This window comes from Parabacteroides caecihominis (assembly GCF_023656785.1).
GTDB classification, from domain to species: Bacteria; Bacteroidota; Bacteroidia; order Bacteroidales; family Tannerellaceae; genus Parabacteroides; species Parabacteroides segnis.
Genome location: NZ_JAMOKS010000011.1, coordinates 173015 through 223288, shown reverse-complemented (window position 1 = coordinate 223288; position 50274 = coordinate 173015). Strand labels below are relative to the sequence as shown.

36 protein-coding genes and 2 riboswitches (1 of these 38 running past the window's edge) are annotated in these 50274 nt (G+C 43.5%); of the genes, 29 read left to right on the top strand and 7 right to left on the bottom strand.

Annotation, left to right across the window (positions count from 1 at the left end):
* Nucleotides 1-219 precede the first annotated feature (219 nt).
* Nucleotides 220-1602 carry an RNA-binding domain-containing protein gene (locus NBH14_RS11595; protein ID WP_186958385.1) on the bottom strand — a complete coding sequence of 461 codons (1383 nt, stop codon included), beginning with the start codon at nucleotides 1600-1602 and terminating at the stop codon, nucleotides 220-222.
* A gap of 215 nt (nucleotides 1603-1817) precedes the next feature.
* Between NBH14_RS11595 and NBH14_RS11590 the strand changes: the two genes are divergently transcribed.
* Nucleotides 1818-2840, top strand: a complete 1023-nt coding sequence (locus tag NBH14_RS11590; RefSeq protein WP_250817442.1) for a BF3164 family lipoprotein — start codon at nucleotides 1818-1820, stop codon at nucleotides 2838-2840.
* A gap of 1252 nt (nucleotides 2841-4092) precedes the next feature.
* Nucleotides 4093-6030, top strand: a complete 1938-nt coding sequence (locus NBH14_RS11585; protein ID WP_186958386.1) for a discoidin domain-containing protein — start codon at nucleotides 4093-4095, stop codon at nucleotides 6028-6030.
* Nucleotides 6031-6034: 4 nt separating this feature from the next.
* Here NBH14_RS11585 and NBH14_RS11580 read toward each other — a convergent pair whose 3' ends face one another.
* Entirely contained in the window at nucleotides 6035-7021 is a 987-nt protein-coding gene (locus NBH14_RS11580) for a winged helix-turn-helix domain-containing protein (RefSeq protein ID WP_186958387.1), read from the bottom strand.
* Between the two features lie 177 nt (nucleotides 7022-7198).
* On the opposite strand from NBH14_RS11580, the gene NBH14_RS11575 reads away from it, so the two are divergent.
* The 18 genes from NBH14_RS11575 (at nucleotide 7199) to NBH14_RS11490 (ending at nucleotide 34552) form a co-directional block, all read left to right on the top strand.
* Nucleotides 7199-7429, top strand: a complete 231-nt coding sequence (locus tag NBH14_RS11575; RefSeq protein ID WP_016213073.1) for an NVEALA domain-containing protein — start codon at nucleotides 7199-7201, stop codon at nucleotides 7427-7429.
* A gap of 5 nt (nucleotides 7430-7434) precedes the next feature.
* On the top strand, nucleotides 7435-8499 hold the full coding sequence (locus tag NBH14_RS11570) for a BF3164 family lipoprotein (protein ID WP_186958388.1): 1065 nt from the start codon (nucleotides 7435-7437) through the stop codon (nucleotides 8497-8499).
* Between the two features lie 8 nt (nucleotides 8500-8507).
* Nucleotides 8508-9389 (top strand): DUF1573 domain-containing protein, encoded by an 882-nt coding sequence (locus tag NBH14_RS11565; protein WP_186958389.1) that lies wholly within the window; start codon nucleotides 8508-8510, stop codon nucleotides 9387-9389.
* A gap of 126 nt (nucleotides 9390-9515) precedes the next feature.
* On the top strand, nucleotides 9516-9737 hold the full coding sequence (locus NBH14_RS11560) for an NVEALA domain-containing protein (protein WP_010801532.1): 222 nt from the start codon (nucleotides 9516-9518) through the stop codon (nucleotides 9735-9737).
* Nucleotides 9738-9841: 104 nt separating this feature from the next.
* Nucleotides 9842-11002: a DUF4221 family protein gene (locus NBH14_RS11555; protein WP_186958390.1), complete on the top strand. Its 1161-nt coding sequence runs from the start codon at nucleotides 9842-9844 to the stop codon at nucleotides 11000-11002.
* Between the two features lie 3 nt (nucleotides 11003-11005).
* Nucleotides 11006-11860: a DUF1573 domain-containing protein gene (locus NBH14_RS11550; RefSeq protein WP_010801530.1), complete on the top strand. Its 855-nt coding sequence runs from the start codon at nucleotides 11006-11008 to the stop codon at nucleotides 11858-11860.
* A 225-nt stretch (nucleotides 11861-12085) separates the two neighbouring features.
* Nucleotides 12086-12961, top strand: a complete 876-nt coding sequence (lepB, locus tag NBH14_RS11545; protein ID WP_010801529.1) for a signal peptidase I — start codon at nucleotides 12086-12088, stop codon at nucleotides 12959-12961.
* Nucleotides 12962-12972: 11 nt separating this feature from the next.
* Complete coding sequence (locus tag NBH14_RS11540; RefSeq protein WP_186958391.1) at nucleotides 12973-14484, top strand: transglutaminase domain-containing protein; 1512 nt, start codon at nucleotides 12973-12975, stop codon at nucleotides 14482-14484.
* Between the two features lie 2 nt (nucleotides 14485-14486).
* Entirely contained in the window at nucleotides 14487-16301 is a 1815-nt protein-coding gene (locus NBH14_RS11535; protein ID WP_186958392.1) for an O-antigen ligase family protein, read from the top strand.
* Between the two features lie 85 nt (nucleotides 16302-16386).
* Nucleotides 16387-17472: an efflux RND transporter periplasmic adaptor subunit gene (locus NBH14_RS11530; protein ID WP_044246119.1), complete on the top strand. Its 1086-nt coding sequence runs from the start codon at nucleotides 16387-16389 to the stop codon at nucleotides 17470-17472.
* Between the two features lie 9 nt (nucleotides 17473-17481).
* Entirely contained in the window at nucleotides 17482-20562 is a 3081-nt protein-coding gene (locus NBH14_RS11525) for an efflux RND transporter permease subunit (RefSeq protein ID WP_186958393.1), read from the top strand.
* Nucleotides 20563-20583: 21 nt separating this feature from the next.
* On the top strand, nucleotides 20584-22062 hold the full coding sequence (locus tag NBH14_RS11520; protein WP_128133886.1) for a TolC family protein: 1479 nt from the start codon (nucleotides 20584-20586) through the stop codon (nucleotides 22060-22062).
* A gap of 12 nt (nucleotides 22063-22074) precedes the next feature.
* A complete protein-coding gene (locus NBH14_RS11515; RefSeq protein WP_128133885.1) occupies nucleotides 22075-25308 on the top strand; it encodes an efflux RND transporter permease subunit in 3234 nt (1077 codons plus the stop codon).
* Between the two features lie 170 nt (nucleotides 25309-25478).
* Nucleotides 25479-25745 (top strand): hypothetical protein, encoded by a 267-nt coding sequence (locus NBH14_RS11510; RefSeq protein WP_233567061.1) that lies wholly within the window; start codon nucleotides 25479-25481, stop codon nucleotides 25743-25745.
* Nucleotides 25746-25803: 58 nt separating this feature from the next.
* Nucleotides 25804-27309, top strand: coding sequence for an O-antigen ligase family protein (locus NBH14_RS11505; protein WP_233567059.1), 1506 nt, complete (start codon nucleotides 25804-25806; stop codon nucleotides 27307-27309).
* Between the two features lie 288 nt (nucleotides 27310-27597).
* The gene (gene carB, locus NBH14_RS11500) at nucleotides 27598-30816 is read left to right on the top strand and encodes a carbamoyl-phosphate synthase (glutamine-hydrolyzing) large subunit (protein ID WP_128133884.1); all 3219 of its coding nucleotides are present in this window, start codon (nucleotides 27598-27600) and stop codon (nucleotides 30814-30816) included.
* An 86-nt stretch (nucleotides 30817-30902) separates the two neighbouring features.
* Complete coding sequence (locus tag NBH14_RS11495; RefSeq protein ID WP_128133883.1) at nucleotides 30903-32972, top strand: ligand-binding sensor domain-containing protein; 2070 nt, start codon at nucleotides 30903-30905, stop codon at nucleotides 32970-32972.
* A gap of 203 nt (nucleotides 32973-33175) precedes the next feature.
* Nucleotides 33176-34552, top strand: coding sequence for an NAD(P)/FAD-dependent oxidoreductase (locus tag NBH14_RS11490; RefSeq protein WP_128133882.1), 1377 nt, complete (start codon nucleotides 33176-33178; stop codon nucleotides 34550-34552).
* 328 nt (nucleotides 34553-34880) lie between these two features.
* Here NBH14_RS11490 and NBH14_RS11485 read toward each other — a convergent pair whose 3' ends face one another.
* The 3 genes from NBH14_RS11485 to NBH14_RS11475 are packed head-to-tail and all read right to left on the bottom strand — an operon-like array spanning nucleotide 34881 to nucleotide 39120.
* Nucleotides 34881-36002, bottom strand: coding sequence for an ABC transporter substrate-binding protein (locus tag NBH14_RS11485; protein ID WP_186958396.1), 1122 nt, complete (start codon nucleotides 36000-36002; stop codon nucleotides 34881-34883).
* A 3-nt stretch (nucleotides 36003-36005) separates the two neighbouring features.
* Complete coding sequence (locus NBH14_RS11480) at nucleotides 36006-37103, bottom strand: YncE family protein (protein WP_128133880.1); 1098 nt, start codon at nucleotides 37101-37103, stop codon at nucleotides 36006-36008.
* Between the two features lie 16 nt (nucleotides 37104-37119).
* The gene (locus NBH14_RS11475) at nucleotides 37120-39120 is read right to left on the bottom strand and encodes a TonB-dependent receptor (protein ID WP_186958397.1); all 2001 of its coding nucleotides are present in this window, start codon (nucleotides 39118-39120) and stop codon (nucleotides 37120-37122) included.
* A gap of 33 nt (nucleotides 39121-39153) precedes the next feature.
* A riboswitch (cobalamin riboswitch) is annotated at nucleotides 39154-39359 on the bottom strand.
* A 319-nt stretch (nucleotides 39360-39678) separates the two neighbouring features.
* Between NBH14_RS11475 and atpD the strand changes: the two genes are divergently transcribed.
* From atpD to NBH14_RS11430, 9 genes are read left to right on the top strand one after another with little or no spacing between them, the layout of a single operon-like run.
* Nucleotides 39679-41196, top strand: a complete 1518-nt coding sequence (gene atpD, locus NBH14_RS11470) for a F0F1 ATP synthase subunit beta (protein ID WP_007655645.1) — start codon at nucleotides 39679-39681, stop codon at nucleotides 41194-41196.
* Nucleotides 41197-41202: 6 nt separating this feature from the next.
* Nucleotides 41203-41439 (top strand): F0F1 ATP synthase subunit delta/epsilon, encoded by a 237-nt coding sequence (locus NBH14_RS11465; RefSeq protein WP_122328009.1) that lies wholly within the window; start codon nucleotides 41203-41205, stop codon nucleotides 41437-41439.
* Between the two features lie 12 nt (nucleotides 41440-41451).
* A complete protein-coding gene (locus tag NBH14_RS11460; RefSeq protein ID WP_128133879.1) occupies nucleotides 41452-41880 on the top strand; it encodes a hypothetical protein in 429 nt (142 codons plus the stop codon).
* Complete coding sequence (gene atpB, locus NBH14_RS11455; protein ID WP_128133878.1) at nucleotides 41861-42919, top strand: F0F1 ATP synthase subunit A; 1059 nt, start codon at nucleotides 41861-41863, stop codon at nucleotides 42917-42919. Before NBH14_RS11460 ends, atpB begins: the two co-directional genes overlap by 20 nt.
* 50 nt (nucleotides 42920-42969) lie before the next feature.
* Complete coding sequence (atpE, locus tag NBH14_RS11450; RefSeq protein WP_007655657.1) at nucleotides 42970-43224, top strand: ATP synthase F0 subunit C; 255 nt, start codon at nucleotides 42970-42972, stop codon at nucleotides 43222-43224.
* A 13-nt stretch (nucleotides 43225-43237) separates the two neighbouring features.
* Complete coding sequence (atpF, locus tag NBH14_RS11445; protein WP_007655658.1) at nucleotides 43238-43738, top strand: F0F1 ATP synthase subunit B; 501 nt, start codon at nucleotides 43238-43240, stop codon at nucleotides 43736-43738.
* Nucleotides 43739-43741: 3 nt separating this feature from the next.
* Nucleotides 43742-44284 carry a F0F1 ATP synthase subunit delta gene (locus NBH14_RS11440; RefSeq protein ID WP_128133877.1) on the top strand — a complete coding sequence of 181 codons (543 nt, stop codon included), beginning with the start codon at nucleotides 43742-43744 and terminating at the stop codon, nucleotides 44282-44284.
* Between the two features lie 13 nt (nucleotides 44285-44297).
* Nucleotides 44298-45887 (top strand): F0F1 ATP synthase subunit alpha, encoded by a 1590-nt coding sequence (gene atpA, locus NBH14_RS11435; RefSeq protein ID WP_128133876.1) that lies wholly within the window; start codon nucleotides 44298-44300, stop codon nucleotides 45885-45887.
* A 16-nt stretch (nucleotides 45888-45903) separates the two neighbouring features.
* Nucleotides 45904-46761: a F0F1 ATP synthase subunit gamma gene (locus NBH14_RS11430; protein WP_128133875.1), complete on the top strand. Its 858-nt coding sequence runs from the start codon at nucleotides 45904-45906 to the stop codon at nucleotides 46759-46761.
* Between the two features lie 112 nt (nucleotides 46762-46873).
* Here NBH14_RS11430 and NBH14_RS11425 read toward each other — a convergent pair whose 3' ends face one another.
* Nucleotides 46874-48550: a putative transporter gene (locus NBH14_RS11425; RefSeq protein ID WP_128133874.1), complete on the bottom strand. Its 1677-nt coding sequence runs from the start codon at nucleotides 48548-48550 to the stop codon at nucleotides 46874-46876.
* A 122-nt stretch (nucleotides 48551-48672) separates the two neighbouring features.
* Nucleotides 48673-48869, bottom strand: a riboswitch (cobalamin riboswitch).
* 154 nt (nucleotides 48870-49023) lie between these two features.
* On the bottom strand, nucleotides 49024-50274 hold the 3' portion of the coding sequence (locus NBH14_RS11420) for an acyl-CoA carboxylase subunit beta (protein WP_186958398.1). Its footprint extends 282 nt past the window's final position; 1251 of the gene's 1533 nt are visible here — the last part of the coding sequence; the start codon falls outside the window, past its right edge; the stop codon is at nucleotides 49024-49026.

The window sequence follows — 50274 nt, the reverse complement described above, 5'->3', positions numbered from 1 at the left end:
TTTAAATTATTGTAATTTTACGCTCGTCGGGACGGGTGGTCCCGCCCCTTGGCGCGGGCCGTTCCCCGACCGATGAGTTTTCTAGAGATAAATAATGCGTGACACAGTTTATTTTACACTACCCAAAACTATCGAAACTTTTCAGTAAATGATAAGCTGCTTCCGTTTTTTCATTCCTTACATAAGATGGAATGCAATCCATTATTAATATTAAACATCTTATTTTTTATAGTACCCCCCTGTTTTACGGGCTCCCACATACACCACTAATCCCTTTTCTTTCAAAGATTTGATATAACGTTCCGTCGTTGCAATACCTTTATTGATATATTTGGATATATCTTTCACTTTAATTCCAGGATTCTTTTCTAAGAAAGTAAGAATAAGAGTTTCTATTTCATTTATTCCCTCATTTATTCCCTCATTTATTCCCTCATTTATTCCCTCATTATATGGCCGTTCAATAACAGATATGAATTGTACACCATCAAAATCATTGATAAACTTTAAATTTGGTTCCTCTTTTAATGCACGTATAATCCCTGAACCTAAACCACGATAAGGCATTGTTTTTGCACAAAAATTAGCAATAAATGGATTACGAACAACGGCATTTCCAAACTTTATATTTTCAACTGTCAGTCCATCCGGAAGACATCCCGGACTGATAATCTCTATACGGTTATCAAAAATAAGTAATCTCACCGGAGCATTTTTTGTATAATCACGGTGTACAAGTGCATTTTGGAGTATCTCTTCCAAAGCTATCTCCGAAACTTCCAGTTTACCAATAGAATTAAACCCTTGTCCAGCCTGTATATTACGGAGATTAGCTTTTAAAAAAGACATACCTTTATCAAATATTTCTGGCAAAGTACCTGAAATATCTTTACTATCCCTATAGCTAATCCCTGCTATATCATTCCCCCAAAAAGCGACTGCTTTTATTACAAAAGTAGGGCGGTACTGCTGAGGATTTTTTCCGAAAAACAACAGACCTGCTAAAGTCATTTTTCCATCTCTAACTATATTTAGGTTTTGTAACAGTTCTGTATATGGAATACCAAATGTATCTATCTCACGCCCATATTCTTTACGCACAAATTCATCCAATACATTACTGTTGACATCTCTATCTGAAGTAAAAAGAATAGGTTGTTCATCGGCATACAACATTCCTGAACATTGGAATAAGCGAATTATTTCACTATTTTCCATCACTTTGCGTTTATCTGATCCTTGCTTTATCCAAATAGCCCCACCTAAATCTTTATAAGGTTTATTGTCTCCTTCATCAATATGAGCAACAAGAATAGAACGATCTTCTATTATGATAGTTTCGGTTTGTATGTAAATAACTGGACGTAACAAGTTTGTAGCAATATTAGCTAACATTGAATTTATTTGTTGTATCTCCTGATAAGATAATCCGATAATTTCCCCTGTCTTATCTCTGATACCAAACAGAATCATACCTCCACGTGCATTCGACATAGCAACCATTTCGGCTGCAATACTATCTTGATTAGAGAAACGTTCCTTGAACTGGACCGTACTGGTTTCTCCACATTTCACTATGAGTTGCAATTCTTTACTATTCATCTCCAAATATCATATGTGATAAGCATTACAAATGTATAACAAAAAATGAGAATGACATCCTCTACATCGCATTATGAAGGGTGAAACCGGCTTCGGTAATAAAATCAATGCTTCACTCTTTACAATAAAAGCATGAATCACCTTTGAAATAAAGCGCCTATAACTTCGACTAACATAATAAATTCAATATCTTTGTACAAATTCAAACAGTCTCCATGAAAAATATAATCTACTTCTTCATTGTCTTTATATTGCTATCTTGCAATCAGTCCCAAAAACAATTTTCCTATATCGACTTATCAGCGTCTACACCTTTAGACTCGGCTGAAGTTATTTATACTTTTGATGATAAATATCCGATCAGTATCAGGCTCACCGACTCTCTGATGTTTGTCATACTGGTTAAGTCAGACACGTGCCTGACAGTCATTAATACAAATACCAAAGAAGTCATTGCCTCTTTGGGACCTGTTGGAAACGGCCCGGATGATCTTGTCTCTCCCAGCTTCATTTTATCTACAGACAATCCTAACGTATTGATCGAAGATGTAAACTTACAGCGGATTATTAAAATAAAAACAGATATCGACAGTCTAAAATTGCAGGACTATACCCAATATCCCGAATCACTCTTCGGCAGTAGCGAACTGAACCTATCGGAGAACTTTATAGTAGGAAGGAAAGTAAATCCCAAAGAAAAGAAAATGTTTTTCGTCTACAACAGAAACAAAGGAACAACCGCTGAGGCTGATTACTTTCCGGAATTAAATGCTCCGTTATCAGACTATAACTACACATACGCCCCGGTTCTGGCCCTGAATGCAAAACAAAACAGAGTTATCGCCGGAATGTACTTCTTTGACCTGTTTCATGTGTATGATCTGGAAGGGAGTCGTATAAAGACCTTCTGTTTCTCAGAAAATTGTGTTCCCAGCATAAATGCAGAGGCCAAAATGCTGGATCTACGGGAAGGATATGCAGGCATCATCCGTGCATATTCAACAACAAAGTATTGTTACCTGCTAAGGGTTGAATACAAACCGGAATACCCCGATGGCAAACAGAAGATAATTCAAATCGACTGGAATGGTAAGTTTATCAATTCTTACGATTTTACAGATGATATATCCGGACAGTTTTATGTGGATGAACATTCAAACAAGATATATCTTATACGAAATCATATGAATTCTGAAGGTGAAGATTTATTCGATATTGTCTCATACCCTACTAATTAAAAGATCTTTATACCCTCAATACACTTACAGGAGAACGAACAACTATTGATGCAAGCAGCCAATTCACCTCCAACAAAGCCAACAAATGTCCTTCAACGACAGATTATTCAAAATGGCAGATACATGGCATTGAAAATCCGCATTTCTTCGATGTAATGTATATTCCGGAATATCAAATGTATGCACGTTTACATTTTGCCGGTACAGCCTTCGACACCCATAAAAATTTAGAAACAATAGCATATGAACGCGATTTGTATCTGATGCTATTTGGCAAGTCTTTCAAAAAAGTATATGAAAGTAAATTAGCCTCGAACAGATTCAACCCTTACACGGGATGGAATATAATCAATAACGGCATCATACTTTTTGTTGACAACATTCATGATAAAAACGATTCCGATAATTTAATTGTAGATATCATTCACCCTGATTAATTACAAGCAGCTTCAAAGTAATCACTTCGTTATCCCTGTTCTCCTTTTTATCAAAATGACATTATAAGTACTTCATAGCTTGAATATATGAACCTGAGGACGAACAAGGAATTTTTCAAGCCATTCTCCAAACGTTCGCTTATATCCTATTTCCAACAAAAGGAGAACAAATGATTAATTCCGAAAGGAATATAGGAATTATTACGACTTTTTATTCTCTAATATTGATTTATAAGCAATTCATGAAAGATCATTCCATCTCATTACCAGACGCCTTCTGTAGAAAAAACATGCCCAAAAACATACTATTCGGAGCTCAAAAACACGCAAACTATTTAAAATTCAAGCATATTTAACATTTTTCTCTATTAAACCGAACTCCTATCTCGGTTAAACTGAAAAAATATTCGTTTAAAACGAGATGAATTTTTGTTTAAACGAAATTCGATTTGACCGAAAAAACGAGTATAGAAAGCTCTATGTTAAATAATGTATAAGAAAATTTACTAAAACGGCCATTTCTAAAAACGCACTCGTAAGTTTATCTGCTTATTATTAATCTATTTAATGCAAATATAGCATAATAAACACCTTTTTGACAATTGACACACCACGATTTCAATGAAACGGATTTGTAAGATAAGATAGTGCAAACACCAGTATTTGCAGAATGCAAATATGTATATACTGATGCGTCAGAAAATAAAACAAACCAGTCAAAAGCTTTTTAAATCAATACTGTCAGTGAAATGTCATTAACTAAAAGCCGGGAGAATGGAACTTAATATGTTTATTTGCACGCAAATAATGTATACATGAGAAATTTCATTTTCATACTATTGGCGATCATTATATTTTCCTGCGGACCATCGGACAGGGAACAATTGAATGAAGCTCTAAAATTTGCCGGAGAAAACAGAAGCGAACTGGAAAAAGTATTGAAGCATTACGAAAATGATTCGCTTAAACTCAAAGCAGCAAAATTCTTAATTGAAAATATGCCGTTTTACTTTTCATATGAAAGTGAACAACTCAATCAATATAAAAACAATCTATATAAGATTGCTATAGAAAATAAATGCTCTGATGACGAAGCAATACGAATTGCCCAAAAACGTTTCGGGATACTCTCTTACAGTACATTCAGGAAAGTTTATGATGCCCATATTATTACTGCCGACTATCTGATAAAGAATATAGATCTGTCTTTTAAAGTCTGGAAGGAAAGACCATGGGGCAAATACATCTCATTTGACGATTTCTGCGAAACAATACTCCCGTACCGGATTGGAGATGAGCCATTAGAAGACTGGAGAGAAACTTATTATAACCGTTACCAACCACTTTTGGACTCATCACACACAGACAATGACCCTGTCAAAGCATGCAAAATCATTTTTGATCATATAGAACAGCAAACCTGGGTCTTTAATTATAAACATCAGTTTCCACATTTAGGGGCAACAGCCTTATTAGACAACAGATTCGGGACATGTGACGACCGATGTGATTTAAGTGTTTATATCATGCGTGCATTGGGTATCTCAGGAGGCATCGACTTTATTCTCCAGCATCCCGACAGAATGCACAAAGGGCATTCCTGGAATTATGTAACTAATACGGCCGGAAAACACACCGAATTTGCGTTATACGACCTGCGCCCCGGCTCAAAGCCCGATCCCGGGACAGAGATAAAAAGGGGAATCATTTACCGGAAATGCTTTTCCGTACAAAAAAGCAGCTTACCCATAGTTTACAGGAACAAACCGATACCCTCCACTCTAAGCAGTGTATTCATGAAAAACGTATCCGACCTATATTTCGAGGATAAAGCAAACATTATAATCTCCAACAGGAACAAAAAGGAGAAAATACTATATCTCAGTGTTTTCGATAACAAAAACTGGATACCAGTAGCCTGGACCGAGATAAACAACAATAAAGGTGTATTTACACATTTGGAATCCGGAATTGCATATATGGCAGGTTATTATCAGAATAATGTATTTGTCCCGGCATCAGATCCTTTTATTGTCGGGGACAATGGCAAAACGCACTTTCTGAAAGCAGATTATGAACATCGGCAAAATATGACTTTAACACGTAAGCACTCCATCCCTAAATGGTGGTTCTGGTATAAGAAAAGAACATTGAACGGAAAGTTCCAGGGAGCTAACCGCATTGATTTCAAAGACTCAGTCACACTATATACCATTACACATGAAGCGACAATGAACTCTTACATCATCAATATCTGGGAGTCAGGACAATTCAAATACCTCCGGTATCTGTCAGGAACAGATGGTTGCTGCAATATGGCTGAAGTCAGATTTTATACAGCTAAAAGCGATAAACCATTAGAAGGAGAAATTATAGGGACGGAAGGTTCTTTTCAAAACGATCCGAACCGGACCAAGAAAGCGGTATTCGATAACGATCCGCTAACATTTTATGATGCTAAAGAACCCAACGGGGCCTGGGCGGGCTTAAGCCTGGAAAGACCTCAGAAAGTAACGACTATTTATTATCAGTTCAGAAATGACGATAATAATATCCGTATTGGCGATACCTATGAACTAATGTATTGGTCTGAAGCCGGAGAATGGGAATCTGCCGGAAAAGTTATTGCAGATAAAGAGCAGGTAACATACAACGATATTCCTTCCCAAACCCTCTATTTACTCCATAACCACAGCAGAGGAAATGAAGAACGAATATTCACTTATGAGAACGGTACACAGATATGGTGGTAAGATCTTAGAGGATCTCCAAGCGATACCCTCCGTTTTCATGCACAATCTTAAGATCCGGAATTGGTTTCAAGTCGGCTCGCAGTCTTTTGATTGTTGTATTTAATGTATCATTTGTCGCCCCTGTTTTTCCCCAAACGATCTTCTTTATATCTTCTGAAGTTTGAAAATGTTCAGGACTATTCAATAATAAAATAAAAAGTTTCAGTTTATAATTTTCAAGCGACACCTTAATATCAACATTAAAATAAAGAATACCTTTGCCCTCATCAAACAGTATATTTTCCTTGATTTTTATCAACTTTCTGGGCTCTTCACAAACCGGCGTCGCAAATTTCTTACTATACCTGGTAGCAATTAAGAGACCCAAAAGAAGACAAAAGATAACTCCGACAATAATGAAATGTCCTTTGCTCCTATTAATCACACAATAAAAAGGTATCTCTACATAGGGCTGTAAGACAATTTCATCTTTTACACCTGTAGTAATTGGTGGCAAAGCACAAGCAGACTTATAAAAAGTCAAATCCGGATTACTGTAAACCGTTTGATCATCATTTGCAGTATAAGCCAATGCAGCATGTACATTGATCATGCCACCCTGTTGTAAAGCCAAGTTAAACAGACTGTCCAAAACTACCACATCAATAGGATTCTCCATTAAAAGGAAAGATTGATCAACTCTATACTGCTTTTCTTCAGTTATTAAATCAGAAGAATTGGTATTTTTAGCGACCTTCTCCACCTGAGCACCAGAGTATGAAATAGTAGAACTATCACTTGCTAGCGACCTGTATCCAGAAAAAGACTGTGAACCCGTTTCTAGCAATCTATTTTCCTTATCTTGATGTATAACTTCGTTGCATAGACTACGAATATCTGATAATACAGACTTTCGTCTTTCGCTAAATATATATCCGAAATAGATAAGCAGCATCAACATGCACAGAGACAAGCATCCAACAAATAGCTTCTTTTTTACTAGCAAAATCATTATTTACTCTTTTAGATTACTACTTACAAAAGTAAGCAATCTTACTCTATCTGAAGCATAAATTTGTACAAACAGATCAAAAACAGGTCTATTTCAGGCTGTCAGTGAAATGTCAGTGCAAATATTTGGTCTTTTACGGGACCTCCTATACATTTGCGAACAAAATATTAAAGAACAATGAAACGAACTCTTATTAAAGTAACAGTAATGGGAATACTTCTAGCAGGAGGTATTTATCTCATGGAAGAAAAAAACACTTCCTTATCAGATGTAGCTTTGGACAATATAGAAGCCTTGGCCGCTGGTGAAGGTGGAACTAGTATGTGGTTTTGTCGTGGTACTGGTTCTCTTGACTGTCCCAGTGGCAATAAAGTAAAATATATTGTCGATGACTACAGCTTAGACTAGCATTCATGAAACATCTCCTATACATATTAATAGGTATAGTCATTACAAAAGGCTTGATTTGTTGTACCGGTTCCCCCGGTACGCACTACCCCCGTTATACAACTTTTCCCGAGGAGAAAGCAATACGTGCCCAGATAATTCCTCTGGATACTATCCTGCTCCGCTACCCGTTCCGGGTGGCGGTCAGGGATAGTATAGCGGTAGTAATGGATTTACATAATATGGATCATTACTTACATGCCTTTACCTATCCGGGCTGGAAACACGTTGTTTCGTTTGGAAAACGTGGGGAAGCCCCGGAAGAGATGTTATCAGCAGAAAACATCCGATTTAACTCTCTGGACTCTTTGTGGACACTCGATGCCAACAAGATGGAGATTACACGTTGGAAAATCACTCCTTCTACCGGTTCTGCGGAGCGGGTAGAGGAGATTAAATTAAATAAGAAATTAGTCCGTTCGCTAGACTTTTATGCGATGGAATCGGGCTTTTTGATTCCGGACTATCTGGGAGAGCACCGTTTTTGGGAAGTAGACAACAATGGTCAACCGCTCCAAAGCAAAGGTAAAATACCCAGCGAAACAGCCGATAAAGAAATATCCCGTCCGGCATTAGCACAGGCATGGCGTAGTTTTATGGATTACAATCCAGACAATGGCATACTGGCTATGGCTACGCAACTAGGGGAAACATTAGAAATTTACAATTTAAAAGACAACACTCATAAAGTTTTGTATGGTCCGGAAGGAGAACCTGAATTCAAAATAGGCAAAAATGGCTCAAGTATCCCTATAGGCATTATGGGATTTAGTGACATAAAAGTAACAGATAAACATATTTATGCTGTATTTCAAGGAGTAAAATTTAAAGAAATGCTAGCAGCCTATCAACGAGGAAAAGAGCCGGAAGATGGAAGTCGGTTCATCTATGTTTTCGACTTACAGGGTAATCCTGTTCAAAAATACACTCTTGACAGAGCGATATATGGCATTGATATAAACGAAAAAACAAATACAATCGTCGCAACCGAGGTTGAAAGTGATGATCCGATTATAGAATTTAAAATTTAAAGGACAAGATGAAAACTTTAAATCTAATCATACTAGTATTATTACCAATCTTCTTTTCCTGTAAAAGCGAGCAGAAAGAGAAAGAAAAGCAAATTATGGAATTGGTAACTGAATGGCAGGGAAAAGAGATCAAATTTCCTGACAACCTTATTTTTACCCGTTATCTGACAGACACAACTGATTTTCAAATTCCGCAATCAGAATATAAAGTATTAGTATATGTCGATTCAATAGGTTGTACCAGTTGTAAGCTACAACTACATAAATGGATAGAATTGATTGAATACACTAATTCAGTAGCACAAAGAAAAGTTACTTTCCTTTTCTTTTTACACCCGAAGGATACAAAAGAAATACGTTATCTGTTAAAACGTGATGGTTTTGATCATCCTGTCTGCATTGATTTTGATGACCGATTAAACAAGTTAAACAAGTTTCCGGCAGATATAACTTTTCAAACATTCTTGCTGAATAAAAATAATAAAATAGTTGTTCTGGGAAATCCCATACACAACACAGTAGTGAAAGATCTTTACTTGAAACAGATTACAGGTAAAGACAATCCCAATAAAAGCATACCGAAAACGACTGCCAAAGTCACACCTTCAGAAATTAACTTTGGTACTTTCGACAAATCTGAAATAAAAGAAACAACCATAGAGGTTAAAAATACAGGGGATAGTCCCCTCGTGATAGTAGACGCAAGCACCACCTGTGGCTGCACAGCAGCTACGTATGACAAACGACCTACGAAACCCGGAGAAATCCTTCGCGTGGGAATCAAGATGACACCAAAGGATACAGGATTCTTCGATGAAGTCATAACAATTAAGTACAATAGTATTAACAACTTACCTGTCAAGGTTGAGATAAAGGGAAACGTTCGGTGATCAGAAAGGTAAGTACATGATGGAAATATAACTGACACAACAGAAAATATCATTAAACTATCCGAGCTTAAATAATAAGTAAAGATAGAAAATAAACTAAATTATAACTTAAAGTAGAGAAAGATCATGAAAAAAAAGATCTTAGGGGTAGCTATTATCGCTGCTATGGCTCTAACAGCCAGCTGGAACTTCAACCAGAGCAAAAATGAAGTAGAATTATCGGATTTGGCGTTGGCTAATGTAGAAGCATTAGCTAGAGGAGAAGGTGGTTTCAATTGTTATTGGGAAGACCGAAATTACATAAAATGTGATAACGGTTTTGGTCTAGGATGCCCATGCGGTATGTAAAATGAATATCGGGCTGAATAAAAAGCTGTTACAATCATAAAACACTGAAAACAAGTGCGACAAGCTTTCTATTCAGCCTTTTCTCTATTAAATTACAGATTTATATGAAAACACTATTATACATATTATCATTCATATTTTTTATCTCTTGCAATCAAAAAAACAAAAAAACTGATATATTTGTTTACGATTTGGAAGCAACAAATGAATATTTAAATATACATTTGGATGATAGCACATATATTCCTTTAAATAACATATCTTACTATCAATTCGACAGTTCAGAATATATCGCTTTTGTAAATAAACAAACACCACAATTAATTATATACAACATTTCAAAGGGAGAAATATATAAAAAAATAGTATATAATACAGAAGGTGATAACAGTATTGTTGGATACATTAACGACTTCTATATTAAAAATTTAAATGAGATTTACTTATTAAGTCCATATACTACCTTCTTGTATAAAAGTGATGGGAATGGGAATATTATCAATAAAATTGATTTTTCAAAAGCACAAAATGGAGAACCTTTAACTAGGGTTCTAAATACATTAGGAAGAATGGAATTAATTGATAATAAATTCTACATTACACAAAATTTAAATAGAACATATGGAAGTGAAATAATGGAAAAAAGTAGTATATCAGCCATCATTGATACAACTAATAACACAATAGAATTAACACCATTAAAGTATCCAAAAATCATTTCATTAGAAGATCTGGGAACGAATGCTGGATTTGGATATCAGTATAGACGTATTTTTGACGGAGAAAATTTCATTTATTCGTTTCTTTATAGTGATATTATTTATAAAACTTCTCTTGATCATAAAAAAGTTGAAAAGAGGCAAGTTAAAAGTAAATACATACCAGAAGTAAAAGTAAATAGATTAAACAATAATGATTTTAACAAAATACTAAAAGCAGGATGTGAAGAAGCCACATATGAAGATATTATATTTGATAAATACAGAAACGTATATTATCGTTTTGCATGTCCACAAACAGAAGTTGACTCAAAAGATAGTTATTTGGAAATTACACGTTATGGAAAAAAGCTATTCACGATTGTAATCTTAGATAAAGATCTAAATATTATAGGAGAAAAATTATTTCCTGAGTTCACTTATGTACCAACAGCTCACTTAATTAGAAAAGATGGGTTATATATTAGCTGTAGTCATTTCAAAAACCCTAATTATAGCGATGACGTCCTTTGTTTTCAAAAAATCAAACTTACCAGTAATTTATAAAGCATGAAACATCTATATTTATATATTATATTAATCTTTTCAATTTGTAGTTGCAACATTGAAAACAAAACTAATAAATCTATTTTACCAAAACTGATTGGAAAAAACATTATTTTCCCTTCTAATATTCAATTTGTCAATCACAAATCTCAAAAGAAAGAAACATTGAATTTAAAAAAGAAATTTAAATTAGTAACCTATATTGATTCCATTGGATGTATCGCTTGTAAATTAAAAATGCATCTTTGGAAAGATTTAATAAATGAATTCAGTAATGTTTCTCAAAATAACATCTCGTTTGTTTTTATTATAAATTCTAACAACTACAAAGAAATAAATTACATTTTAGAAGAAAGTGAATTTGATTACCCTGTTTGCTTTGACAAAAATGACTTATTCAACAAGGCGAATAATTTTCCAAAAGACATTGAATTACAGACTTTTTTACTTGATCAAGATAACAATATAGTTATTGTTGGCAATCCGATATTTAGCATTTCAGTAAAAGAGTTATATTTGAAACAAATAATAAGCCCTGAGTGTTTATCAAACAACTATAATAATAAAAAAACCACTATCAATGAAATTGATTTAGGAAAACTCAACATATCAAAGAAAAAAACAATCACACTAAATATACATAATAATGAGAACAACCCTATTGTTATATCTGAAATAAATACTACTTGCAAATGCACCAAATACACATACGATAAGAAACCCATAAATAAAGGTGATAGTACAAAAGTAAAAATACTAATAGAGCCTTATAGTAGAGGATTTTTCCATGAATTAGTTACAATAAAATGCAGTAACAACAAGACTATAAAATACACACTGAAAGGGAATGTTTATTAATCCTAATAAAGGCATATAATAATCTAAAAAAATAATCAATAACATGAATACTCTAATACCATTTTATATAACCTTCAGTCTATTCTTTCTTTTTCTTGCAGCAATTAAGTGAACACACAATAGAATTTTCATCGATAACCCAAGAGATTGAATCTGAAGAAATCTTTTCAGACTCCTTTTGGAGATCCCCTAGCAAATTAATCTGGTTAATAACTTTTTTATTATATGAAGAAACAGAAGCATATACGCAATCTAATCAATAAAGCGGTTGACATCGTCTTTTGGTCATGTATGGTCACTGTTTTATGGTTTACGCTACAAGTGTTCTTGTTCTCTTCTTTCAAAATACCCAGCGATTCCATGGAACCGGAATTGACAATCGGTGACAATATATTGGTTTTAAAACCAACAATAGGACCACGTGTATTCAACCTATTTGCTTCCATGCGAAACGAACAAACAGAGATTTATCGTATTCCAGGGATCAAAAAGATTCAACGAAATGATATTCTCGTATTTAACTTCCCACATCCAAACAGTTGGAATAAAATCGAAATGCATATTCTCAAATATTACATCAAGCGATGTGTAGGATTACCGAGTGATACTTTGTCCATCCAAAACGGCTTTTTTCATGTGAAAGGCATAGAAACGTCTCTCGGTAATATGGAATCACAAAATAAAATCGCAACAACTGAACAGTTTGAGGATGGTATATTTCATAGTTTTCCATTCGACAGTATCATTAGCTGGAATATCAAAGATTTTGGACCGTTATATATTCCCGGAAAAGGAGATTCCATCACGTTGAATCAAACAAACTGCCGGTTATATAGGAAACTGATCGAATGGGAACAACAAGGAAGCCTTCAATATAAGGACTCGACAATTTTTCTGAACGGGACTCCAATCAACGGTTACCGCTTTCAGAAAAACTACTATTTTATGGCAGGCGATAACGGCATGAACTCGCAGGATTCGCGCTATTGGGGATTACTGCCTGAAGAATATATCGTTGGAAAAGCCTGGATCATCTGGAAATCAGTTGACCCGTATACAGATAAGTTTCGCTGGAACCGCTTTTTAAAAGTCATTCATTAAAACCAAAAATCATGAAAAATTTATTTACAACAAGTATAAAGATCTTAGTAGCCATCTTATTAATGGCTTGTAGTTCACAGTACGATAAAAAACTGGAACAGGCTCTTGAGCGTGCGAAAGAAAACCGGCAGGAGCTTGAAAAAGTACTCGACCATTATAAAAAGGATTCGACAAAGCTAGCTGCCGCCCGTTTCCTGATCGAAAATATGCCTTATCATTTCACACGGGAACAATATTATACTTCCTCCGGAAAAGAAAAATATAGACCGGATATTACAGCTTTCGATGGGTTTCAAGCTGTGAAAAAGCATTGCGACTCTTTAGCCGGCAAAGGATATAGAATTGAAACACATAATAAATACGACATATCGGCAATTGACAGCCGCTTTCTTATAAACAATATAGAACTGGCTTTCAACGTCTGGAAAAAACCCTGGGCAAAAGATATTTCATTTACGGACTTCTGCAGATATATCCTTCCTTATCGGGCACAATATGAAGAAGTCTCGAATCTGAGGAAAGAATTGATGGACCGTTTCCTTCCCCTACTGGACTCTGCGAATGTAAAAACGCCATTGGATGCTTGTATCGTACTGCGTAATAAGATAGAAAAAATAGTTAGATATCAAGATACCGGGCTCGACTTATATCCGACTATCGACGAAACATATCGTTCGGGAATCGGCACTTGTGATGGCTTATGCAATTTCATAGCATATGTTATGCGATCTGTCGGTATTCCCGTTACCATAGATCAGACAACCTGGGTAAAAATGGATCGGGGACATTGCTGGTGTGCCGTGCTGGATAACGGACACTTTCATAGTTTTGGAGAAAATCTGGCACCGGGTACTCATGCCCGATCATTTTCTGAAACACGTAGTCTTAGACCTGCCAAAGTCTATCGCCAGCGGTTTGATCCGTTTTTCACTGCTGATTACGGAAAAAACGACGATGGCTATGCAGTTTATTTTAAAAGTCCGTTAATACAGGATGTTACAACTGAATATCTGGATAAGCCTACCACTATAAAAGTCGCTATCGACATAGATCTAAAAGAGAATAAACACAGTAATCAGGTTTATTTATGCAATTTCAACTATAATAAATGGACTGACATAGCTCTTGGTTACAGAAAAGATTCGATCTGTTATTTTAACGATGTCGTTGGAGATAATATATTCATGGTAGCAGATGTTCCGGACAAAAACTCCCTACGGTTTATAACAGCCCCATTTTATGTCAGCACAGAGGGAGAAATACATAAATTCATCCCCGAGGTGCAAAAGAAGAGGTCTTATACGATACACAAACGTCCGGCAGGTTATAAGGAACCGCATACATTATCTTACTGGGATACGCAAAGCAAAAGTTTTGTCTCTCTAAAATATATATCGGAGACCGACACGACATTAACTTATAACAATATCCCGGAAAATGCTTTATTATGGCTATATATACCGATACATATGTATAATCAGCGGGCATTTTTTCTGGAAAATGACAGCATGAGGATATATTAATTATGATTAAGATAAGTTACTCATTACTCGCCATCAGCGGAATTTTTCTGCTGTGCACCGTTTTTGCCACCAACACAGGGTTGGCTAACGGACTGGTTACAGGGAAAGTTCTTTGGTTTCATCTGGCGATGTTGCTGCTGGCGGCATGCAGTCTGGCGGCGGCTGTTCTGACGAAACCGGCAAAACCGTTTGTCTTTTCGGTCGCAGACGGATTGGTGCTGGTTTTGGCGGTTATCGTTGCACTTACTTATAACCGGCAACTGGATCCCGAACCGGAGAAAATGTTGTTTGGCGGGCAATTAGTCGTATTGTGGTTTCTGCTGCGGTTCATATTGACCGGATGGCCGCAGTTACAACTATTTTTCCTGGCGGTGGTTGTTGCGACCGGAGGGATTGAAGCCGTGTCGGGGATGCGACAGTTACATGGATTCGAGGGATCTAACCATTCCTTATTCAAGCTGACCGGGGATTTTTATAATCCGGGGCCTTATTCGGGGTATCTCGCAATCGTATTGCCGGTTTGCCTGTGGATGATCCTACGGCAAACAAAGATTTATCTGCATTACCTGGGATGGATCGGTTTGCTGGCGATCATTGTCGTGCTTCCTGCCGGGATGAGCCGGACGGCATGGATAGCGGCTGCCGTTTCATGCGGATGGGTGTATTGGGTGCAACGGATCGGATGGGAAAAGACTAAAAGATACATTAATGGAAACCGGACCTTAACTATCGTATCTTCTATTTTGATCCTGATCTCCATAGCCGGTTCATTGGCGGGTATTTATCTGCTAAAGAAAGATTCTGCCAATGGCCGGCTACTTTTATGGAAAGTGACGGGGCAAGCGATCAGGGAACAACCCTGGACAGGAACCGGGACGGGTGGGTTTCCGGCTGGTTATGCAGAAGCACAGGCGGAGTATTTCACTTCGGGAAAGGCTTCGGAGACAGAGATGATGGTTGCCGGATGTCCGGAATACGGATTTAATGAATTCTTACAAATAGGTTTGGAACAGGGGCTGGTGGGTTTAATGGTTTTTGTATTGTTGTTAAGCTATTCTTTGTTCCGGGGGGTGAAAAACAGACAGGTGGGAGCGGCCGGAGGGATATTGGCGCTGATGGTGTTCAGCCTGGCGGCGTATCCGTTGCAGTTGCCGGAGTTCTGGGTGGTGTTGGTGGTGTTGATGGGGGTGGCTAATAGTAATACTCCGGTTGACGCTGACACACCCCCTACCCCCTCTCGAGAGGGGAGGAAGATACTTTCTGTCGCTATGATAGGGGTGCTGGCTATATGTTGCGGGTGGATTTTCCGGCAGCAGAAAGGGTATTATGAAGGATATAAAAAATGGAATACGTTGAAGATATTGTATAATAGTAAGGCTTATGAGGCGGCAGGTGAAGGATATGAGGAACTGGTGCCGTTGATGGGACATAAACCGGAGTTGCTGTTCGAGGCAGCACAGTGCCTCAGCAAATCGGAACGGTTTAAAGAAGCGAACCGATTGTTGGAACGGGCAATGAAGTTGAGCGGTGATCCGATGATACATTATATGGCGGCAAAAAATGAGCAGTCGATGGGAAACTATCAAAAAGCGGAAAATTTATTGCTGCATGCGATCGATATGTTACCGGAACGGATCTATCCGTATTATCTGCTTACCAAACTTTACTCGGAACCTACTTTCTTTCAGGAAGATAAGTTTATCAAAGCGGCTGACGCCGTACTGAAAAAAGAACCGAAAGTAGAGAGCACGGCTATCCGGGAAATGAGAACAGATGTTAAAAATATGCTCAACAACATACGATTGAATCGTAATTAATTTATTTATATACCATTTACGATAACATCGTAATAATATTTTTGTATATTTGGAAATTAAAATTTGAATCATAGCTTATATGAATATGAAATACTACAATTTGCTGGCAATACTGCTCCTCTCCGGGATGATAGCCTGTTCCGGTGACAAAAAAGACAGCAGTGAAGGAGAAGAAACTGTTGAAACGGTTTTACCGGACGAAACCAACGAGGTGACCGTGATGACACTAAAGGCTACCGACTTCAACCATGAACTGGTGAGTAACGGCAAATTGTCGGCACGCCGCCATGTCGACCTGCGGTTTCAGTCGGCCGAACCGATCGCTACGATTCATGTAAAGAACGGCGACCGGGTAAGCAAAGGACAAAAGCTGGCTGAATTGTCGACCTTCCGGCTGAAAAACAAAACGGCCACTTCCAAAGATGCCCTGGAACGGGCGAAACTGGAACTGCAAGACGTGCTGATCGGCCAGGGATATGCGCTGGCAGACTCGGCCAAAGTTCCTCCCGCCACCATGCAGCTTGTCCGGGTAAAGAGCGGTTACGACCAGGCGCTTATCCAATACCAGTTGGCAGAATATGAAGAACGGAATGCCGTACTGACGGCTCCTTTCGACGGTATCGTTGCCAATCTGTTTGCCAAACAATATAATACGGCTTCTACCTCCGATATATTCTGCACGGTCATCGATCCGGGTAGCCTGGAAGCAGCGTTCACCGTTCTGGAGAGCGAACTGCCTCTGATCAAGAACGGCGACCGGGTGGAGGTCACTCCTTTTGCCCTGAACGACACGAAAGCCGAAGGACGCATCACCGAAATAAACCCGCTGGTCGACGAAAACGGCATGGTGCAGGTGAAAGCGGCGGTAACGGACAGAGGGAAGTTATTCGAGGGAATGAACGTCCGTGTCAGCATCCACCGTTCGCTGGGCAAACAGTTGGTCGTACCGAAAAGCGCCGTCGTTCTCCGGTCCGGAAAGCAAGTGGTGTTCAAACTCGACAGCACCCGAACCAAAGCGAGCTGGGTATATGTACATACCGGTCTGGAAAATGCAGACAGCTACACGATTACAAGTTCGGAAGGGGACGGCCTGAAAGAGGATGATTTCGTCATTACCAGCGGTAATATCAATCTGGCACACGAGGCACCGGTAACGATAATTGAAAATTAAAACTTTGTTATGGTCAAATTCCTACTACAACGTCCTATCGCGGTACTGATGGCCTTTACAGCCTGTTTTATCGTGGGGTTGGTGACTTACTTTACCATCCCGGTATCGTTGTTGCCCGATATTGCGATACCGGAGATCACCATACAGGTGTCCGGACAGAATACGTCGGCCCGCGAACTGGAGAATACGGTAGTCAAACCGATCCGGCAACAGCTGATGCAGGTGGCTGCCCTGCGCGATATACACAGTGAGACACGCGACGGTGCCGGCATCATCCGACTGAGTTTTGACTTCGGGACTAACACGGATCTGGCATTCATCGAGGTGAACGAAAAGATAGACGCTGCCATGAATTACCTGCCGCGCGAAATAGAACGTCCGCGGGTGATCAAGGCGAGCGCAACGGACATACCGGTCTTTTGCCTGAACCTGACGCTGAAAACAGGTGACAGCGAGGCTGCTTTCCTGGACCTTTGCCAGTTTGCCGAATCGGTTATCAAACGGCGTATCGAGCAGTTGCCGGAAGTGGCGATGGTGGATATCACGGGGATGATGAAACGGCAGTTGCAGATCGTGCCGGACATGAAAACACTGGAAATGGCCGGTATCACGCTGGATGACCTGGAATCGGCCCTGAATTCGAACAACATCGAGCCGGGAAGCATGACCGTACGGGACGGATATTATGAATACAACATCAAATTCTCAACTTTACTGCGCACACCGGAAGACGTACAAAATATCTATCTCCATAAAAATGAACGTATCTTCCAGCTGAAAGACCTGGCGAAGGTGGCGGTGGTACCGGAAAAGGAGACAGGCGCCTCACTTTCAAACGGGAAACGGGCGGTTACACTGGCTGTGATCAAGCAGGCGGACGAGAATATGGATAACATGAAGGAAGCGTTGCAGGAAGTTACTGCGTATTTCGCAACGGTTTATCCGGATATCGAGTTCAGTGTCAGCCGGAACCAGACGGAGTTGCTGGATTATACGATTTCAAACCTGAAACAGAACCTGTCGCTCGGCTTTATATTTATATGTATAGTGGCTATCCTGTTTTTGGGGGATATCAAGAGCCCGGCAGTGATCGGCCTGAGTATGGTGGTCAGTCTGATTATCAGCTTCCTTTTCTTCTATATGTTCAAGATGTCGCTGAACATCATTTCCCTTTCCGGACTGATCCTGGCACTGGGTATGATGATCGACAGTTCGATCATTGTGACGGAGAATATCATGCAGTACCGGTCGAAAGGGTATACGCTGGAAGAGGCTTGTAACAAGGGGACCAGCGAAGTGATCACCCCGATGCTGAGTTCCACTCTGACGACAATCGCCGTATTTGTGCCGCTGGTATTCATGAGCGGTATTGCAGGGGCTATATTCTACGACCAGGCTTTCGCAGTGACGGTCGGGTTGATGGTCTCCTATTTTACGGGTATCATGCTGCTTCCGGTACTCTACAAGCTGGTTTACAGTATTCCCGATATCAAACATACGGGATTCAATCTCCGGATCAACAATCTGATCAAAGAACATACGCTGGACCGCTTCTACGATGCTGGAGTCGATTTCGTGTTCCGTCATAAAAAGTCGAATATCATATTTATCTTCGTTACATTGCCGTTATGCGCCCTGCTGTTTTATGAAGTACCTAAAAGCAGGATGCCTGAGATCGACCAGAACGAACTGATCGCCCATATCGAGTGGAACGAAAACATCCATATCGACGAAAACCGGGAACGGGTGGACAAACTGTTTGCCCAGATCGCAGGCGATGTACAGGAATATACCTCCTATGTCGGTCAACAGCAATTCCTGTTGAACCGCGACCGGGAACTGTCTTCTTCGGAAGCTGAATTATATTTCAAGACAGAAAAATCATCTGCCATCTCTCCCCTACAGGCAAAGATCACGCAATGGCTGGATACTAATTATCCGCAGGCTGTATTCTCCTTCTCTCCGCCGATCACGGTGTTCGAAAAGTTATTCGTGACGGGAGAAGCTGACGTGGTCGCAGAATTTTATGCCCGCAACAAAGCGGAAGCTCCGGAGGCTCAGGCATTGCACAAACTGGAGTCGCAGATGAGGGCATCTACCGGTATTGCACCGGTGGGAGTCGCCTTCGATAACCAGCTGAATATATCGGTCGACAGGCAGAAGTTACTGCTTTATAATGTAAATTACAATGAGGTATACCGCCTGCTAAAAACGGCTTTCAAAGAAAATGAGGTGGCGACTCTCCGTTCCTACCAGCAATATCTGCCGATTGCCCTGGCCGGCGACGGTAAGACGGTGAACGAAGTCTTACAGCAGACACTGGTCCGGACGCAGGCCGACAAAGAGGGAAAAAGCCAGTACATCCCGTTGCAGTCACTGGTTAAGGTGACGCAAGGAGAAGACCTGAAAACGGTTACGGCCGGTAAGAACGGCGAATATATCCCGTTCAGCTTCTATGATGTCAAGAAGGCGGAACCGTTGATGGAAGAGGTGAAGAAGATGGGCGAACAGAACTGGGAGATCGATTTCTCAGGTAGTTTCTTCTCCAACAAACAGATGTTGAATGAGTTGGTGGTGATCCTGCTGATCTCTATCCTGCTGATGTATTTCATCCTGGCAGCCCAGTTCGAGAGCTTCCTGCAACCGCTGATCGTACTGATCGAGATTCCGATCGACGTGGCAGCATCACTGCTGGTACTCTGGATTTGCGGACATACGATGAACCTGATGAGTGCCATCGGTATCGTGGTGACCTGCGGTATCATTATAAACGACTCCATCCTGAAACTGGATGCGATCAATGAATTACGTAAGGAAGGTGTTCCGTTGATGGAAGCGATCCACGAAGCCGGCCGCCGCCGTCTGCGCCCGATCATCATGACTTCGCTGACCACCATCTTCGGTATGGTCCCGTTGCTGTTCTCATTCGACATGGGTAGCGAGTTACAAAAACCCCTTTCCATCGCCATGATCTCAGCCATGTTCATCGGTACAGCCGTCAGCCTGTTCATCATCCCGCTGGTCTACTGGTTCATCTACCGCAAACACGACCCGAATGCAGTGATCCCTGAAAAACAAACTGAAGTTTAACGAATTATATATAATGCCGTTATGAAGATATGTAAAATATTATTATCGTTCCTGTTATTTACCTCAGTCTATCTGAATGCCCAGCCGCTCACGCTGTCGCTGGAGCGGACGATTGCATTGGCGGGGGATAGTTCGCTGGAGGCATTCAGGACAAAGAATATGTTTTTGGCCGGATACTGGCAATACAGGACATTCAAGGCGGGACGATTGCCAAGCCTGACACTGAACCTGACTCCGGCACAGTATTATCGCGATATCACACGACGATATGATTCCGAGAATGATATCGATGTTTACAGAAAACAACAGTCTTATTACGCAGAGGGCGGCCTCGCCATCAAACAGAATTTCGACTTGTTGGGAGGTACTTTCTATCTGGATTCGGATTTAGGGTATATGCGTAATTTCGGGGATAATGCTTATAACCAGTTTACAACCGTGCCGATCCGAATCGGTTATAACCAAAGTCTGTTAGGATATAACCCCTTCCGGTGGGAACGGAAAATCGAGCCGCTCAAATATGAGAAAGCAAAAAAAGAATTACTGTACAATATTGAAAATATCAGTGAACAGGCTACCTCCTACTTCTTTGCCCTGGCCATGGCACAGGCGGAATATGATCTGGCTAAAGAAAATGTAGCGTCAACCGATACCTTATACCAGACCGGACAGGAGCGACATAAGATTGCATCTATCAACAAAGCAGAGCTGCTGACATTGAAACTGGATGCCGTCAACGCACGCAATACATTACAAAACGCGGAAATATCCCTGAAAAGAGCGATGTTCAGTCTCGCCTCTTTCCTCAACTTCGACAAAAACACGGAAATACGACTAAACCTGCCGGGGCGTCCGAAAGATATGCAGATTTCTGTTGACGAAGCTTTGACACTTGCCCGCGAAAACAACCCGAAGTTCCTTGACACCAAACAACAGGTACTAGAAGCCGAACAGCAAGTGGATAAGACAAAAAAAGAGGCCATGTTCAATGCCTCCATCAACGCCAGCATAGGATTCAACCAGGTTGCGACCAAACTGAGTGACGCATACCGTGACCCGCTGCAACAAGATATGGTATCCGTTTCCGTATCTATCCCTCTCGTCGACTGGGGTGTACGAAAAGGGAAACATAACATTGCCAAGAATAATCTGAATGTGACACAGATTTCCGCCCGCCAGGAGGAACTGACGGTAGAGGAAGATGTGATCATGACTGTCGGTGACTTCAATATCCAGCAAAACCTAATCTCAAGCGCAGAAGAGGCGCTCGACCTGGCTGTTATGGCTTACAGTGAGACAAAACAACGGTTTATGATCGGGAAGGCGGACATCAACAGCCTGACCTTATCGCTGAACCGCCAGCAGGAGGCACAGCGCAACTATATCTCCGCCCTGCAAAATTACTGGCTGAGTTATTTCAAAATACGGAAACTGACGCTGCATGATTTCGAAACCGGCATATCACTGGCACGGGAATTTGATTTTACGCACGGACTATAAGTAACAGATTCAATGAGCACATCTCCCAAGATATCATCCTTTACGATCATCGTCACCTTCCTTTGTGTGGCGCTGACAGGACTGGCTTTCATCCCTCTCCTGCCGATCAAGCTGTCTCCCTCGCGCACATTGCCCCGGCTGACCGTCAGCTATAATATGCCCGGCAACTCGGCACGTGTAATCGAGATGGAGGTCACTTCGCGGCTGGAATCGATGCTGGCACGTATCAAGGGGATCAAGGAGATTAACTCCACCTCCGGAAACGGCTGGGGATATGTGACACTGGAACTTGACAAACATACCAATATCGATGCCGCCCGTTTCGAGGCATCCACGATCGTACGCCAGACATGGCCCAGCCTGCCCGACGGATTAAGCTATCCGATACTGGAGATGAGCCGACCGGACGACAAGGAATCCGGCCCGTTCATGACCTATACGCTGAATGCGGCAGCTACTCCGATCTTTATCCAACGGTTTGCGGAGGACCAGATCAAGCCACGCCTCGCCGGTATCCCGGGTATTTACCGGATCGATGTACGCGGGGCCACGCCGATGGAATGGCGGCTGGAGTATGACAGCCGGCAACTCGTGTCGCTCGGTATTACCACCAATGACATACAGAATGCGATCGCCCAATACTATAACAAAGAATTCCTGGGAACCGGAAATGTCAATACGAACGAACAGGAGGAATGGATTCGTCTCGCCCTGATACCGGAAGATGTACGGGATGGTTTCGAGGCTTCCCACATAACCGTTACCAGTAAAGAAGGGAAGCTGATACGCCTGGACCAGTTGCTGAAAGTCACCCGCCAGGAAGAGGCTCCCCAAAGCTATTATCGTATCAACGGACTGAACTCGATCTATCTCTCCATCCGTGCGGAAGAGACAGCCAACCAGCTGGAACTCGCCAAACAGGTGAAAGAGGAGATGGAACATATCCGCCGGTTATTACCACAGGGATATGAGGTACATACCAGTTATGACGCGACCGAGTTTATCCAGAATGAACTGGATAAGATATATGTACGTACGGGACTTACGATCCTGATCCTTTTATTGTTCGTCCTGCTGATCACCCGGAATGTGCGCTATCTGTTCCTGATCGTGGTCAGCCTGAGCGTAAACCTGTGTATTGCCGTTATCTTTTTCTATCTGGCAAAACTGGAAATGCAGCTTTACTCGCTGGCGGGAGTTACCATATCGTTAAGCCTGGTGATCGACAATACAATCGTGATGACCGATCATATACGCAACCGCCATAACCGCAAAGCCTTCCTTTCCATCCTGACGGCAACGCTGACGACTATCGGGGCGCTGGTGATCATATTCTTCCTCGATGAAAAAATACGGTTGAACCTACAGGATTTTGCAGCTGTCGTAATCATCAACCTGGCTGTGTCGCTGGCGATCGCCCTGTTCTTCGTTCCTGCCCTGATAGAGAAACTAGGACTGGGACAAAAGAAAAGCGCTGCTCGGAAAGCGCAGCTCTCCCTGAAACCAAAAACCTCCTGGTTTCCGCGGATCAGAAGGTGGGGGAACAGATTTTTAAAACGGTTCCCGGTCTATTTCAACAGATATTACCATGCACAGATCAGCTTCCTTTGCCGATGGAAAAAGACGGCATGTTTCCTGTTAGTACTGGCTTTCGGATTGCCGGTCTTCCTGCTCCCCGAAAAAATAGAAATGGATGATAAGGACAAGGTATATACGGCTACAGACTCGCTGCTCATTGAAAAATATAACAAGATTGTCTCAAGCGAGACCTATAAGGAGAAAGTCAAGCCGATAGTGGACAAAGCGCTGGGAGGAACCTTGCGCCTGTTTGTGCAGAAAGTGTATGAAGGCAGTTATTTTACCCGCAACGACGAAACGGTCCTGTCGGTCACCGCCTCACTTCCCAACGGGACTACACTGGAACAGATGAATCAGTTGATGGGACGCATGGAAGCTTACCTCAGCACATTCAAGGACATACGCCAGTTCCAGACGAACATTTACAGTGCGCGGCAGGCGGGCATACGCATTTATTTCACCAAAGCGGCAGAGCGAAGCGGGTTCCCTTATACGCTGAAAAGCAAGATTATCAGCAAGGCGCTGGAACTGGGCGGCGGCAGCTGGGGTGTGTACGGGCTCCAGGACCAGGGCTTCAGCAACGACGTACGGGAAGGAGCAGGTTCGTTCCGTATTGAAATGTTCGGCTATAACTATGACGAATTATATGAATGGGCGGAACAGCTAAAAGCAAGACTGCTTACCTACCGCCGTATCAAGGAAGTACTGATCAACTCCGAATTCTCCTGGTGGAAAGACGATTATCAGGAATTCTATTTCAACCTGGACAAGGCACGGATGGCACAGGAAAATATCCTGCCGATCGAACTGTTCGCCTCCATCAACCCGGTATTCGGGAAAGATATCTACAGCGGTACGATCGTTGTCGACAATGAAACGGAAAAGCTGAAACTAAGTTCGCGCCAGTCAAAAGATTATGATGTCTGGAGCATGCAATACGTCCCCCAGAGCATTAAGGGCAAACCTTATAAACTGTCGGAACTGGCCACCGTCGAAAAAGGACAGATGCCGCAGAAAGTAGCCAAGGTAAACCAGCAATACCGCCTGTGCCTTCAATATGAATATATCGGCGCATCCAATCAGGGGAGCAAGATACAAGAACGTGAACTGAAAGGATTCAACGCGTCGTTACCGATGGGATACACTGCCAAATCGGATAGTAATTACTGGAGTTGGAACACCAAAGACAATAAGCAGTATCTGTTATTGCTGCTGATCATTGCCATTATTTTCTTTACGACCAGTATTCTGTTCAATTCGCTGAAACAACCGCTGGCTGTTATCTTTGTCATCCCTATCTCCTATATCGGGGTGTTCCTGACATTCTACTGGTTCAAGCTGAATTTCGACCAGGGAGGATTTGCGTCGTTTGTCCTGTTATGCGGTATCACGGTAAATGCAAGTATCTATATATTAAACGAATATAACCAACTTCGTGAAGCCAGGCCCAAAATGCCTGCCTGGCGCCTTTACCTGAAAGCATGGAATGCCAAGATCACACCGATCTTCCTGACCGTGATCTCTACCATACTCGGATTTATTCCGTTCATGTTAGGTCCCGATAAAGAAGCGTTCTGGTTTCCGCTGGCAGCCGGGACCATCGGCGGATTGACCATGTCGATCCTCGGTATCTTCATATACCTGCCTATTTTTACTTTGAAGAAATAATCATCTTGTTAATACTTAACCGCCAATAACTGTTTTTCTTTCCTAATTTTGTGATATTCTTGGACGATTTGTTAATTATCCAAACCCTTCTTACGTCTTAAATGTTTTATCCAGGAGCAGAAAAGTTGCAGAAGTTGAAAGTCCGATATCACCCTAAAAATAATTTAAAGATGAAAGTTTTATTTAAGTATCTACGACTATTATCCCTCTCTACGAGCGGAGCGTTACTTTTGTGCATTGTATTTGCTGCAAACCCCGAAATTGCTGAAGGAACCATCACAGGTAAAGTATTCTGGTTTCATTTCTCTATTTTATTACTTGCATTCAGTGTATTGTTTATGGAAGCCACAGTGAAAAAAAAGCAATTTTACCTTCTCATTACCCGACGGACTTTTATTACTTTTTGCCGGTCTGGCCCTGCTGACTTACAACTATGAGTTGGACCCGGAACCTGAAAGACTTCTTTTCGCCGGACAAATTACGACCTTATGGTTTATGCTGCGAGCCACGCTGCAAGCCCACCCGGAACTCAGGCTTTTCTTCCTGTCCATTATTATATGTACAGGTATCTTTGAAGCGGCCTGGGGAATGGGGCAACTGTACGGGGGACCATCGACAAACCATCCGCTGCTCAAAGGTGACGGACTTATTTTCAGCTCCGGTCCTTTCTCAGGATACCTGGCAATCGTACTTCCCGTATGCCTGAACCTGGCTTTACGGTTCCGCGATTGCGACAAACTCGCCTGGTGGGAAACAAGGACGATGCTATTCTACCTGTCGGCATTCACGATCATACTCATCCTGATAGGGCTTCCCGGCGGGAAAAGCCATTCGGCGTGGCTGGCAGCCGGAATCTCATGCTGCTGGGTCTTCTATCTCCGGAAATCAGGGTGGCAGTTATTGAAGAAAAGGGTTATAAAGCATAATAAGACAGTGATTGTCAGCTGTATTGTCTTATTTATCGTTATTTCCGGACTTCCGACATTGGGCAGTGTTTTCAGTACCGAGAAATCCGCCAACCGGATGCTGATGTGGAACGTAACGACCCAGGCCATACTGAACAAGCCTGTCACCGGCACCGGTCTGGGAGGTTTCCCCGTATCATTCGCCCAGACACAAGCCGACTATCTCGCGTCGACGAAAGCCTCCGATACGGAACGGATGGCTGCGACCTGTCCCCCTTTCGCCTTCAACGATTATTTGCAGATAGGACTCGAATTCGGTATCGCCGGACTGCTTCTTTTCGCGTTATGGATCGCTTTCTGCCTCTATTACGGGCTGAAAAACAAACAGGTCGGGGCAACGGGAGGTATCCTTTCGTTACTTTTCTTCTCCATGTATTCCTATCCGTTGCAACTACCGTCATTCTGGGTTCTGCTTATCTTCTTCTCGGCAATGTGTGTCACCCGGACGGAAAAACAACAGAAACCGTCCGTGAAAAGTTTCCCTTACATCGGAACATTCGCTGCATTGGTCGCCTGTATCCTGTTTTTCGGACAGCGGAGTTATTACGAGCCGTACAAAGAATGGAAGACTTTGCGGATCCTGGTAGAAAAGGAGGAACAGAAGGTTGCCGCACAAGGATATATGAGCCTGTACCCGCGCCTCTCCCACCGGACCGAGTTCCTGCTGGAAGGCGCCCGGTGCTTGCAACAATCCGGACAGTATTCGAATGCCATCATCTGGAGTTACCGGGCCATCCGGCTGACTGCCAATCCGGAGTTCTATTATATCCTTGCGGAAAGCCATCAGCAACTCGGACTTTACAGGCAGGCAGAGAAATATCTGTTGCAATGCCTCTACATTCTCCCGGAACAGATAGACACCTATTACCTGCTGACAAAATTATATGCGGAAACAAACTACTACCACCCGGACAAGCTCAGGCTAGCCGCCCATTCCGTGTTGACCAAACAGCCGGACACCTGCTTCAGGCCCGTCAGGCAGATGAAAGAGGAAGTCTATCAACTTCTTTTACAACAAATGGCAAACAGTAAATAGAACAATCCCTCTATTTTTATTGCACAATTAAATTATATCCCCTATCTTTGCCGAAATTTTGGAAGGAAGAGTTTCATGACGAATAAGATACATAAATGTAATCCGATGTTTATTTCCGGTTCAACGCCGGATATCGAAGCTCATTTCTTTAATTTACGGGATAATAATTTCTTTATATAAGATGCGTTGGTTATTTTTACTAACGCATTTTTTTTGTGTCCCGCAAGTGGCGATTTGATGAGATATAACATTCTATAAAATATTAATAAACAAAACAACCCAATTACTATGTCGAAGATTGGAATCAAAAAGGTGATTGTTCTGGGCTCGGGTGCCCTGAAGATCGGACAGGCCGGAGAGTTTGACTATTCCGGTTCACAAGCATTGAAGGCACTGAAAGAAGAAGGTATCAGTACCGTTTTGCTGAATCCGAACATTGCAACTATACAAACATCGGAAGGGGTAGCAGACAAGGTGTACTTCCTGCCTATCACTCCGTATTTTGTTGAAGAAGTAATCAAAAAAGAACAACCGGACGGAATCCTGCTGGCTTTTGGTGGCCAGACTGCCCTGAACTGCGGTACTCAGTTATACACCAGCGGCACACTTGCCAAATATGGCGTAAAGGTACTGGGAACTTCTGTTGAAGCTATCATGTACACAGAAGACCGCGACCTGTTTGTAAAGAAACTGAATGAAATCGACGTAAAAACTCCGATCAGCCAGGCCGTTGAAACGATGGAAGATGCAGTGAAAGCTGCTTACAAGATCGGTTTCCCGGTAATGATCCGTTCTGCCTATGCACTGGGCGGTATGGGTAGTGGTATCTGCAAGGATGAAGCAGAACTGCGTACACTGGCAGAAAGCGCTTTCGCTTATTCTTCACAGATCCTGGTGGAAGAATCGTTGAAAGGCTGGAAAGAAATTGAATTCGAAGTAATCCGCGATAAAAACGACCATTGCTTCACGGTTGTAAGCATGGAAAACGTCGACCCGCTGGGTGTACATACCGGTGAAAGTATTGTGGTTGCTCCAACCTGCTCACTGACCGACAAGGAACTGGATCTGCTGAAAGAACTGTCTACCAAGACAATCCGCCACCTGGGTATCGTAGGCGAATGTAACATCCAGTACGCATTCAACTCGGATACTTTCGACTATCGTGTGATCGAAGTGAACGCTCGTCTGAGCCGTTCTTCCGCACTGGCATCCAAAGCAAGCGGCTATCCTCTGGCTTTCGTTGCCGCTAAACTGGCATTGGGTTATGGTTTGGATGAAATCGGTGAAATGGGTACTCCGAACTCGGCATACAAAGCTCCGGAAGTAGATTATATGATCGTTAAAATCCCGCGTTGGGACTTGACTAAGTTCGTTGGCGTAAGCCGCCTGATCGGTTCAAGCATGAAGTCTGTCGGCGAAATCATGTCGATCGGTAAGAGCTTCGAAGAGATCATGCAGAAAGGTCTGCGTATGATCGGACAGGGCATGCACGGTTTCGTAGGAAACAACGACCTGGAATTCGACAACCTGGACGACGCCTTGGCTAACCCGACCGACCTGCGTATCTTCGCCGTAGCAAAAGCGCTGGAAGAAGGGTATACCGTAGAGCGCATCCACGAACTGTCAAAGATCACTCCGTGGTTCCTGAACGGTTTGAAAAATATCGTAGACTATGCGAAAGTATTGTCTCAATACAATAAGATCGAAGATCTGCCCGAAGAAGTGATGAAGGAAGCTAAACGCTTAGGTTTCTCTGACTTCCAGATCGCCCGTTACGTTGAGAATCCGGAAGGAAACATGGAAAAAGAAAACATCCGTGTACGTAACCTGCGTAAGAAAATGGGCGTTCTGCCAAGCGTAAAACGTATCAACACGATCGCTTCCGAACATCCGGAACTGACGAACTACCTGTACATGACATACGATGGCAGCGAACATGATATTCCTTACTACAAGAACGACAAGAGCGTAGTTATCCTGGGTTCAGGTGCTTACCGTATCGGTTCTTCCGTAGAGTTCGACTGGTGTTCGGTCAATGCAGCCCAGACAGCCCGTAAGTTGGGTTACAAGTCGATCATGATCAACTATAACCCGGAAACGGTTTCTACCGACTACGATATGTGCGACCGTCTGTACTTCGACGAACTTTCTTTCGAACGTGTACTCGATGTGATGGACCTGGAAATGCCGAAGGGTGTAATCGTATCCGTGGGAGGTCAGATTCCGAACAACCTGGCAATGAAGCTGTATCGCCAGAATGTTCCGGTGCTGGGTACTTCTCCGCTGTCGATCGACCGCGCTGAAAACCGTCACAAATTCTCCGCGATGCTGGATACACTGGGCATCGACCAGCCACGTTGGGCAGAGTTGACCAGTATGGAAGAGATCGATGGATTTATCGAAAAGGTAGGATTCCCGATCCTGATCCGTCCGTCATATGTACTTTCAGGGGCTGCGATGAACGTTTGCCACAACAAGGAACAGATGATCGAATTCCTGGATCTGGCCGCCAAGGTATCCAAAGAATATCCGGTTGTCGTATCCGAATTCCTGCAAGGAGCGAAAGAAGTTGAATTCGACGCTGTAGCCATGAACGGCGAAGTGGTTGAATATGCAATATCCGAACATATCGAGTTTGCCGGTGTTCACTCAGGTGACGCTACACTGGTATTCCCGGCTCAGAAAATCTATTTCGAAACAGCACGCCGCATCAAGAAGGTGAGTAAGATGATCGCCAAAGAGCTAAACATCAGCGGTCCGTTCAATATCCAGTTCCTGGCTAAGAACAACGACGTGAAGGTAATCGAATGTAATCTGCGTGCATCACGTAGCTTCCCGTTCGTATCCAAAGTGCTGAAACGCAACTTCATCGAAACGGCTACACGCATCATGTTGGATGCTCCTTATACAAAACCGGACAAGAGCGCTTTCGATATCGACTGGATCGGTGTAAAAGCATCTCAGTTCTCATTCGCCCGTCTGCATAAAGCCGACCCTGTACTGGGTGTGGATATGAGCTCGACCGGTGAAGTAGGTTGTATCGGCGACGACTTCAACGAAGCATTGCTGTCTGCCATGATCGCTGTTGGTAACAACATTCCTAAAAAGAATATCCTGGTTTCTTCGGGAGCAGCCAAGAGCAAAGTAGATTTGCTGGAACCCTGCCGCCTGCTGAGCACAAAGGGATACAAGATCTATGGTACTGCCGGAACCGCCAAGTTCCTGAACGAGAATGGAATCGAAGCGACTGCCGTATGCTGGCCGGATGAACAGGGCGACCTGAATATCATGGATATGTTCAGCAACCACGTATTCGAACTGGTTGTAAACATCCCGAAAGACCATAGCAAACGCGAGCTGACCAACGGTTACAAGATCCGCCGTGCTGCGATCGACCATAACATACCATTGATCACCAACGCTCGTCTGGCTAGTGCATTTATCGAAGCATTCTGCACGATGGATGTAAAAGATATCCAGATCAAAGACTGGCAAGATTACAAATAAGCAAATATTTTTATTATATTTGTAACCATAATACGTAGAGACAGGGTATTACCTTGTCTCTACCTGTTTAATTTTAAATCATGCCCATGTACAGACTGCCGTTATTGTTCCTGACATTCATGCTGACATTCCTGGTCGCGCATGCATCGGTAGTCGTCCCTAATTTATTCGTAAAAAACTTCTCGGTAGATGATTATAAAGCCAGTTGTCAGAACTGGGGACTGTCGGTAGCCTCCGACGGCGTGCTCTATGTAGCCAATAATTCCGGACTGCTCACATTTGACGGAAACACCTGGAAGCATTATGAGACACCCGATAAATCGGTTATAAACGGCGTTACATTCCTCAACGACACGATCTATACCATCAGCGAAGGTTCTTTCGGAGGATGGACCCTCGACCATTTAGGAGTTATGCGTTACCATAAACTCTCCACGATACCGGCAGAAGTCAAGTTTAAAGAACCGCCCGCTTCTATCCCGTTCATCCTGCCCGACGAGATACTGCATGCACAACCCTCTGTCTTTACAACTATAAACGACCTGTATTTCATCGGCACCACCAACAACGGATTATATATAACAAGCCCGGAAGGGACTATCCTGCGCCACCTGTCAACCCACGACCAGTCATTACCCGACAATATCGTGCGCGCCATCTGCATCCAGGATGCGCAACAGATATGGCTGGCTTTCGACAATGGCATCTCACAGATCACTTTCGACCCCTCGATCATTTTGCTGGGGAAACGAAGCCAGATAGGAAAACTGAAAAATGCTACGCTCTTCAACGACACATTATATATCCAGACAAATATCGGATATTTCAAAAGGACATTAGACGCCGGAGATCATTTTGAACCGGTCGATATAAAGAAAGAGACATTCCACCTCCTGCCACAGAACAGTGTGTACGACTCGCTCCGTGTCAGCAATGTATTCTACGACACCGAATCATTGGGTGAGTTTGCCCATGCAGAACAGATCTATCCTATCGGCGATAACACCTATTGGCTTTGTGTCAAAAACGAAGCCGGCCTGTTCCATAACGATAACGGGAAAGGGACACTGAAATGCCGCATTCTGCTCAATAACTACAATATGAATATGGTGAGCAGAGACCGGAGGATATATCCTTTGAATGACACGCTTCACCTGATCTCGGCCATGCAGGGAGCCTTGCTGGTCAATATACGCGACCTGATAGAGGGAAGCCTCGGCCCTGCCACGCCCCTGCAAATATCCGAAATAAAGTATATCGACAAACATGGCGTACACAACCTGCCGGTCAATTCGGAAAAGATCACCCTCCCCCATAATTTCCAGGAACTTTCCGTTTATGTAGGAAGTACGATCTTTACCCCGAACCATCAGATCAGTTATATGATAGAAGGTGTTTCTTCAAACTGGTCGCCCTGGCAAAAAGGCGGGGAGATCTCTTTCCTGCAACTTCCGGAAGGCAAATATGTACTCAAGATCCGCAAATATGTAGTAAAAGGGCCGTACCTTGAAATCGCCATTCCGATCACCGTCCGCCCGGCCTGGTACAACACGATATGGGCATGGCTGATCTATATCATCGCTATCGCCGTAATAGGCAAATACACACTCAGCTACCATCTGAAAAACCTGCAACGGGAAGAAAAAAGCAAGCTGGATGCAAAAAGGCAGGCGGAAGAACAGAAAATCCAGCAGATGAAAAGCCGGATGCTGGAAGCCGAGCTGCAAAACAAGAATAACGAACTGACCTTACAGACCTCCGCCCTGGTTAAAAGGAACCAGGCGGTACAGAAACTGCTTGACGAACTGGAGCAGCAGAAAGAGACATTAGGCGACCGGTATCCGAACAAACTGTATACCCGGATGAAAAACCTGATGGAAGAATCGTTGAACGACCAAGCGGACTGGCTGTTGTTTGAGACGCATTTCAACAGTGCCCATCAGAATTTCATTGACCGGTTACGCCAACAATACTCCGACATTACCACCGGCGACTTACGTATCTGTTGCCTGCTCCGCATGAATCTTTCCACCAAAGAAATCGCATCACTGTTAAACGTATCAGTCCGTGCGATAGAATTACGACGGTACCGGTTAAGGAAGCGTCTGTCACTCGACAGCGACACGAATCTCATTGATTTCCTCATGAATTTCTAAAAAGTATTTTCTAGAATCAGTATTTCGCCAAACCATTATTATACAATCAATTACATACCGATGTAGTAGGTATGAGAAAGTCTTGATGTAGTATTTCCTCTCACACAAAACATTTGCGCAAGTAGTGTAGTAGTACTTTTTAATCGTTATGTTTCCAAATGTGCTTCCTTTGCCAGTGCAATTGAATCTTAATTTCTATAGACATGATGAAGCACGATCTGGAAGAACAACTGGAAGAGTTGGAAAGGCAGGGTATCAGTCGCCGCCATTTCCTCAAAATATTAACGGCAGCAGGAGTTATAACTGCTGTAGGTACACAAAAAGCTCACGCATTCTCTAGTAATGCAAAAGGAAAAATCCTGATAATCGGTGGAGGTGCTGCCGGAATTAGTATGGCTGCACGTTTGATGCACTGGTTGGATAGTCCGGACATTACATTGATAGACCCCAGCGACCGACAGTTCTACCAACCCGGCTTTACATTGATTGCCTCCGGTGTTTATAAACCGGACGAAGTATGGAAGAAGCAGGAAGACTGCATTCCCGATGGCGTAAAATGGATTAAAGATTCTGTTGCCGCCGTTGACCCGGTCATGAACCTGGTAACAACGAACAACAATGGAAAAGTCGCTTACGACTTTTTGGTCCTGACACCAGGCATACAGATTAACTGGGAAAAGGTGGAAGGGATTACACACGATACATTAGGAGCAGGAAATGCTCACTGTATATATGATTACGAAGGTGCACAAAAAACCTGGAAAGCGCTTCAGGAATTCGCAAAGACAGGCGGTCGTGGTATCTACACAGATACATACACAAAGCATAAATGTGGCGGAGCACCGAAAAAGATTTGTTTGCTGACAGAAGATTACAGCCGCAAACAAGGCACACGGGACAATTTGAAACTGGATTACTTCACGGCAGCGAAAGAGCTGTACGATATTCCGTTTTACACGCCCCGCCTGCTGGAGATTTACAAGGAACGTAATATTCCCATCAATCTCAACGTTCGCGTGAAAGGTGTCGATACGGCAGCCAAACAGGTACATTTTGAAAAGGTTGAAACAGTCGGAGAAGAGAAAGTATATACTCCATTCGTGGAAGATTACGATTTCCTTCATTTCACTCCGCCTATGTCGGCTCCCGATTTCGTTCGCGAAGCTGGTCTGGGATGGACGGAAGGCAAGCTGGCTGCCGATGCCTGGGTGATGGTTGATAAAGCGACACTGGTTCACAAAACTTATCCGAACATCGTCTCCCTGGGAGATGTTGCCGGGATACCAACCAGTAAAACATCTGCGGCAGTACGCATGCAGGTACCGATCGCTGCCAAAAACCTGATCTCGTTGATGGAAGGCAAAGAACCTGTTGAAAAATACAACGGATATGCTGCCTGCCCGATCGTAACAGACTATGGACACGTACTATTGTGCGAGTTCGACTATGATAAAAAGCCGCTTCACTCGTTCCCGTTCAGCATGCTGGACACATCGAAGGAACAATGGGCGGCCTGGTTACTGAAAGTTTACATGTTGAAACCGATGTATTTCTACGGAATGCTGAACGGTTACGCATAACGGACCAAAATAACAACTCCCTATAATTCAAATGCCAAACTACAGAAAATCCCCGGGTCAGACTCCTGATGCCGGGGATTTTGTTTTACTATTCACTCCCCTCCCTCCGACTAAAAGGAAGACTACCACTTATTAAGTCGAAACTCCTTACTCACTAGAACGAAAGTCCTTACTCACTACTACCAGGGTGTACAGGGTAGTCTATCACCCTGTACACCCTGGCTAGCTATCCTGTACACCATAATCAACTACGGTGTACACCCTGAAAACACTAAGTCGTAACCTTTGAATTAGTTAGTCCATAGGTTAGTCTTAATAATTAGTAGGATTACTCCATCTTCCGATAATACCGAGGCGTATAACCTGGCAATAACTCCGGATGGAATACCCATACAAGGTCTTTCAGGAGGTAATCGGGATGTATCGGAAATTCCTCATAATAGGGTACTATTCCCGTATTACAGGTATAAATCCGGCGGTTCTTAAAGGCATCAAAGTTTTCATAGGGCGTATACTCGGTACGAAGGTCTTTGTAGGTCATGTCGTTTGCCTGATTATATTTGATCAGCCACATATCGGCATGGATCGCCTTGTCGAGTACGGTTTCAAAAGCCAAAGGGGTACTGCCCGCTCCGGGAAGGTCTTTGAAGATATAATCTGCTCCGGCATCTTTATACAGATGGGCAATATAGCTATCGCCTGCCGGCATATACCAGGAAGAACCGAATTTCTTTTCAGAAATGACGGTCGGACGGTTAGTGACTGTCTTTGCCAGCTCTTTCAGTTCCAGATAACGGTCTTCCGTTTCCCGGAAGATTGAATCTGCCATTGCTTCCTTACCGAATAACAAGCCATAGAAACGTATCCATTCAGTCCGCCCCAACGGCAACGACTCCATGTAATCGGCGGCCTCAATGATAGGAATACCCAGTTTCTCGGCAGGTCCGTATCCTGCATTCTGAAAAGGAGAAGCTATAATGATCTCTGCCCCTATATCTATAATCTTTTCGATATTCGGCGCCGTCGCCTCTCCCAGGTCGGCAATCTTTCCGGCACGCAAACCTTCCTGAATGGAAGGCGTATCCATATACCGGGGTTCACATACGCCGATCACCTTATCCGCTTCATTCAGCTGGTCGATAATAGCCGCATGAACGGAGGTATAAACCACGATATTCTTCACCGGTGTCCGCACAACCGTCCCCTTAGGCAAATCACCGGGCATTGACGTACTGCGGTCCACCAACAGATAACGTTGCAGGATACGGGTACTATCCCAAGGGTCGCGGACTTCTACCGATGTATAATCAGTGAAGTGCTGTATGGTGAAACCACGGGCATAGCGGATGGAGTCGGAAGATACAACTTCTTTAATAACAGTATTCTGTTTTCCGTTACATCCTGATAACAGAAAACAGAATACAATAAAAATATGAAAATATAACTTCATCTATTATTGATTCGTAACAAATGCAAATGTAGAAGGCGACATACCGACTTCTACTGTCTTTTTCAATGTACCTTCTTTGTCAAAAATAAAGATATCATCATTCTGGAAATAACTTGATATTCCATAATAAACATCTCCGCTCACCGGATCAACGCCAATGGCAGAAGGATCTGAAGTAAATACAGAAAAGTCTTTAATGAAAGTCGGATTAATTACTTTGTCGGTCTTCAAATCAAAAGTAAAAGCAGCTTTACCATCCGGGTTGTAGTAGTTAGCCACATAGCAATAAGCCGTATCGTTCTTCACATACATTTTTGTTACATTCACTCCGTCAACAGCCTCAGCTTTATCATCTTTCGTATCAACACGATACAGCATATCAGCACCGACCTTGTAATCGCCATAACAAACAGCATAAATATCTCCTTCCGAATCAGAGAATACATGATTCGGATTCAAGCCGACGGTAACATCACCAATCTTTTTGAAGGATGCAATATCCACCACAGACAATTTATCCGAAGTTGACGGCCAGTTCATCCCATCAGTATCAGCTGTGTAAATTTTTCCATTTGCGATAGCAATACCATCAGGGTTTGGACCAACAGCTGTATATCCTTCAATCGCCAATGAAGCAGTGTCAATCTTTGCTACAAAACCATCAAAAGTAGTCATGTATACCTTACCTTCATGTGAAGCCATCATACGAGGAGCACGGGGGGCACCTTCGCTATCAACAGGTTTTAAGGTTGTTATTACCTTAGATGTTGCTGCATCAAGAACCTCCAGTGTACTTGAGCGATAAACAGAAATATACAATTTAGAGCCGTATAAGAGCATACTCTGTCCCATATTACCCAAAGCACGCCCATTTACATCTGCAAAGATATCAGCAGTCATTTCTCCACTTTCCATGTCGAGCATAGACAGGGTTGCATTATTCTGACCATCCATGCCACCATTCAGGATATACACCTTAGATGTTTCAGTCGGAACGGCTGGAATTTCCGGTTCCGGTATTGAATCATCATCATCACAACTTGTAAACGTAACGCCCAATACTATTGTCAGCATTGAAGCAAACCAATAAAACTTTTTCATTTTAAATTATATATAATTAATATGTAATGGAAACTGCACATCTGAACGATCGACCCGGCATTGGATAATATCTCACAATATCATATTGTTTATCTGCAATATTCAGAATATCAGCCTGTAAACGCAAAATACAACGTTTCAAACGAAAATTACGATTCAGTGAAACATTCTGTTCTACATAAGACTCAATCTCATTTTCTTTGATATTCTGACGATTCATATACCTAACACCCGAAGCCGTTAACGAATAACTGATATTTACCCATGGGTTTAGGAAACTCGCCGAATACGAGCCGGAATGCCTTGGGGTATAGGGTATCTGATCTTTGTAGCTCTTGTCTTTTTCATTCGTTATATCAATCGCTTTCTGGAAAGAATACGAGCCGTCTAACAACAACTCATAAGTATCTTTTAAAGTAATCCCTGCATGCACATTCACATCCAAACCTTTAATGTCCACTTCTCCCAGATTCATCATCTTCCAAATAAACATTGTAGGAATAGCAACAATCTTATCTTTTACTCGATTATAATAGGCATCAGTCGTTATACTAAAAGAATTGAAAAGCCAGAAACGGTCACGCCAGGTAACACCTAAATTATATTGACGAGCTTTTTCCGGCTTCAGATTGGTATTACCTATCCGAGAATAATAAAGATCATTAAATGTTGGTAACCGAAAAGCATCTTTATAGGAAAAGCGTACCCGCAAATTCGCATCAGGCAATACCCTCCACGAAAGACTTGCTGTCGGTGACAGATGTTTTCTATTTGCCGGTTTCTCCCCTAACTCAACGCGTTCATCAATATAAGTAGCCAACAAAGACAATATACTAGTTAAACGGCGATCTTCGTATTTTGCAGATAAGGCAGTTAACGAAGAAAGCCGCGAAGGAAACTGGCAGTCCTTGAAATTATTATTCAGGTCATTCCAATAAATATCCTGAGCCAAAGAGAAAGAGATATTTTGTATGGGAACATATAAAAGAGATCCTGTTAAATACGTTTCTCGCTGATAATAAGAACTTACCTGTATTCTTCCTTCATACTTATTATTCACATCTTCATACCGGTTATAATACCAGTTATACCGAAGGCTACTTTGCAGAGAAAAACGATCATTTAATTTGTTTTCATAATGTCCTTGTGCAAAGAAGTTACGGTCCCATAAGCGCTCGCCAGTATAATCGTTATAAAGATTGACAGATCCCGGTAAACCACGTTCCGAATCGAAATAATATGCTTTAAGAGATAAATCTCCGTATCTTCCCAAACCTCCGTACAGGTTTAACTCTACGCGCCCTATATTAACATCTGTGTTTTTCCTTTTCTCGCGGGTCACTATGTTTCCATTCACTAATGTAAACTCATATTGCCCGTCTGCACGTTGCCAATCCCCATCAATAACTGCACTCCAACGTTTCCCTAACTTCTGTTCATATCTCAAATAAGGATTAAACAACCCGAATGAGCCGGTTTTAATCTTGGCAGCAATGTGAAATATATCTTTCCCTTCAAATTCCGGCTTACGTGTCTTCATAACCAAAGAACTGGAAGATGCAAACATTCTGGCAGTACGAAAAATATCATCATTCTGGATAATCGACAACTCTATTTGGTCCAAATTTTCTAAAGAGAAGCGACTTATGTCTACTTGTCCACTTTGACAATCACTTACGGCTACGCCATCGTAACTGACCCCGGTATGTTGTGCTCCCAGGCTACGGACTGAAACCGTCTTCAGCCCTCCTATCCCACCGTAATCTTTCACGGTAGCGCCGGAGAAACGTTTGACAGCCTCCGATAAATCCTGTATCCCAAGCCGTTCGATACCCGAACGGTCCATCACTTGTAAAGGTGTAGCCTCGCGGGTTGTGGAAGGACGCGCCTTTTCCACGACCTCAACACCTTTCAGCTGGTGATAAACAGTCGTATCGATCTGCTGTGCGTGCAGGACAGGCACGCACAGAAATATGCCTGCCAGGCATATAAATACTATAATAAATAATGTACGCATATATCAAGTTCCATCAACACCTTACCCGAGGCATTATATAATAGAATAATGGCAGGTTTTCTGACTTGTTCTCCCATGATCGGCCGCCTTCCCAAGGATCCTAAAATCCTCAGTGGCAACAAGATTTGCCGGGGTTACAGAACTTACAGCTACGGGTACAGTTCCGGATTTGCACCGGATTCCCTATTACTAACGGCCGGCGGAAGCCAGACCGTTACACCATAATCCGGTGGCAAAAGTACAAATAATATCAATTACTATACCTGATAATTTAAAATACTACTTCTGGTAATATAATTTAACAGATCATACCACCATCCCCCAAACCATTCCGCACACAAAATGCCAACCCTTATTCTTCAAAAAACAGCGTAATTTTTCCTCAAATTGTTCCATATCGCAAAACAATTGGTTCATTTCGGAATGACTACAAAATTAGTTTAAAGTTTAACTAAATGCAAAAAAGCCAAAAAAGTAATATGTTCGGGTTTCCGACAGGTTGTTTTCGTAATATTGCACGGTTGAAAAAATATATTGACGAGGTTTAAAAAGAATTGTATGGGAGAAACAAAAGGTTATGTTTCGCAGGTTATCGGTCCAGTCGTGGATATTCACTTCGATAATGAAAAAGAAGAGAAAATAGTGCTACCCCGCATTCATGACGCCATGGAGATAACCCGTCCTAATGGGAAAATACTGATCGTGGAAGTTCAGCAGCACATTGGGGAAAACACAGTCCGTACAGTCGCTATGGATACGACAGACGGACTGCAACGAGGAATGGAAGCCGTATCATGCGGTTCGCCCATTACCATGCCGGTTGGCGATCAGGTAAAGGGGCGTTTGATGAACGTGACAGGCGATCCGATCGACGGGATGAAAATGCTGGATAAAAAAGGAGCTCTCCCTATCCATCGTGAACCGCCGAAGTTTGAAGATCTGACAACCAGCAAAGAGGTGCTCTACACCGGTATCAAGGTGATCGACCTGCTGGAACCCTATTCCAAAGGAGGTAAAATCGGGTTGTTCGGTGGCGCCGGAGTCGGAAAGACGGTTCTTATCATGGAACTGATCAATAACATTGCCAAAAAGAATAACGGTTTTTCTGTTTTCGCCGGCGTGGGTGAACGTACCCGTGAAGGTAACGACCTGCTGCGCGAAATGATACAGTCGAATGTAATCCGTTACGGTAAAGAATTTAAGGAAAGTATGGAAGCCGGTCACTGGGACCTGTCGAAGATAGATCACGAAGAACTGGCTAAATCGCAGGCGACACTGGTGTTCGGACAGATGAACGAACCGCCGGGAGCACGTTCGTCAGTCGCCCTCTCGGGACTGACCATCGCCGAATCGTTCCGCGACCTGGCTCCAGAAGGCGAGACTCGCGATATACTGTTCTTTATAGATAATATCTTCCGCTTCACGCAGGCCGGTTCCGAAGTATCCGCCCTGTTGGGACGTATGCCGTCGGCAGTAGGTTATCAGCCGACACTGGCTACCGAAATGGGAGCCATGCAGGAACGTATCACCTCTACGAAAAAAGGTTCCATTACCTCCGTACAGGCTGTTTACGTACCGGCAGACGACTTGACCGACCCGGCACCGGCAACGACCTTTACGCACCTGGATGCTACCACCGTGCTGAGCCGTAAGATTACCGAACTGGGTATCTATCCGGCAGTCGACCCGCTGGAATCGACATCCCGTATCCTCGACCCGCTGGTCGTAGGCAAGGAACATTACGAAACGGCACAGCGTGTGAAACAGATACTCCAGCGTAACAAGGAGTTGCAGGATATTATCTCCATCCTGGGTATGGAGGAACTTTCGGACGAGGACCGCCAGACAGTTAACCGCGCCCGCCGTGTACAACGTTTCCTGTCGCAGCCTTTCGCCGTGGCGGAACAATTCACCGGCGTACCGGGCGTAATGGTCTCTATCGAAGACACCATCCGCGGATTCAATATGATCATGGACGGTGAAACCGACGATATCCCTGAACAGGCCTTCCTGAATGTAGGAACGATTGAAGATGTGATTGAAAAAGGAAAGAAACTGGCAGAACAAGCAAATTAAAAACGTATGGAACTGGAAATCATATCCCCTAGTGGCGTTTTATTCAAAGGAGAGACAAATTATGTATCCTTTCCGGGTACGGCAGGTTCGTTCGACGTCCTGCCCCATCACGCTCCGATGATCGCTGCCCTGGAAGAAGGCGTTATCCGGTACCAGACAAATGAAAAGAAAGAACAAGAAATAAAAATACAGAGCGGATTCGTCGAGATAAAAGGCGATATCCTGTCCGTATGCATCGAATAAAAAAATACGATCATGAGCGGTAGATTAAGAATGAAGCTAATGGGCTTGACTACCTTTATTAATGTAGTTATCGGCGTCTCCCTGGGAGGCTTGTTATACACCATCTGGCCTTCGCATTATTATGAGTGGTATCCATCGATACCGATGTTTTACTGGTTAAGCAGTATGTTAATGATCTATTTTCTGGATCATGTCAAACGGAAACACGGAGACGTCACGGTTGTTACTTATATGGTAGTCCGCCTTTGCAAATTCACGCTCGCACTGGTTTTCCTGTGGCTTTATGCCGCTTTGGTCGGACAGAACCTGAAAGCCTTCGGCTTCACGATGATGTTGTTCTATTTCATTTATCTTGTACTGGAAACATATACATTGTATCTGTTTGAGAAAAAGAGAATGATTAGTGAGAAAAAAGAAAAAGATGAACAGAATAAAAAATAACGGCCTGTTTTGGTTTACTTTCTTGTTACTGGTTTGCATCAGCTTTCCGGTAAGCGCCTCCACAGATGCGAAACAAGGTGAGGTAGATGTGCAGGATATCGTATTCTCACACATCAAGGATGCCTATACCTGGCACATCACGGAGTGGAACGGGAAAGAGATTTCCATACCACTGCCCGTCTTGCTGAAAAGCGAAGAACGCGGATGGGACTTGTTCCTCTCCTCACACCTGCATCATGGTAATGTGCATCATAACTATTACATCGCCAATGAGGGGAAACATGCCGGAAAGGTGGTAGAGAAAAACAGCAGAGGCGAAGAAGTAAAACCCTGGGACTTGTCGCTTACGAAAAACGTATGTGGCCTGCTTCTCAGTTGCGGTTTACTGCTTTTCATCGTGCTGCGTACCGCCCGCTGGTATAAAAAGCATCCGTATGAAGCCCCCGGAGGATTTACCGGATTGATGGAGATGGCGGTCATGTTCATACATGACGGCGTAGTGAAGGAAGGAATCGGCAAAGAATATAAGCCTTTCTCTTCTTATCTGCTGACGGTCTTTTTCTTCATCCTGATAAACAACCTGATCGGTATTATTCCGATTTTCCCGGGAGGAGCCAATATCACCGGTAATATCACAATTACCGCCGTGCTCGCTTTATGTACGTTCCTGGCAGTGAACCTGTTTGCTACCAAGGAATACTGGAAGGAGATATTCTGGCCCAACGCCCCTATCTTCCTGAAGTTACCGTTGCCGATCATGCCCTTCGTGGAATTTTTCGGCATACTCACCAAGCCGTTCGCCCTGATGATCCGTCTGTTTGCCAATATCATGGCCGGACATACAATCATTCTGGCGTTGACTTGCCTGATATTCATCACCGCCTCGATGGGAACAGCCATAAACGGTACGATGACAATCGTATCCGTATTGTTCACCGTGTTTATGAACTGCCTCGAACTGTTGGTGGCATGCCTTCAGGCCTATATATTCACCCTGTTGTCGGCCAACTATATCGGATTGGCCAAAGTACGGGAATGAACAAACATATTTATTAATAATAAGATTACTAATTTTAAAGATTGAGAGTTATGTTATCAGCAATTTTATTACAAGCAGCAGCCGGTGCAGGCATCGCTAAACTTGGAGCAACAGTAGGAGCAGGATTAGCTGCTATCGGTGCAGGTATAGGTATCGGATTGATCGGTAAAGGTGCCGTCGAAGGTATCAGCCGCCAACCGTCGGCAGCCGGTGACATCCGTACGTCCATGCTTATCATGGGTGCATTGGTAGAAGGTGTTGCCCTGTTTGCGATCGTAGTATGTTTCTTAGGATTGTTCCAATAAATAAAAGTAAACTATGTCATTGCTCACACCAGACGCAGGGCTTTTATTCTGGATGATCCTTTCTTTCGGAATCGTCTTTGTTATTCTTTCCAAATATGGTTTCCCGGTAATCATCAAAGCCGTGGAACAACGGAAAGAATACATCGATCATTCCCTCGAATCGGCCCGCCAGGCAAACGAACAACTTGCCGGCATCCAGGCCGAAAGCGAAAAGATTCTTGCCCAGGCAAGAGAGCAGCAGAATGAGATTCTGAAACAAGCCCTGGCCGAAAAAGAACAGATTATCAGCGCAGCCCGGCAAAAGGCATCCGCTGAGGCACATCTGCAACTGGAGGAAGCGACACGCCGGATAGGTGAAGAAAAGGACAAAGCCATCCGCGAAGTCCGCACCGAAATCGCCGACCTGTCAGTCGCCATTGCAGAGAAAGTGATGAAAGAGAAAATCAGCCGCACCGATGAACAGGAAAAGATCATCAACGGGCTGCTCGACAATGTTTCGTTTAGTAAATCATAAGATATGGACGTAGGTACAATCTCTTCCCGGTATGTCAAAGCACTCTTTTCGTTGGCAAAAGACAAGCGGCAGGAGGACCGGGTATATGATGACATGAAGATGCTGACCATCAGTTTCGAGCAAGAGCCGGGACTGAAAGCGGTGCTCGACAACCCTATCTTTCCCCTGGAGGAGAAAGTAAAGTTGCTGACTACCGCCGCCGGCCTGGAAGTATGCGAGTTGTTCACCCGTTTTATCCGCCTGGTACTTCAGCACAAGAGAGAGAGCTTGTTACCGCTAATGGCATATATTTATATCCATATGTACCGGAAAGACAAGAAGATCACCCGTGTGTTGTTCAAGACACCGGCTCCGGTAGATGAAGCGACACAGGAACATTTAAAGAAACGGCTGAAGGAAGAGACCGGCAACACCATCGAATTCATGGGAGTGATCAAGCCGGAACTGATCGGTGGCTTCGTGCTCCGTATCGGTAATACCCGGATAGATGCCAGCTACGCCCAGCAACTGCGGGAAATCAGAAATCAGCTAATCGAAAAAAATTAAAAAAGAAAAACGTATGACAGACCAGATAAAAGTAAGTGAAGTTTCCGCCATTTTACGCGAACAACTGGAAGGTATCAACACCACGATCCATCTGGAAGAGGTGGGCACTGTGCTTCAGGTCAGTGACGGTGTAGCACGTATCTACGGGCTGGACAATGCCGAAGCCAACGAATTGTTGCAATTCGACAACGGAATGGAAGCCATTGTGATGAACCTGGAAGAAGATAACGTAGGTGCCGTATTGCTCGGGCCGACCGACCAGGTAAAAGAGGGCGACACGGTGAAACGTACACGTCGCATCGCTTCCATCAACGTAAGCGAGAACATGATCGGTCGTGTAATCGACCCGCTGGGCAACCCGATCGACGGCAAAGGCGAGATTGTCGGAAAGAAATGCCAGATGCCGCTGGAACGAAAAGCTCCGGGTGTCATTTTCCGCCAACCGGTAAACGAACCGTTACAGACAGGTATCAAAGCGGTGGATGCCATGATCCCTATCGGACGCGGGCAACGTGAATTGATTATCGGTGACCGTCAGACTGGTAAAACCTCGATCGCCATCGACACGATCATCAATCAACGCAGTAATTATGAAGCCGGCAATCCGGTTTACTGTATCTATGTGGCGATCGGACAGAAAGGTTCTACAGTCGCTTCTCTGGTAAACACCTTACAGGAAAAAGGGGCGATGGATTACACGATCGTAGTCAGTGCCACTGCTTCCGACCCGGCTGCCATGCAATATTTCGCTCCTTTTGCCGGAGCTGCCATCGGTGAATATTTCCGCGACAGCGGACGTCATGCGTTAGTTGTCTATGATGACTTGTCGAAACAGGCAGTCGCTTATCGCGAGGTATCCCTGATCCTTCGCCGTCCTTCGGGCCGCGAGGCGTATCCGGGTGATATTTTCTACCTGCATTCACGCCTGTTGGAACGTGCAGCGAAAATCATCAACCAACAGGAAGTAGCCAGCCAGATGAACGACCTGCCCGACAGCATGAAAGATAAGGTAAAAGGTGGCGGTTCGCTCACTGCCCTGCCGATTATCGAGACGCAGGCGGGTGACGTGTCGGCTTATATCCCGACCAACGTAATTTCCATCACCGACGGACAGATATTTCTGGAAACAGACCTGTTCAACCAGGGAAACCGTCCAGCTATCAACGTGGGTATTTCCGTATCCCGGGTGGGTGGTAACGCACAGTTGAAAGCGATGAAGAAGGTGGCCGGTACGCTGAAAATCGACCAGGCACAGTTCCGCGAACTGGAATCGTTCACGAAATTCGGCGGCGATATGGATGCGGTAACCGCCTTCACCATCGACAAAGGACAGAAAAATACACAACTATTGATACAACCCCAGTATAACCCGATGCCTGTAGAACAGCAGATCGCTATCCTGTATTGCGGCACCAAAGGTTTACTGAAAGAGGTTCCGCTGGATAAGGTACACGATTTTGAAAATGCGTTCTTACAGACTCTGATCACCAATCATCAGAAAGACGTACTCGATATATTAAAATCGGGTGTGATAAATGATGAAGTCAGCCGTATCCTGGAAGAAACAGCCCACCAGGTCAGCGGGGCATATAAAGCAGGTTGATAACAGAAATTAGACTATGGCATCACTGAAAGAGATAAAAATCCGTCTTGCGTCGATCAGAAACACGCAGAAGATCACCTCCGCCATGAGGATGGTGTCTTCTGCCAAACTGCATCATACGCAGACGATTGTCGAACATATGCTCGAATACGAGAGTAAGCTGAGCGCCATATTAAGGGGCACACTGTCGGCTGAAAGCGATATGAGTTCGCCCTACGCAGCTGTTCGTGAGGTGAAACAGGTGGCTATCGTCGCTTTTTCCTCCAACAGCGGGTTGTGTGGCGCTTTCAATGCGAACATATGGAAAGAGTTAACAGCCCGTCTCCACCAGTATGAGGCGGACGGTATAACCGTGCGCATTTATCCGATTGGTAAAAAGGTGGCGGACGAACTGCATAAAGCTGGTTATCAAACCGATGACAGCTTCCTTACGATCGGCGACAAACCGGCCTACGAGGATGCCTCGCGACTGGCAACTGCCTTGATGGAGTTGTATATCTCCGCCCAGGTCGACCGGGTGGAACTACTCTACCATCATTTCAAGAATATGGCGGAACAGGTACTGACCGAAAAGGTTTTCCTCCCGGTTTCCTTACCGGAAGCAGACTCGGAAAGTGCTTCGAGCAACTATATTCTGGAGCCGTCTGCCGAACAGTTGCTTGCCTTACTGCTCCCCAAAGTGCTCCATCTGAACATCTACACGACCTTGCTCGACACTGTCACTTCCGAGCATGCCGCCCGCATGCTTGCCATGCAGACAGCCAACGACAACGCCAACGACCTGATCCAGGAACTGACGTTGCAATACAACAAAAACCGCCAGCAGGCCATCACCAATGAATTGCTGGATATTATGGGAGGAAGCGGGCAATAATCTTTTACATCATCAGTAATCAATAAAAAATCGAAGCCCCGGCGAATCACTTCGGCGGGGCTCCTGGCTTTAAAATTATTATTGAACAATTTCTAACAACCAAATCTAATACTTAATAGAAGAATAATATCATTAATTGGGCAGTTAGTACACGTAAAAACATTGTCAACGGATAAACTGTAGCATAACCTACTGCCGGAGCATCATTTCCCGCCGTTGCATTCGCATAAGCCAAAGCGGGAGGATCCGTCGTACTGCCGGCCAGCAATCCCATCAACGTATAGTAATTCAGTTTAAAAAAATGCCTGCCAATCAATCCGATGACTAATAAAGGCAGCATTGTTATAATAAAACCGTAACCAATCCAGACAAATCCGCCTTTATTCACGATAGTATCCACAAAACCATCCCCGGCACTCAGCCCGACACAGGCCAGGAACATGGTTATACCAATCTCCCGGAGCATCAGATTGGCACTCTGGGTAGTATAAGTAACCAGTTTATAACGGTATCCGAAACGGCTGATCAGGATAGCGACAACCAACGGACCACCTGCCAAACCCAGCTTGATAGGTTGAGGAATCCCTGGGAAACTAATTGGAATACTTCCCAGAATAATACCTAAAGCGATACCGATAAATATTGGAATCAGGTTCGGTTCATTCAGACGTTTCATCGAATTACCCAATATCATACTCACCTTATCGACAGCCAGTTCACTACCAACTACGGTTACACGGTCGCCAACCTGCAATTGCAAACCTTGTGTTGCTACCAGTTCCACTCCGGCACGATTCACACGTGTGACATTGATACCATGCAAACGGCGTAACTGCAAATCCCCCAGTTTAGTGCCCGTCAGTTCCGGCTTTGTCACCAAAATGCGGCGGCTGACAAAAGCACTTTCGGCGGGAATCCATTGTTTACGGTCCATCTCTATCTCTTGACCGATAAAGGTTTTTATAGTTTCCGCATCATGTTCTGTCGTGATCACGAATATTTTATCATCTTCTTCCAAAATCGTACTGCCGGTAACAATGTCCACTTTATTGGTCTTGTTACGCCAAATACGGGATATGACAAATTCCCTATGCTCCAACAGGGCGGCAAGCTCCATTATCTTCCTGCCAAAAAGAGCCGGATTCTTCACTATCAGCGATATAGGTGTAGCCTCACTATTATGCACATTATTCTCTTCTTCCAGCTTTTTCGTCTCCTGGTCAAAACTTATATGAAAAATATACCGGACAAACAACATGGAAAGGATGATACCGACGACTCCCAGCGGATAAGCAACGGCATATCCCAATGCAATCGTATCATCGGAAGCCCCCGTCATATCACTAAATGCCTGTTGAGCAGCCCCCAGTCCCGGTGTATTTGTCACTGCACCCGATAAAATACCGACCATCGTCGGAATAGGGATTCCTGTCACAAAATGTATCACCAAGGCCATCATAACCCCGAGAAAGACAATTCCGCAAGCCAGACCATTCAAAGTCATCCCCCCTTTCTTAAAAGAAGAGAAAAAACCGGGTCCGACCTGCATGCCGACTGAATAAACAAATAGGATCAATCCAAACTCTTTAAAGAAATGAATGACAGACGGATTGATTGTAAACCCAAAATGTCCCAGTAGAATGCCGACAAACAATACCAGGGTTATCCCCAGAGAAATCCCAAATACTTTGATTTTCCCAAGTTGGATCCCTATGGCAATAACCAGAGACAGTAAAAGGATGGAATGTCCGATACCTTCTCCCCATAATAATTCATGAATCCATTCCATAGTCAATCACTTTTGAGGCACAGCAAAACTCCACGCCACAACGCGAACAAAGCTTCTCCATGATTTTCATACAATTTAGAATTAATATTCTTTTCGAACCATTTCCCTAACCCACGAGGAAAAACAGCCTTTAACGAACGGCAGGTCTTCTGACTGACTCCCATCCTGAAGCCTTCCCGACACATGTCAGTGGCATAAGTTGTTTTCAGGATGTTATTAGAGCTTCACAGCAGCGGGACTGTCCGGGATTTACACCCGATTCCCTTTTAATCCGTATCATCCGAACAGACAACACGAAACCAATTCGGAGGCAAAGCTACAAAATAAAAGACAAAATCAATATGATAAATACAAGTTTTTTAAACTTTTACGTTCCTGTTTATTTATAAAACTATGACATAAGCAGAAATCCCTGCCAGCCTCACGGTCGACAGGGATTTACCATTCATAATTCTAACAACAAAATCAAATCGTTACAATGGCATATTGCCATGTTTTTTCGGCGGATTGCTCTGGCTTTTGTTCTTTGCCATCTCCAACGCCTGTATCAGCTTGAAACGAGTCTGCCGCGGCATGATAATCTCGTCGATAAATCCTTGCTCAGCGGCCCGGTAGGGATTAGAGAAGTTTTCCGCATACTCTTTCATAGCCCGCTCTTTCTCTTCTCCGGTTGCTTTTCTATATAAGATATTAACAGCCCCTTCTGCTCCCATAACGGCAATCTCCGCCATTGGGTAAGCCAGATTAACATCGGCACCGGTCGGTTTGCTCGACATAACGATATAAGCACCGCCATAGGCTTTCCGGGTAATCAACGTGATTTTAGGTACGGTCGCTTCCGCATAAGCATAGACGATCTTCGCGCCGTGGCGGATAATACCGTCGTGCTCCTGGGTACATCCCGGAAGAAAACCGGGTACATCTTCAAAAGTAACCAGCGGAATATTGAAACAATCGCAAAAACGGATGAAACGAGCCGCCTTATCCGAAGCATCGATATCCAGCACACCTGCCAGGAATGCCGGCTGGTTGGCAACGATACCGACCGTACGTCCGCCTAAACGGGCAAAACCGACTACGATGTTTTTTGCAAAATGCGGCATTACCTCAAAGAAATAGTGATTATCCACCACCGGTTCAATAATATCCTTTATATCATAAGGAATATTCGGATCATCCGGAATCACCTCCTGCAACGATTCTTCTTCACGGCGGATATCATCCGTACAAGGAACAAGTGGGGCATCTTCCATATTATTGGCCGGAAGAAAACCGAGTAATTCGCGGATACTCATTAATGTTTCTTCTTCCGTATCACACATAAAATGAGTAACACCGCTCTTGGTACTATGTGTATAAGCACCGCCCAATTCTTCTTTTCCTACTTCTTCATGGGTAACCGCCTTGACCACGTCCGGACCGGTGATAAACATATGGCTTTTTTCTTTCACCATAAAAATAAAATCGGTCAACGCAGGCGAATAGCAGGCTCCTCCGGCACAAGGTCCGAGGATCGCAGAAATCTGCGGAACCACTCCCGAGGCCATCGTATTCTGATAGAAAATGGAAGCATATCCGGCCAGACTGCTGACCCCTTCCTGAATACGGGCACCACCCGAATCATTCAGGGCAATTACCGGCGCTCCGTTTTTCAATGCCAGTTGTTGCACCTTGACGATCTTCGCGGCATTCGTTCCGCTCAATGTTCCTCCGTAAGCGGTAAA

What these genes read in the sequence shown, in the direction of transcription:
- atpF (WP_007655658.1), top strand. Translation starts at nt 43,238, where the DNA reads ATGTCATTGCTCACACCAGACGCAGGGCTTTTATTCTGGATGATCCTT.
- NBH14_RS11485 (WP_186958396.1), bottom strand. Translation starts at nt 36,002, where the DNA reads ATGAAGTTATATTTTCATATTTTTATTGTATTCTGTTTTCTGTTATCA.
- atpB (WP_128133878.1), top strand. Translation starts at nt 41,861, where the DNA reads ATGAACAGAATAAAAAATAACGGCCTGTTTTGGTTTACTTTCTTGTTA.
- NBH14_RS11560 (WP_010801532.1), top strand. Translation starts at nt 9,516, where the DNA reads ATGAAAAAAAAGATCTTAGGGGTAGCTATTATCGCTGCTATGGCTCTA.
- NBH14_RS11505 (WP_233567059.1), top strand. Translation starts at nt 25,804, where the DNA reads ATGCTGCGAGCCACGCTGCAAGCCCACCCGGAACTCAGGCTTTTCTTC.
- NBH14_RS11570 (WP_186958388.1), top strand. Translation starts at nt 7,435, where the DNA reads ATGAAACATCTCCTATACATATTAATAGGTATAGTCATTACAAAAGGC.
- NBH14_RS11520 (WP_128133886.1), top strand. Translation starts at nt 20,584, where the DNA reads ATGAAGATATGTAAAATATTATTATCGTTCCTGTTATTTACCTCAGTC.
- NBH14_RS11460 (WP_128133879.1), top strand. Translation starts at nt 41,452, where the DNA reads ATGAGCGGTAGATTAAGAATGAAGCTAATGGGCTTGACTACCTTTATT.
- lepB (WP_010801529.1), top strand. Translation starts at nt 12,086, where the DNA reads ATGAAGAAACAGAAGCATATACGCAATCTAATCAATAAAGCGGTTGAC.
- atpD (WP_007655645.1), top strand. Translation starts at nt 39,679, where the DNA reads ATGGGAGAAACAAAAGGTTATGTTTCGCAGGTTATCGGTCCAGTCGTG.
- NBH14_RS11590 (WP_250817442.1), top strand. Translation starts at nt 1,818, where the DNA reads ATGAAAAATATAATCTACTTCTTCATTGTCTTTATATTGCTATCTTGC.
- NBH14_RS11580 (WP_186958387.1), bottom strand. Translation starts at nt 7,021, where the DNA reads ATGATTTTGCTAGTAAAAAAGAAGCTATTTGTTGGATGCTTGTCTCTG.
- NBH14_RS11555 (WP_186958390.1), top strand. Translation starts at nt 9,842, where the DNA reads ATGAAAACACTATTATACATATTATCATTCATATTTTTTATCTCTTGC.
- NBH14_RS11515 (WP_128133885.1), top strand. Translation starts at nt 22,075, where the DNA reads ATGAGCACATCTCCCAAGATATCATCCTTTACGATCATCGTCACCTTC.
- NBH14_RS11530 (WP_044246119.1), top strand. Translation starts at nt 16,387, where the DNA reads ATGAAATACTACAATTTGCTGGCAATACTGCTCCTCTCCGGGATGATA.
- NBH14_RS11465 (WP_122328009.1), top strand. Translation starts at nt 41,203, where the DNA reads ATGGAACTGGAAATCATATCCCCTAGTGGCGTTTTATTCAAAGGAGAG.
- NBH14_RS11535 (WP_186958392.1), top strand. Translation starts at nt 14,487, where the DNA reads ATGATTAAGATAAGTTACTCATTACTCGCCATCAGCGGAATTTTTCTG.
- NBH14_RS11550 (WP_010801530.1), top strand. Translation starts at nt 11,006, where the DNA reads ATGAAACATCTATATTTATATATTATATTAATCTTTTCAATTTGTAGT.
- atpA (WP_128133876.1), top strand. Translation starts at nt 44,298, where the DNA reads ATGACAGACCAGATAAAAGTAAGTGAAGTTTCCGCCATTTTACGCGAA.
- NBH14_RS11565 (WP_186958389.1), top strand. Translation starts at nt 8,508, where the DNA reads ATGAAAACTTTAAATCTAATCATACTAGTATTATTACCAATCTTCTTT.
- NBH14_RS11595 (WP_186958385.1), bottom strand. Translation starts at nt 1,602, where the DNA reads ATGAATAGTAAAGAATTGCAACTCATAGTGAAATGTGGAGAAACCAGT.
- NBH14_RS11525 (WP_186958393.1), top strand. Translation starts at nt 17,482, where the DNA reads ATGGTCAAATTCCTACTACAACGTCCTATCGCGGTACTGATGGCCTTT.
- NBH14_RS11540 (WP_186958391.1), top strand. Translation starts at nt 12,973, where the DNA reads ATGAAAAATTTATTTACAACAAGTATAAAGATCTTAGTAGCCATCTTA.
- NBH14_RS11585 (WP_186958386.1), top strand. Translation starts at nt 4,093, where the DNA reads ATGAGAAATTTCATTTTCATACTATTGGCGATCATTATATTTTCCTGC.
- carB (WP_128133884.1), top strand. Translation starts at nt 27,598, where the DNA reads ATGTCGAAGATTGGAATCAAAAAGGTGATTGTTCTGGGCTCGGGTGCC.
- NBH14_RS11480 (WP_128133880.1), bottom strand. Translation starts at nt 37,103, where the DNA reads ATGAAAAAGTTTTATTGGTTTGCTTCAATGCTGACAATAGTATTGGGC.
- NBH14_RS11495 (WP_128133883.1), top strand. Translation starts at nt 30,903, where the DNA reads ATGTACAGACTGCCGTTATTGTTCCTGACATTCATGCTGACATTCCTG.
- atpE (WP_007655657.1), top strand. Translation starts at nt 42,970, where the DNA reads ATGTTATCAGCAATTTTATTACAAGCAGCAGCCGGTGCAGGCATCGCT.
- NBH14_RS11475 (WP_186958397.1), bottom strand. Translation starts at nt 39,120, where the DNA reads ATGCGTACATTATTTATTATAGTATTTATATGCCTGGCAGGCATATTT.
- NBH14_RS11490 (WP_128133882.1), top strand. Translation starts at nt 33,176, where the DNA reads ATGATGAAGCACGATCTGGAAGAACAACTGGAAGAGTTGGAAAGGCAG.
- NBH14_RS11510 (WP_233567061.1), top strand. Translation starts at nt 25,479, where the DNA reads ATGAAAGTTTTATTTAAGTATCTACGACTATTATCCCTCTCTACGAGC.
- NBH14_RS11430 (WP_128133875.1), top strand. Translation starts at nt 45,904, where the DNA reads ATGGCATCACTGAAAGAGATAAAAATCCGTCTTGCGTCGATCAGAAAC.
- NBH14_RS11440 (WP_128133877.1), top strand. Translation starts at nt 43,742, where the DNA reads ATGGACGTAGGTACAATCTCTTCCCGGTATGTCAAAGCACTCTTTTCG.
- NBH14_RS11575 (WP_016213073.1), top strand. Translation starts at nt 7,199, where the DNA reads ATGAAACGAACTCTTATTAAAGTAACAGTAATGGGAATACTTCTAGCA.
- NBH14_RS11425 (WP_128133874.1), bottom strand. Translation starts at nt 48,550, where the DNA reads ATGGAATGGATTCATGAATTATTATGGGGAGAAGGTATCGGACATTCC.